Annotated in this window: 51 protein-coding genes and 1 pseudogene (1 of these 52 only partly in view); 21 read left to right on the top strand and 31 right to left on the bottom strand. The window is 74.2% G+C overall.

Annotated elements, in window-relative coordinates; translation table 11 throughout:
• The 3 genes in view from ACIBW6_RS31260 to ACIBW6_RS31250 are tightly spaced (at most 44 nt apart) and all read right to left on the bottom strand, a layout consistent with a single transcriptional unit that may run on beyond the window.
• A protein-coding gene (locus ACIBW6_RS31260; RefSeq protein WP_399065556.1) for a hypothetical protein crosses the window boundary here: on the bottom strand, positions 1–306 show its 5' portion. The gene continues 114 nt to the left of window position 1, outside the view; the window shows 306 of its 420 coding nt (coding positions 1–306); the start codon lies at positions 304–306; its stop codon lies off the left edge, out of view.
• A 44-nt stretch (positions 307–350) separates the two neighbouring features.
• Positions 351–1,091, bottom strand: a complete 741-nt coding sequence (locus ACIBW6_RS31255; protein ID WP_399065752.1) for an ABC transporter permease — start codon at positions 1,089–1,091, stop codon at positions 351–353.
• Positions 1,088–2,038 (bottom strand): ABC transporter ATP-binding protein, encoded by a 951-nt coding sequence (locus ACIBW6_RS31250; RefSeq protein WP_399065553.1) that lies wholly within the window; start codon positions 2,036–2,038, stop codon positions 1,088–1,090. The genes ACIBW6_RS31255 and ACIBW6_RS31250 overlap by 4 nt, the downstream gene beginning before the upstream one ends.
• 109 nt (positions 2,039–2,147) lie before the next feature.
• Between ACIBW6_RS31250 and ACIBW6_RS31245 the strand changes: the two genes are divergently transcribed.
• From ACIBW6_RS31245 to ACIBW6_RS31235, 3 genes are all read left to right on the top strand, one after another.
• The gene (locus tag ACIBW6_RS31245) at positions 2,148–3,413 is read left to right on the top strand and encodes a sensor histidine kinase (RefSeq protein WP_399065551.1); all 1,266 of its coding nucleotides are present in this window, start codon (positions 2,148–2,150) and stop codon (positions 3,411–3,413) included.
• Between the two features lie 14 nt (positions 3,414–3,427).
• Positions 3,428–4,078 (top strand): response regulator, encoded by a 651-nt coding sequence (locus tag ACIBW6_RS31240; RefSeq protein WP_399065549.1) that lies wholly within the window; start codon positions 3,428–3,430, stop codon positions 4,076–4,078.
• Positions 4,079–4,261: 183 nt separating this feature from the next.
• Positions 4,262–5,419: an ROK family transcriptional regulator gene (locus ACIBW6_RS31235; protein WP_399065547.1), complete on the top strand. Its 1,158-nt coding sequence runs from the start codon at positions 4,262–4,264 to the stop codon at positions 5,417–5,419.
• Between the two features lie 259 nt (positions 5,420–5,678).
• Here the strand turns inward: ACIBW6_RS31235 and ACIBW6_RS31230 are convergent, their stop codons facing one another.
• Entirely contained in the window at positions 5,679–6,440 is a 762-nt protein-coding gene (locus tag ACIBW6_RS31230; RefSeq protein WP_399065544.1) for a GntR family transcriptional regulator, read from the bottom strand.
• 254 nt (positions 6,441–6,694) lie between these two features.
• The gene (gene sigJ / locus ACIBW6_RS31225; RefSeq protein WP_399065542.1) at positions 6,695–7,576 is read right to left on the bottom strand and encodes an RNA polymerase sigma factor SigJ; all 882 of its coding nucleotides are present in this window, start codon (positions 7,574–7,576) and stop codon (positions 6,695–6,697) included.
• Positions 7,577–7,731: 155 nt separating this feature from the next.
• Between sigJ and ACIBW6_RS31220 the strand changes: the two genes are divergently transcribed.
• Positions 7,732–8,562, top strand: coding sequence for an alpha/beta fold hydrolase (locus ACIBW6_RS31220; RefSeq protein ID WP_399065540.1), 831 nt, complete (start codon positions 7,732–7,734; stop codon positions 8,560–8,562).
• An 84-nt stretch (positions 8,563–8,646) separates the two neighbouring features.
• On the opposite strand, the pseudogene ACIBW6_RS31215 reads toward ACIBW6_RS31220, so the two are convergent.
• Positions 8,647–9,435, bottom strand: a pseudogene (locus ACIBW6_RS31215) (DMT family transporter); the annotation flags it as partial.
• Positions 9,436–9,640: 205 nt separating this feature from the next.
• Here ACIBW6_RS31215 and ACIBW6_RS31210 point away from each other — a divergent pair.
• The 3 genes from ACIBW6_RS31210 to ACIBW6_RS31200 all read left to right on the top strand — a co-directional run bounded on the left by ACIBW6_RS31210 (position 9,641) and on the right by ACIBW6_RS31200 (position 14,173).
• Complete coding sequence (locus ACIBW6_RS31210) at positions 9,641–11,074, top strand: PLP-dependent aminotransferase family protein (RefSeq protein WP_399065538.1); 1,434 nt, start codon at positions 9,641–9,643, stop codon at positions 11,072–11,074.
• 172 nt (positions 11,075–11,246) lie between these two features.
• The gene (locus tag ACIBW6_RS31205; protein ID WP_399065536.1) at positions 11,247–12,830 is read left to right on the top strand and encodes an alkaline phosphatase D family protein; all 1,584 of its coding nucleotides are present in this window, start codon (positions 11,247–11,249) and stop codon (positions 12,828–12,830) included.
• Between the two features lie 98 nt (positions 12,831–12,928).
• Positions 12,929–14,173 (top strand): GNAT family N-acetyltransferase, encoded by a 1,245-nt coding sequence (locus tag ACIBW6_RS31200; protein ID WP_399065534.1) that lies wholly within the window; start codon positions 12,929–12,931, stop codon positions 14,171–14,173.
• Here the strand turns inward: ACIBW6_RS31200 and ACIBW6_RS31195 are convergent.
• Positions 14,106–15,317: a trans-sulfuration enzyme family protein gene (locus ACIBW6_RS31195; protein ID WP_399065532.1), complete on the bottom strand. Its 1,212-nt coding sequence runs from the start codon at positions 15,315–15,317 to the stop codon at positions 14,106–14,108. The genes ACIBW6_RS31200 and ACIBW6_RS31195 overlap by 68 nt on opposite strands.
• 59 nt (positions 15,318–15,376) lie before the next feature.
• Here ACIBW6_RS31195 and ACIBW6_RS31190 point away from each other — a divergent pair, with 59 nt between their 5' ends.
• A complete protein-coding gene (locus ACIBW6_RS31190; protein ID WP_399065530.1) occupies positions 15,377–15,865 on the top strand; it encodes an Lrp/AsnC family transcriptional regulator in 489 nt (162 codons plus the stop codon).
• 20 nt (positions 15,866–15,885) lie between these two features.
• Positions 15,886–17,586, top strand: a complete 1,701-nt coding sequence (locus ACIBW6_RS31185) for a DUF885 domain-containing protein (RefSeq protein WP_399065528.1) — start codon at positions 15,886–15,888, stop codon at positions 17,584–17,586.
• A gap of 21 nt (positions 17,587–17,607) precedes the next feature.
• Here the strand turns inward: ACIBW6_RS31185 and ACIBW6_RS31180 are convergent, their stop codons facing one another.
• Positions 17,608–18,081 carry a rhodanese-like domain-containing protein gene (locus ACIBW6_RS31180; protein ID WP_399065526.1) on the bottom strand — a complete coding sequence of 158 codons (474 nt, stop codon included), beginning with the start codon at positions 18,079–18,081 and terminating at the stop codon, positions 17,608–17,610.
• Positions 18,082–18,225: 144 nt separating this feature from the next.
• On the opposite strand from ACIBW6_RS31180, the gene ACIBW6_RS31175 reads away from it, so the two are divergent.
• The gene (locus tag ACIBW6_RS31175; RefSeq protein ID WP_399065524.1) at positions 18,226–18,693 is read left to right on the top strand and encodes an Lrp/AsnC family transcriptional regulator; all 468 of its coding nucleotides are present in this window, start codon (positions 18,226–18,228) and stop codon (positions 18,691–18,693) included.
• A gap of 21 nt (positions 18,694–18,714) precedes the next feature.
• On the opposite strand, the gene ACIBW6_RS31170 is transcribed toward ACIBW6_RS31175, so the two are convergent.
• The 6 genes from ACIBW6_RS31170 to ACIBW6_RS31145 form a co-directional block, all read right to left on the bottom strand.
• Complete coding sequence (locus ACIBW6_RS31170) at positions 18,715–21,801, bottom strand: AAA family ATPase (protein WP_399065522.1); 3,087 nt, start codon at positions 21,799–21,801, stop codon at positions 18,715–18,717.
• Complete coding sequence (locus ACIBW6_RS31165; protein ID WP_399065520.1) at positions 21,798–22,961, bottom strand: exonuclease SbcCD subunit D; 1,164 nt, start codon at positions 22,959–22,961, stop codon at positions 21,798–21,800. The genes ACIBW6_RS31170 and ACIBW6_RS31165 overlap by 4 nt, the downstream gene beginning before the upstream one ends.
• A gap of 86 nt (positions 22,962–23,047) precedes the next feature.
• Complete coding sequence (locus ACIBW6_RS31160) at positions 23,048–24,343, bottom strand: ThuA domain-containing protein (RefSeq protein WP_399065518.1); 1,296 nt, start codon at positions 24,341–24,343, stop codon at positions 23,048–23,050.
• A 24-nt stretch (positions 24,344–24,367) separates the two neighbouring features.
• Positions 24,368–26,602 (bottom strand): RICIN domain-containing protein, encoded by a 2,235-nt coding sequence (locus ACIBW6_RS31155; protein WP_399065516.1) that lies wholly within the window; start codon positions 26,600–26,602, stop codon positions 24,368–24,370.
• Between the two features lie 38 nt (positions 26,603–26,640).
• Entirely contained in the window at positions 26,641–28,041 is a 1,401-nt protein-coding gene (locus ACIBW6_RS31150; protein ID WP_399065514.1) for a lectin, read from the bottom strand.
• Between the two features lie 256 nt (positions 28,042–28,297).
• Positions 28,298–28,918: a YigZ family protein gene (locus tag ACIBW6_RS31145; protein ID WP_399065512.1), complete on the bottom strand. Its 621-nt coding sequence runs from the start codon at positions 28,916–28,918 to the stop codon at positions 28,298–28,300.
• Positions 28,919–29,091: 173 nt separating this feature from the next.
• Here ACIBW6_RS31145 and ACIBW6_RS31140 point away from each other — a divergent pair, with 173 nt between their 5' ends.
• Both ACIBW6_RS31140 and ACIBW6_RS31135 read left to right on the top strand, forming a co-directional pair.
• Positions 29,092–31,065, top strand: coding sequence for an amino acid transporter (locus ACIBW6_RS31140; RefSeq protein ID WP_399065510.1), 1,974 nt, complete (start codon positions 29,092–29,094; stop codon positions 31,063–31,065).
• A 97-nt stretch (positions 31,066–31,162) separates the two neighbouring features.
• The gene (locus tag ACIBW6_RS31135; RefSeq protein WP_399065508.1) at positions 31,163–31,570 is read left to right on the top strand and encodes a CoA-binding protein; all 408 of its coding nucleotides are present in this window, start codon (positions 31,163–31,165) and stop codon (positions 31,568–31,570) included.
• Between the two features lie 16 nt (positions 31,571–31,586).
• Here the strand turns inward: ACIBW6_RS31135 and ACIBW6_RS31130 are convergent, their stop codons facing one another.
• From ACIBW6_RS31130 to ACIBW6_RS31110, 5 genes are all read right to left on the bottom strand, one after another.
• A complete protein-coding gene (locus tag ACIBW6_RS31130) occupies positions 31,587–32,477 on the bottom strand; it encodes an NAD(P)-dependent oxidoreductase (protein ID WP_399065506.1) in 891 nt (296 codons plus the stop codon).
• A gap of 268 nt (positions 32,478–32,745) precedes the next feature.
• Complete coding sequence (locus ACIBW6_RS31125; RefSeq protein ID WP_399065504.1) at positions 32,746–33,315, bottom strand: YbaK/EbsC family protein; 570 nt, start codon at positions 33,313–33,315, stop codon at positions 32,746–32,748.
• Between the two features lie 43 nt (positions 33,316–33,358).
• Positions 33,359–33,931 carry a helix-turn-helix domain-containing protein gene (locus ACIBW6_RS31120; protein ID WP_399065501.1) on the bottom strand — a complete coding sequence of 191 codons (573 nt, stop codon included), beginning with the start codon at positions 33,929–33,931 and terminating at the stop codon, positions 33,359–33,361.
• 571 nt (positions 33,932–34,502) lie between these two features.
• A complete protein-coding gene (locus ACIBW6_RS31115) occupies positions 34,503–35,810 on the bottom strand; it encodes an MFS transporter (protein WP_399065499.1) in 1,308 nt (435 codons plus the stop codon).
• 121 nt (positions 35,811–35,931) lie between these two features.
• The gene (locus tag ACIBW6_RS31110) at positions 35,932–36,546 is read right to left on the bottom strand and encodes a LysE/ArgO family amino acid transporter (protein WP_399065498.1); all 615 of its coding nucleotides are present in this window, start codon (positions 36,544–36,546) and stop codon (positions 35,932–35,934) included.
• A gap of 69 nt (positions 36,547–36,615) precedes the next feature.
• Here ACIBW6_RS31110 and ACIBW6_RS31105 point away from each other — a divergent pair, with 69 nt between their 5' ends.
• Complete coding sequence (locus ACIBW6_RS31105) at positions 36,616–37,509, top strand: LysR family transcriptional regulator ArgP (RefSeq protein WP_399065750.1); 894 nt, start codon at positions 36,616–36,618, stop codon at positions 37,507–37,509.
• Between the two features lie 15 nt (positions 37,510–37,524).
• Here ACIBW6_RS31105 and ACIBW6_RS31100 read toward each other — a convergent pair whose 3' ends face one another.
• On the bottom strand, positions 37,525–38,268 hold the full coding sequence (locus ACIBW6_RS31100) for an acyltransferase (RefSeq protein ID WP_399065747.1): 744 nt from the start codon (positions 38,266–38,268) through the stop codon (positions 37,525–37,527).
• 130 nt (positions 38,269–38,398) lie between these two features.
• Between ACIBW6_RS31100 and ACIBW6_RS31095 the strand changes: the two genes are divergently transcribed.
• On the top strand, positions 38,399–38,935 hold the full coding sequence (locus ACIBW6_RS31095) for a gamma carbonic anhydrase family protein (protein ID WP_399065496.1): 537 nt from the start codon (positions 38,399–38,401) through the stop codon (positions 38,933–38,935).
• A 32-nt stretch (positions 38,936–38,967) separates the two neighbouring features.
• On the opposite strand, the gene ACIBW6_RS31090 is transcribed toward ACIBW6_RS31095, so the two are convergent.
• From ACIBW6_RS31090 to ACIBW6_RS31080, 3 genes are all read right to left on the bottom strand, one after another.
• A complete protein-coding gene (locus ACIBW6_RS31090) occupies positions 38,968–39,606 on the bottom strand; it encodes a DedA family protein (protein ID WP_399065745.1) in 639 nt (212 codons plus the stop codon).
• 197 nt (positions 39,607–39,803) lie between these two features.
• The gene (locus ACIBW6_RS31085) at positions 39,804–39,998 is read right to left on the bottom strand and encodes an antitoxin (RefSeq protein ID WP_399065495.1); all 195 of its coding nucleotides are present in this window, start codon (positions 39,996–39,998) and stop codon (positions 39,804–39,806) included.
• Positions 39,999–40,111: 113 nt separating this feature from the next.
• A complete protein-coding gene (locus ACIBW6_RS31080; protein WP_399065744.1) occupies positions 40,112–40,549 on the bottom strand; it encodes a DUF4442 domain-containing protein in 438 nt (145 codons plus the stop codon).
• A 135-nt stretch (positions 40,550–40,684) separates the two neighbouring features.
• Between ACIBW6_RS31080 and ACIBW6_RS31075 the strand changes: the two genes are divergently transcribed.
• Both ACIBW6_RS31075 and ACIBW6_RS31070 read left to right on the top strand, forming a co-directional pair.
• Positions 40,685–41,752 carry a hypothetical protein gene (locus ACIBW6_RS31075; RefSeq protein ID WP_399065493.1) on the top strand — a complete coding sequence of 356 codons (1,068 nt, stop codon included), beginning with the start codon at positions 40,685–40,687 and terminating at the stop codon, positions 41,750–41,752.
• Between the two features lie 84 nt (positions 41,753–41,836).
• Entirely contained in the window at positions 41,837–43,222 is a 1,386-nt protein-coding gene (locus tag ACIBW6_RS31070; RefSeq protein WP_399065491.1) for an MFS transporter, read from the top strand.
• Here ACIBW6_RS31070 and ACIBW6_RS31065 read toward each other — a convergent pair.
• From ACIBW6_RS31065 to ACIBW6_RS31055, 3 genes are all read right to left on the bottom strand, one after another.
• Complete coding sequence (locus ACIBW6_RS31065) at positions 43,209–44,084, bottom strand: spermidine synthase (protein ID WP_399065489.1); 876 nt, start codon at positions 44,082–44,084, stop codon at positions 43,209–43,211. The two genes, ACIBW6_RS31070 and ACIBW6_RS31065, sit on opposite strands and share 14 nt — an antisense overlap.
• Positions 44,085–44,160: 76 nt before the next feature.
• Positions 44,161–45,345 (bottom strand): elongation factor Tu, encoded by a 1,185-nt coding sequence (gene tuf, locus ACIBW6_RS31060; RefSeq protein WP_399065487.1) that lies wholly within the window; start codon positions 45,343–45,345, stop codon positions 44,161–44,163.
• A 306-nt stretch (positions 45,346–45,651) separates the two neighbouring features.
• Positions 45,652–46,359, bottom strand: a complete 708-nt coding sequence (locus tag ACIBW6_RS31055; protein ID WP_399065485.1) for a DNA alkylation repair protein — start codon at positions 46,357–46,359, stop codon at positions 45,652–45,654.
• 106 nt (positions 46,360–46,465) lie between these two features.
• Here ACIBW6_RS31055 and ACIBW6_RS31050 point away from each other — a divergent pair, with 106 nt between their 5' ends.
• Positions 46,466–47,230 carry a TVP38/TMEM64 family protein gene (locus ACIBW6_RS31050; protein ID WP_399065483.1) on the top strand — a complete coding sequence of 255 codons (765 nt, stop codon included), beginning with the start codon at positions 46,466–46,468 and terminating at the stop codon, positions 47,228–47,230.
• 7 nt (positions 47,231–47,237) lie between these two features.
• Here ACIBW6_RS31050 and ACIBW6_RS31045 read toward each other — a convergent pair whose 3' ends face one another.
• Positions 47,238–47,954, bottom strand: a complete 717-nt coding sequence (locus ACIBW6_RS31045; protein WP_399065481.1) for a cupin domain-containing protein — start codon at positions 47,952–47,954, stop codon at positions 47,238–47,240.
• Between the two features lie 286 nt (positions 47,955–48,240).
• Positions 48,241–49,428, bottom strand: coding sequence for an MFS transporter (locus ACIBW6_RS31040; RefSeq protein WP_399065479.1), 1,188 nt, complete (start codon positions 49,426–49,428; stop codon positions 48,241–48,243).
• A gap of 98 nt (positions 49,429–49,526) precedes the next feature.
• Here ACIBW6_RS31040 and ACIBW6_RS31035 point away from each other — a divergent pair, with 98 nt between their 5' ends.
• Both ACIBW6_RS31035 and ACIBW6_RS31030 read left to right on the top strand, forming a co-directional pair.
• Positions 49,527–50,522: an ArsR/SmtB family transcription factor gene (locus ACIBW6_RS31035; protein WP_399065477.1), complete on the top strand. Its 996-nt coding sequence runs from the start codon at positions 49,527–49,529 to the stop codon at positions 50,520–50,522.
• Between the two features lie 193 nt (positions 50,523–50,715).
• Positions 50,716–51,591: an undecaprenyl-diphosphate phosphatase gene (locus ACIBW6_RS31030; RefSeq protein ID WP_399065475.1), complete on the top strand. Its 876-nt coding sequence runs from the start codon at positions 50,716–50,718 to the stop codon at positions 51,589–51,591.
• A gap of 51 nt (positions 51,592–51,642) precedes the next feature.
• Here ACIBW6_RS31030 and ACIBW6_RS31025 read toward each other — a convergent pair whose 3' ends face one another.
• Positions 51,643–52,350, bottom strand: coding sequence for an SDR family NAD(P)-dependent oxidoreductase (locus ACIBW6_RS31025; protein WP_399065472.1), 708 nt, complete (start codon positions 52,348–52,350; stop codon positions 51,643–51,645).
• Positions 52,351–52,451: 101 nt separating this feature from the next.
• Here ACIBW6_RS31025 and ACIBW6_RS31020 point away from each other — a divergent pair, with 101 nt between their 5' ends.
• Positions 52,452–53,348 carry a helix-turn-helix transcriptional regulator gene (locus ACIBW6_RS31020; RefSeq protein ID WP_399065469.1) on the top strand — a complete coding sequence of 299 codons (897 nt, stop codon included), beginning with the start codon at positions 52,452–52,454 and terminating at the stop codon, positions 53,346–53,348.
• Positions 53,349–53,407: 59 nt separating this feature from the next.
• Positions 53,408–53,581 (top strand): hypothetical protein, encoded by a 174-nt coding sequence (locus tag ACIBW6_RS31015; RefSeq protein ID WP_399065468.1) that lies wholly within the window; start codon positions 53,408–53,410, stop codon positions 53,579–53,581.
• A 91-nt stretch (positions 53,582–53,672) separates the two neighbouring features.
• On the opposite strand, the gene ACIBW6_RS31010 is transcribed toward ACIBW6_RS31015, so the two are convergent.
• Positions 53,673–54,425 carry an SDR family oxidoreductase gene (locus ACIBW6_RS31010; protein ID WP_399065466.1) on the bottom strand — a complete coding sequence of 251 codons (753 nt, stop codon included), beginning with the start codon at positions 54,423–54,425 and terminating at the stop codon, positions 53,673–53,675.
• A gap of 19 nt (positions 54,426–54,444) precedes the next feature.
• A complete protein-coding gene (locus tag ACIBW6_RS31005; protein ID WP_399065464.1) occupies positions 54,445–55,200 on the bottom strand; it encodes a hypothetical protein in 756 nt (251 codons plus the stop codon).
• Positions 55,201–55,596: the final 396 nt, after the last annotated feature.

Genomic DNA, 55,596 nt, shown 5'->3' with positions numbered 1-55,596 from the left:
CTGGGCGCAGGCACTGAGCCAGCCCCAGGGCTCGGGTATGGACTCGCCGTGCTCCAGGGCGCGGGTGTGCAGGCTCCACAGGCTCAACCGGTACGGGTCCCCCCAGCGCGCGGCGAGCAGCTCGGTCAGGCCGTCGCGGTCGGCGTCCGCCTGCGCCTCCGCCAGCTCGCGGACACCGCCGCGCTCGGTCAACTCGGCCATGGTGAACCCGGGTCCGCCCCAGCCCGCGGGCGATCTGCCGTGGGCGGGCGGGAAGGGGCCGGTCCACAGCACGTCGATCGTCGCGAGTTGCTCCGCGATGTTCATGGCTCCAGTAAAGCGGCCGCCACTGACAACGGCCCGACCCACCGTCAGGCGTCCCTGCGGCGCACCGTCCACGCCCCGGCGAACAGAGCGAGCCCGGCCCACGCCCCGGACACCGCGAGCCCGCTCCAGGGGCCCAGACTGCCCACGGGGTGCTGGCGCAGGACCTGTTGGCCGGCGCGGTCGGGCAGGAGGTCGGCGGCGGTCACGGCGAGATCGCCGACGACGAACGACACGAGCAGCAGGAACGGGACGAGCAGGCTCAGGACGGCGACCGCGCTGCGCAGCACGGCGGTGAGTCCGGCCGCGAACAGTGCCATCAGCGCCAGGTACACGCCCCCGCCCAGGCAGGCGCGCAGCGCGCCCGGGTCGCCGAGGCCCAGTCCGCCGGAATCCAGCAGCGCCTGGCCCAGGAGGAAGGTGGTGAAGGTGGTGGCGGTCCCGGCGACGAGGGCGCAGCCGCCGATGACCGTCATCTTCGCTCCGTAGAAGAGCGTCCGGTCGGGCACGGCGGCCAGGGAGACCCGCAGCGCGCCGTCGGCGTACTCGGCGGAGACGGCGGTGGCGCCGAAGGCGAGGGCCGCGATCTGGCCGAAGTTCAGCGCGAAGAAGGCGCCGTACAGCGGGTCGTCACCGGGGCCGGTCCCGGTGCGGCCGACGGTGGCGGAGACGAGCGCCGTGAGAGCGACGGTGCTCGCGAAGACGGCGAGGAGGGTCCCGAGGCGGCCCCGCAGCGACCTGACCTTGATCCATTCGGAGTGCAGCACGGCGGCGGTCGACACGGTCAGGCCTCCTGGGCAGGGGTGGTGGTGTGCTGCGTGTACTCCACGTGCTGCGTGTACTCCGTGTCGGCCGCGGTCAGAGCCAGATAGGCCTGCTCCAGGGACGCGTGCGTGTCGCCGAGTTCGAGGACGGGGATGCCGGCCTCGGCGGCGAGGGCTCCGACGGCGGCTGCGGGGGCGCCTACAAGGGTGCGGTCGCCGTCGCCGGAGACGGTGTACGTGTGTCCCGCGCGCGCGAGAGCTTCGTGCAGGCGCGGTTGTTCGGTGGTGCGCACCTGGGCGCCGGGGCTGCTGTAGGCGGCGATGAAGTCGGTGAGCGAGGTGTCGGCGAGGAGCCGCCCGCGGCCGAGGACGACAAGGTGGTCGGCGAGGGACGCCGTCTCGTTCATGAGGTGGCTGGAGACGAACACGGTGCGGCCCGCCCGCGCGAGGTCGCGCAGCAACTCCCGCATCCAGACGATGCCTTCGGGGTCGAGGCCGTTGGCCGGCTCGTCGAGCAGGACGACCGCCGGGTCGCCGAGCAGGGCCGCCGCGACCCCGAGGCGCTGGCGCATGCCGAGCGAGTACGTCCGCACGCGGCGCCGGGCGACGGCGGCGAGGCCTACCTGAGCGAGCACCTCGTCGACCCGGCGTACGGGGATGCGGTTGGCGGCCGCGAGCATGCGCAGGTGCGCGTGCGCGGTGCGGGCGCCGTGGGCGGCTTGCGGGTCGAGCAACGCACCTACTTGGCGCAGCGGCTCGTCGTAGGAGGCGTAGGGGCGGCCGCCGATGAGCACGCGTCCGGAGGTGGGCCGGCTCAGGCCGAGGGCGAGGCGCATGGTGGTGGACTTCCCGGCGCCGTTCGGACCGAGGAAGCCGGTGACGCGGCCCGGTTCCACCCGGAAGGCAAGTCGGTCCACGGCGCGCCTCCCGCCGTATTCCTTGCTGAGGTTCTGGACGTCGATGCTGGTCATGGGAGTCAGCGTGGCTCGCCTCCGCGGGCCCGGGCCTCCCCCGCGGGCGGGGAACGCCTCCCTCGCACGGGGGAGCCGTCGCGAGGAGCGCGGCTGGCACGATGACCGCATGCCCCGCTTCCTGCGACCGCTGACGCGTACGGTCACGTACACCCGCTGGCTGCACCTGCTGGTCGCCTCGGTGTTCGCCTTCGTGTGCGGCGCGGTCTACCCGGGGCTGTCGGCTCCTTCCGTACGGGACTGGGTGCTCGTCTACGTTCTTCCGCTGCCGCTGCTCGTGCTGCTGGCGACGGTGCCGGGGGTCCGGCGCGCGGAGGGGTTGCAGGCGCGGTTGATGCTGTTTCCCGGCGGGCACGCGCGCGTGGCGGGCGGCGGTGCGGAGGCAGGGGTGTCGGTGGCCCCGTCGGCGTCGTGGCGCGACCGGGGCAGGACGGCGGTGTGGCTCGTGCTGCGGCTGCTCCTGGGGCTCTCGGTGGCGCTGGTGTCGGCCCAGCTGATGGCGGCCGTCCTGGAGTTGGCCGGGGCCACGGCGGGCCGGCCGGTGGCCACGGTGTCGCCTCTGCCGCTGCCCGCGCCGGGTTGGTGGTGCGGGCCGCTCGTCCCTGTCCCGCTGCTCGTCCTGTGGTGCGTGGTGGAGGGTGCGGGCCGGGCGACGGCGTGGGCCGCCCTCGTGCTGCTCGGCCCGTCCGCGGCCGAGCGGGTCGCCGTCCTGGAGGAGCGGACCGAGCGGCTGTTGGAGCGCACGCGGATCGCGCGGGAGCTGCACGACTCCCTCGGGCACGCGCTGACGGTCGTGGTGGTGCAGGCGGGCGCGGCGCGAGCGGCGGGCGACGCGGCGTTCACCGAGCGGGCGCTCGACGCCATCGAGGAGACGGGGAGGGCGGCGCTGGAGGATCTGGAGCGGGTCCTGCTGGTGCTGCGGGAGGCGGAGCAGCCGGTGAGCGCCCGGCCCTCGTTGCGGGACGCGGAACGGCTGTTCGGTGCGGCGCGCGCCTCGGGCGCCACGGTGGACGTGACGGTGCGGGGCCCGCTGGAGTCGCTGCCGGGGCCCGTCTCCCGGGAGGGATACCGCATTCTGCAGGAAGGGCTGACGAACGTGCTGCGGCACTGCGGGGCCGTCCCGGTCCGGGTGGCCCTGACCGTCGCGGCGGGGCGGTTGCACCTGGAGGTGCGCAATGAACTGCCTACAGGGGCGCCCAATGAGCCGCCTACAGGGATGAGCGACGAGCTGCCTGCAGGAGCGGCGTTCGTGACGGCCGGCGCGGGAAGCGGGCTCCGCGGGGTGCGGGAGCGGGCCGCCCTGCTCGGTGGCCAGGCACGCAGTGGCCGGATCGGCGATGAGTGGCAGGTCCATGTCGAGCTGCCGGTGGCCTGACCTACGCTGTCCCGATGCCGCTCACCGTGCTCCTCGTCGACGACGAACCGCTGGTCCGCGCCGGTCTGCGGGCCGTCCTCGAAGCCCAGCCGGACATCGAGGTGGTGGGCGAGGCGGCCGACGGCGCGGCGGCGATCCCGCTGGTGCGGGCGGTGCGCCCCGACGTCGTCGCCATGGACGTCCGGATGCCGCTGCTGGACGGGATCGAGGCCACGCGCGCGGTGCTGCGCGCCGTGCCACGGCCCCCGAAGATCCTTGTCATCACCACGTTCGAGAACGACGAGTACGTCTACGGGGCGCTGCGCGCGGGCGCCGACGGGTTCCTGTTGAAGCGGGCGCGGCCCGCCGAGATCGTCCACGCGGTGCGGCTCGTGGCTGCGGGTGAGTCCCTCCTCTTCCCGGCCGCGCTGCGCCGGCTGGCCGCCGCATACGGCAACGCGGCGGCGCGCGCCGCGCTGGAGCGGGCCGGGCTGACCGAGCGAGAGAGGGCGGTGCTGCGGCTCATGGCGCGGGGGCTGTCCAACGCGGAGATCGCCGCCGAGCTCGTCGTCGGCACGGAGACGGTGAAGTCGCACGTCAGTGCCGTGCTCGCCAAGCTCGGGGTCCGGGACCGGACCCAGGCGGTGATCGCCGCGTACGAATCCGGTTTCGTCGCGCCGGGCTGACAGGCCCTCTCACGCGCCCCAGGGCCCTCGCGGCACCCGGTGGGCCGTCGGGGGCGCCGCCGGGCCCCCGCGGCTGGCGCCCGAGTGAGCGGCGGTCGCCACATCGGTGCACCCGACTCTCGCCGGTGGGGGCCGCGGCGAGTACCATCCGGCGAACACGCGCAACTGCTGGGAGGACGGACGTTGGGGCAGCTGACCGGCGGAGATCCCTCTCTGCTCAGGCGGATCAACAGTGCTGTGGTGCTGCACGCGCTGCGCTCCGCGGATTTCGCGACACTCACCGAGATCACCCGGGTGACGGGGCTGTCGCGGCCCACCGTCGAGGGGGTCGTCGAGGGGCTCATCGAGGCCGGGCTCGTCGTGGAGACCGCCGTCGAGGAACCGGGGGCGCGGCGGCAGGGGCGGCCCGCGCGGAAGTTCCGCTTCCGGGCCGAGGCGGGGCATCTGCTCGGCCTGGAGATCGGCCCGCACCGGGTCGCCGCGGTGCTCTCGGCGCTCGACGGCAGGGTCCTCGGCTCGGCGTCCAAGGACGTCGACGAGGCCGCCCCGGCGGAGGAGCGCATCGAGCGGCTGCGCGGCACCGTCGCGGACCTGCTGCGGCGGGCCGGGGTGGCCCGTAGTTCACTGCGCGCGGTCGGCGTGGGCAGCCCGGGCATCGTGGAGGCCGACGGCACGGTGCGGCTCGGCACGGCGCTGCCGGGGTGGACGGGGCTGCCGCTCGGCGAGCGGCTGCGGCGCTCCTTCAAGTGCCCGGTGATCGTGGAGAACGACGCCAACGTGGCGGCCGTCGCCGAGCACTGGAAGGGCGCCGGGGTCGACTCGGACGACATGGTGTTCGTGATGGCGGGGCTGAGCCCCGGGGCCGGGGCGCTGATCGGCGGCAGGCTGCACCGGGGGTTCGGGGGCGCCGCCGGGGAGATCGGGGCGCTGCACCTGCTGGGCCGCGAGGTGCGGCCGGAGACGCTGTTGTCGACGACGGGCGAGCCGCTGCACCCGCTGGACGAACCGGCCGTGGCGAAGGTGTTCGCACTCGCCCGGCAGGGCGACGAGCGGGCCGGGGCCGCGATGGAGCGGTTCATCCAGCGGCTCGTGCACGACGTCGCCGCGCTGGTGCTGGCGCTCGATCCGGAGCTGGTCGTGGTCGGCGGATGGGCCGCGGGGCTCGACGGCGTCCTCGACCCGCTGCGGCACGAGCTGGAACGGTACTGTCTGCGGCCACCCCGGGTCGCCCTGTCGCTGCTCGGGGAGGCCACGGTCTCCACGGGGGCGTTGCGGCTGGCCCTGGATCATGTGGAGGGGCAGTTGTTCGCCACGGAGGGGACGGTGTCGGCTCCCCGGTGACGCGCCTGCGGCGGCACGGCAGCGTCGGGCGGGGCCCGGGTCACGAAAGCCGTGCGGGGGGCGGCCGGCTCATGGGGCTGGGCGACGCGCCCGCGGCGGCACGGCACCGTCGGGCGGGGCCCGGGTCACGAAAGCCGTGCGGGGGGCGGCCGGCTCATGCGACCGGGTGCCCCTGACGGAACGTCTTCGAAGGGCCGGTCACGGATGACCGACCCTTGCGTGACGGAAGACGCCGCCCCGCCCCGGAGGGGGCACGGGCTCAGCAGGCCCGGGACTGCGGGGTGTGGTGGATCTCCACGCCGGGGGTGTCGCCGAAGGTCAGACGGCAGGTGTCGGCGCGGTAGGTGGCCATGGAGACCGCCGCGGTGTCGCCGTCGCTGAAGTAGCGGGTGGTGACGACGAGGACGGGGGCGCCGGGCAGGCGGTCCAGCTCCCTGGCGTCCTCGGCGCGGGCCGAGCCCAGTTCGACCGCGCGGTCCTGGCCGTCGAGGCCGAAGCGCTGCAGCTCGCGCAGGACGGCACGCGCGCGTGCGGCGCCCGACGGTGCGTCTATGGCCGTCAGGTCCGGCACCGAGGCCGAGGGTACGTAGAGCAGTTCGGCCGCGACGGGCTGGCCGTGCGAGACGCGGGTGCGGCGCAGCACGTGGACGGTCTCCTCCGGCGCGGTGCCGAGCATCGCGGCGACCGCGGCCGGCGGGACGTCCGGGGTGCAGTCGACGGCCTGCCACGCGTCCCCGCTGGCGCCCGGCCAGTCCTGGTCGGTGGAGTTGACGGCGACGCCGACCCGGGGCGGCGCGACGGTGGTGCCGACGCCGCGCCTGCGCTGGAGGCGTCCTTCGAGTTCGAGCTGTTCCAGGGCCTGGCGGAGCGTCGCCCTCGCCACGCCGAACCGGGCCGCGAGGTCGCGCTCGTTCGGCAGGATCTCCCCGACGGCGAACTCGGAGTCGAGCGCGTCGCTGAGCACGGTCTTCAGATGCCAGTACTTCGGCTCCGGTGCCGCTTCCAACTGCGTGGTCCCCACCCTGTCCTCCGCAACAGCCGTGCCCCGGCGGCTTTTTAGCGCCCTTGTTTATTAAAGGTTCCTGCACTAACACTGCGAGAGTAGGCCCGCCTCGAGACTTGGTCAAGACCAATCCTCGACGGGTTGGCGCCCGCGCGGGGGCCGGGCCGCGAGACGTTCATGGCGGGCCGCGCTCCGTTCATGTGGTGTTCGCAGGGCGCGCGGGCGGGCCCGCCGGTCGCGGACGCGTACGGCGGGCCCCTGTGGTGCGGTGACTACCGCAGCGTCCGGAGTTTGTCGGGGTTGCGCACGATGTAGACGGACTGGATCCTGCCGTCGCGGACGCCGAGCTGGACGACGGAGTCGACCCGGCCGTCGGCGAGGACGAGCAGCGCCGGGGCGCCGTTGATCTCCGCGGTGCGGAACGCGTACGTCTGTGCGCTCCCGCGGCCCGCGGCGCCCGCCACGAACCGGCCCACCTTGTCGGCGCTCTCGATGACGCGCACGGGCGCCTTCGACTTGCCGCCGCTGTCGCCGACGAGGCGCACGTCCGGGGCGAGCAGCGACATGAGGCCGTCGAGGTCCCCCTCGGTCGCGGCGGCGAGGAAGCGCTCGGTGAGGTCGCGCTGCTGGGCCGGGTCGACGTCGAACCGGGGCCGCCGCTCCTCCACGTGCCTGCGAGCCCGGGCGGCGAGCTGGCGGACCGCGGGCTCGCCGCGCTCCAGCGCCGCCGCGATCTCCGCGAAGGGCAGCCCGAAGGCCTCGCGCAGGACGAACACGGCGCGCTCCAGCGGGGAGAGCGACTCCAGGACGACGAGGACGGCGAGCGACACGGAGTCGGCGAGCACGGCGCGCTCGGCGGTGTCGGGGACGGTGGGGCCGAAGTCGGTGACGAGCGGTTCGGGCAGCCACGGGCCCACATAGGACTCGCGCCTCGCCTGGCTCTGGCGCAGCCGGTCGATGGCGAGGCGGGTGGTGATGCGCACCAAGTAGGCCCGCGGTTCGCGCACCTCGTCCTGGCCGGCCCGGGACCAGCGCAGCCAGGCGTCCTGGACCACGTCCTCGGCGTCGGCGACGCGGCCCAGCATGCGGTAGGCCACGCCCATCAGGACGGGGCGGTGCTCTTCGAAGACGTCGATCCCGGTGTCGGTGGCCACGCCCCCATCCCAGCCGACGGGGCCGGGCGCTGTCCAGGCGGACCCGCCCCCGGAGCGCGTCCGGCCTCTTGAACTGGCGGCTACCGGACGGTAATTGTTGCTGACAAGGTGTCTAAGGAACCGCCGAGGCGTGGCGGGGACAGGGAGCGAACGACATGGCGGCACAGGCGTCCTTCAGCATCGACGGCCCCGCCGGGCCGCGCCCGGTGACCCTCGCGTACGAGCGGACGGGCACCGGGGAGCCCCTGCTCCTGCTGCACGGCATAGGCCACCACTGGCAGGCGTGGGAGCCCGTGCTGCAGATCCTGGCGGCCGAGCGCGACGTGATCGCGGTGGATCTCCCGGGCTTCGGGACGTCGCCCGCGCTGCCCGAGGGGCTCACCTACGGGCTGTCGAGCGTGGTGCCGGTCCTGGACGCGTTCTGCCGCGCCCTGGGGGTCGAGCGGCCGCACGTGGCGGGCAACTCGCTGGGCGGGCTGCTCGCCCTGGAGCTGGGCCGCGAGAAGCGCGTCCGGTCCGTGACGGCGCTGTCGCCCGCGGGCTTCTGGACCCAGGCCGAGCGGCGCTACGCCTTCGGGACGCTGCTCGCGATGCGGCAGGGCGCCCGGCGGCTGCCGCTGCCCCTGGTCGAGCGGCTGTCGCGGTCGGCCGCCGGGCGGGCCGCGCTCACCGGCACCATCTACGCGCGGCCGGGGCGCCGGTCACCGGAGGCCGTCGTCGCCGAGACGCTGGCGCTGCGCCACGCGACCGGCTTCCGCGAGACGCTCGACGCGGGCCGCTCGGTGCTCTTCCGCGACGACGTCCCCGAGATCCCCGTCACCGTCGCCTGGGGGACGCGGGACCGCATCCTCGTCCGCCGCCAGGGGATCCGCGCCAAGGGCGTCCTGCCGGGCGCGCGCCTGGTCCGCCTCCCCGGCTGCGGCCACGTGCCGATGAACGACGACCCGGCGCTTGTGGCCCGCGTCATCCTCGACACCAGCCGCTGACCGGCGGCGGAACGCCCCCGAGCCCAGGGTCACCCCGGCGCCCACCAGGGCGCTTCCCGCGCCCTGGGCGAGGCCGTAGGAGCCCGAGCCGACCAGCGGCGCCGTACAGGCGGCGGCGACCGGGATCAGCCCGGAGAACAGCGTGGCGCGCTCCGCGCCGATCCGCTGCATGCCCATGTACCAGCAGACGAAGCCGACCACGGTGACGACCACGGCCTGCCACAGCAGGGCGAGGCTCTCGGCACCGTCCGGCACCCGCACCCAGGACGCCCCGTCGGCGACCAGACCCACGACGGCCGCCTCCAGCGCGGCGAGCGCGCAGACGACGCACGACAGGAGGCGGGGGCCCAGCGGGCGCAGGACGGGGACGGCGAGGACCGCGAAGCCGACCTCTCCGGCGAGGGCGCCCACCGAGAAGGCGAGGCCGACGGCGTCGGTGTGCCCCCAGCCCTGGACGACGAAGGCCCCGGCGGCCACGCACACGGCTCCGTGGAGCACGGTCCGCTGCGGGCGCCGCCCGGCCGACAGGGGGACCAGGACGGCGACGAGGACGGGAGCGCAGCCGACGAAGACGCCGGGCACCGCGGGTTCGGCGGTGCGTTCCGCGGCGAGGACGGCGAGGTTGAAGCCGACCATGCCGACGGCGGCGAGGAGGGCGAGGCGGCCCCACTGCCGCGGCCGCAGCCGGCGCAGCGGGGCGGCACCGCCCCGGCCGACCAGCGGGACGAGCAGCAGGAAGGCGATCCCGTAGCGCAGGAACTGGCCGCCCGCGTACGGGTAGTCGCCCAGGACGCTGTTGGCGGTGAAGGAGCAGCCCACCAGGACGCAGGCGAGGGCGGCGAGGAAGGTGCCGCGCAAGGAGGTGGCGTTCATGGCGTCGACGCTAGGAGGGTGACTGGTCCCATACGAGGACCACTTGTGGGCCGCTATGAAGGACCAATCACGCCTCTCTGTACGACGCCCCCACCCGACTGCCCGTGCCCACCTCCGTAAGACGCCCGCACCCAACCTTCCGTGCCCACCTCCGTAAGACGCCCGCGCCCGACTCGGTAGGTCGCCCGCATTACGCTCCCTGCGTATGACGTCCGCGCCGAACTCCGGCTCTCCGTCCGCCGCGTGGGAGCTGCTGGTGCCCGCCGTCGCCGTCCCGGCACGCGCGCGTGGTCGCTCGTTGCAGGCGGCGCTGCGTGCGGCGGTGCGCTCGGGGCGGCTCGCGCCGGGGACCCGGCTGCCCTCCAGCCGGGATCTGGCGGGCGACCTCGGGGTCTCGCGCGGCCTGGTCACCGAGGCGTACGAGCAGCTGACCGCCGAGGGCTACCTGCGCAGCGGGCGGGGCGCGGGGACCTGGGTGGGCGAGGCCGTGCGGGCCCCGGCCCCGGGCGCGCGGGACCTCGCCCCCGGCCCGGCCCCCGACGTCCGCGCCGACTTCGTGGCGGGCGGCCCGGACCTGTCGCTCTTCCCCCGCTCCGCGTGGGCGGCGGCCCAGCGCGAGGTGCTCGCCGCGGTGCCGCACGCGGCCCTCGGCTACCCCGATCCGCGCGGCCTCCCCCGCCTGCGCACCGCGCTGGCGGAACTGCTGGCCCGGCGCCGGGGCGTGGTGACGGACCCGGAGCGGATCATCGTCTGCTCCGGGGTGACGCAGGCGGTGACGCTGCTCGGCGTGGTGCTCCACGCGCGCGGTGAGACGGCCGTCGGGGTGGAGGGGCCGGGCAGCCCCCAGTACGAGGAGCTGTTCGCGACGGCGGGGCCGCGCGCGGTGCGGGTGCCGCTGGACGAGGAGGGCCTGTCGATGGAGGCGCTGCGCGCGTCCGGGGTGCGGACGGTGGTCACGACCCCGTCGCACCACTTCCCGTCGGGCATCGCCTACTCGGCGCGGCGCAGGGCCCAACTCCTCGACTGGGCGCGGCAGATGGACGGACTCGTCGTCGAGGACGACTACGACGGCGACTTCCGCTACGACCGCGCGCCCGTCGGCGCCCTCCAGGGACTCGACCCGGACCGCGTCGCCTACACGGGCTCGGTGAGCAAGTCGCTGATGCCGGGGCTCCGGCTCGGCTGGCTGGTCGTGCCGGACACCCTGGCCGACGAGGTCGTCGCGCGCAAGCGGTACATGGACCTCGGCAATCCGGCGCTGGACCAGGCGGTGCTGGCCCGCTTCGTCGAGCGGGGCGACCACGACCGGCAGCTGCGGCGCTGCCAGCGCGCCTACAAGGAGCGGCGGGACACTTTGGTGGCGGCCCTGGACGCGTACCTGCCCGGTACGGAGGTGGCGGGGATCGCCGCGGGTCTGCACGCCATCGCCACCCTTCCCGCCCGCTGCGGTCCGCAGCGGACCCTCCTGCCTCGCCTGGCGGCGGCCGGCGTGGCGGTGCGGCCGCTGAGCGACTACGGCGGCGCCGCGGACGGCGACCGGGTCTGCCTGGTGCTGGGCTACGCGCACCTGACGCCGGTCCGCATCACCGAGGGCGTACGGCTGCTGGCGCGCGCCGCCGGGGCGACGCGGGCCGGCTGACGCGGGGCGTGCCCCGCGCGCCCGGTTCCCCCGGGGCCGGAGCCGGTTGTTCACTTGGGGTTCGTGTGCACGCCGTGGGAGGACAGTTGGCTGGGGTCCGCGGCGTCGCGCACGGCGCGCGCACCGCGCTCGTGCCGTCGCACCGTCCTCGGAACCGTCACTGGAGGCGCTCATGTCCCACCGCCCGCCGAGTTCCCTGCCCGGCCGCCGTGGCGTGCTGCGGGGCTCCCTCGCCGCGTCGGCGGCCCTCGCGCTGCCGACGGCGGGCGGTCTCGCCGCGCCCGCGTTCGCCCGGTCGGGGCGGCCCGAGGCGGCCTGGGGCGTGCAGAGCGGCGACGTCACCGCGCACGCGGGCCTGGTCTGGGCCCGATCGGACCGGCCCGCACGGATGGTCGTGGAGACCTCGGCCACCGAGTCGTTCCGGCGGCCGACCCGGTGGCACGGTCCGCTGCTGGGCCCGGGCACCGACTTCACGGGCACGACCCGGCTGCGGGGCCTGCCGGCCGGCGAGCAGATCCACTACCGGGTGCTGCTCGCCGACCCGGACGATCCGCGCCGCACCGGCGCCCCGGTCACCGGCACGTTCCGTACCGCCCCCGCAGGGCGCCGGGACGGGGTGCGGTTCCTGTGGTCCGGGGACATCGCGGGCCAGGGCTGGGGCATCAACCCGGACCGGGGCGGCAACCGCGTCTACGAGGACATGCGCGCCCTGGACCCGGACTTCTTCCTGTGCAGCGGCGACAACATCTACGCGGACGGCCCGATCCTGCCCAGCGTGACGCTGCCCGACGGGCGGGTGTGGCGCAACGTGACGACGGCGGAGAAGTCCAAGGTCGCCGAGACGCTCGCGGAGTTCCGCGGAGCGTTCCGCTACAACCTGCTCGACGAGCACGCCCGCCGGTTCAACGCCCAGGTCCCCACCATCACGCAGTGGGACGACCACGAGGTGCACAACAACTGGTACCCGGGCCAGATCCTGGACGACGACCGCTACACCGAGAAGAGCACGGACGTGCTGGCGGCCCGGTCGCTGCGCGCGTTCAGCGAGTACTTCCCCCTCTCGACGCTGCCGCCGGGCGACCCGGACGGGCGGGTGTACCGGGTGCTTCACCAGGGCCCGCTGCTCGACGTGTTCGTCCTGGACATGCGCACGTACCGCGACGCGAACTCGCCGAACAAGCAGCCCGACGACACCACCGGCATCCTGGGCGCCCGGCAACTGGAGTGGCTCAAGCGCGAGTTGTCGCGGTCCCGCGCGGTGTGGAAGGTGATCGCCTCCGACATGCCGCTGGGGCTCGTGGTCGCGGACGGGGCGGTGGACTTCGAGGCCGTCGCGCAGGGCGACCCGGGCGCGCCGCTGGGCCGGGAGTTGCAGATCGCCGAGTTGCTGCGGCACATCAAGCACCGCGGGATCACCGGCACGCTGTGGCTGACGGCCGACGTGCACTACACCTCGGCGCAGCACTACGAGCCGGAGCGCGCGGCGTTCCAGGACTTCGCGCCGTTCTGGGAGTTCGTGTCGGGGCCGCTGGCCGCGGGCGGGTTCCCGGCGGCGAAGCTGGACGGGACGTTCGGTCCGCGCCAGGTGTTCGTCAAGGCCCCGGACCGGGCCAACACCTCCCCGGCGGAGACCCCGCCGTACTTCGGTGAGGTCGCCATCGACGGTGACAGCGGGGAGCTGACCGTGCGGCTGCGGCAGGAGGGCGGCGACGTGCTCTTCGCCCGGACGCTGCATCCCGGACGCGTCGGGCAGTGACTCCGCCGGACAGCGACTCAAAACGGGCATTGGTGCTCTTTACCCATCGGTCACAGACCGTTCGCGGCCGCGCAACACCGCTCCTTCACAGTGGACGCATGAGTCGATTCCTGCCTGCCGCGCCGCACACGACGAACGAGCAGCACGAGAGCACCGCCCGCCGGGGACGCGGCGCCCTGCTGGCCCGGGCCACCCAATGGTGGTCACGCCGCCAGGGGCACGCTCCCCCGGCGCCGGACGGCACCGGCGCGCCGCTGGACCCGGCGGGCAGCGCCCTGTGGCGGATGCGTACGACCGTGCGCGACGAGCCGGGTTCGCTGGCCGCGCTGTGCACGTCCCTGGCCCACCACCGGGTGGACATCCTGAGCCTGCAGACGCATCCGCTGGCCGACGGCACGGTGGACGAGTTCCTGCTGCGCGCCCCGCAGGAGCTGCCCGCGGCCGAGCTGGTCCGGGCCGCGACGGACGCCGGTGGCAGCGACACCTGGACCGAGCGGGCCGACGCGCACGACCTGGTGGACGCACCCACCCGCATCCTGGGCCTGGCCACGCGCACGGCCCTGGACGCGGCCGAACTGCCGCTGGCACTGCGCCAGTTGCTGGGCCGCTGCACGATCAGGTCGCTGCCCGCGCAGGCCGCGGCGCGCGACGGCGCCCCGGCCGGCTTCGAGGACGGCGTGATGCGGCTGCGGACGCCCGAGGGCGGACTGATCACGGTGGAGCGGCCGTACCTGCCGTTCACCCCGACCGAGTTCGCCCGGGCCCGCGCCCTGGTGGAGCTGGACGCGCGCCTGGGCCCCCGGGTGCCGCGCCGGCAGGACGTCCTGACGCTGCCCGAGGGCAACGAGATCACGGTGCGCCGCGCCCACCCCGCCGACCTCGCCGCGGCCCGCGCGCTGCACGAGCGGTGCTCCCGGCGGACGCTGCGGATGCGCTACCACGGACCCGTCGGTGACGCGGACCGCTACCTCGACCACCTGCTCAGCCCGCGCTACGGCCGCACGCTCGCCGCCCGTACCGCCTCCGGGCGGATCGTCGCCCTCGGCCACCTGCTGTGGGACGGCGACGAGACGGAGATCGCGCTGCTCGTCGAAGACGACTGGCAGCGCCGCGGCATCGGTTCCGAGCTGCTGCGCCGCCTGGTCGCCTCGGCCCGCGAGGCGCGCTGCGCGAGCGTGTACGCCGTCACCCAGGCGTCCAACACGGGGATGGTCGCGGCGATGCGGGGCCTGGACCTGCCGCTCGACTACCAGGTCGAGGAGGGCACGCTGGTGATCACCGCCCGGCTCGACGCGGCACCGGCGCCGTCCCCGCTCCCTCGCGAAGAGGCCGAACAGCGCTGAGGGCGGGCCGCCCCGGGCCCAGCGCGCGGTCGAGGTCGGCCCACAGGTCCTCGACGTCCTCCAGGCCGACCGACAGGCGCAGCAGCCGGTCGCCGACGCCCGCCGCCCTGCGGTCGTCGGCGGCCACGACGCGGTGGCTGATCGAGGCGGGGTGCTGGATGAGCGAATCGACGCTGCCGAGGCTGACCGCCGGGGTGATGAGCCGGACGCCGGCGATCACCTCGTGCGGGTCCCCCGCCACCTCGAAGGCCACCATGGCGCCGCCGATCCGGGGGTAGTGCAGGCGGGTGACGCGGGGGTCGCCGGTGAGCCGCCGGACCAGTTCCGCCGCGGTCGCCGAGGCCGCCCGGACCCGGACCGGCAGGGTCGACAGCCCGCGCAGCAGCAGGTAACCGGCGAGCGGGTGCAGCACACCGCCGGTCGCGAAGCGGACCTTGCGCAGTTCCCGTGCGAACAGTTCGTCGCAGGCCACCACGCCGCCCAGCACGTCGCCGTGGCCGCCGAGGAACTTGGTCGCGCTGTGCAGCACGAGCCGCGCGCCGCTGTCCAGGGGCCGTTGCAGCACGGGCGTGGCGAAGGTGTTGTCGACGAGCAGCGGCACGGCGCCGCAGGCGTGCGCGACGGCCCGCAGGTCGACCTCGGCCAGCGTCGGGTTGGCGGGCGACTCCACCAGGACCAGGCCGGTGTCGGGCCGGACCGCGTCCGCGATGCCCGCCGCGTCGACCCAGGTCACCTCGGAGCCGAGCGCGCCGGCGGTGAGCAGGTGATCGCTGCAGCCGTAGAGCGGGCGGACCGCGACGACGTGCCGCAGACCCGCGCCGAGACGCGCGAGGAGGACGGCGGTGAGCGCCGCCATGCCGCTGGCGAACGCGACGGCGGTGTCGGTCCCTTCGAGGCGGGCGAGGGCCGTCTCGAAGCGGGCGACGGTCGGGTTGCCGAGCCGGCCGTAGACCGGCGGCCCGTCGTCGAGGACGCCGTGGGCGGCGAACGCGTCGAGGCGGGCGGCCTCCGCGCGGCTGTCGGCGCAGGGGTAGGTGGTCGACAGGTCGAGGGGCGGGGCGTGCAGTCCGAGGGCCGCGAGATCGTCGCGGCCCGCGTGCACGGCCTCGGTGGCGAGCGCCCGGGGGCGGGAGTGGTCGTCCATGGGACCAGGCTGAACAACGGGCGGGGCCGAAGGCGCAACTCCCGTGCTACGTTCGCCCGATGGCCGATTCCGTCGTACTCGATCCGGTCGATCTGGAGATCCTGCGGCTGCTGCAGAACGATGCCCGCACCACCTACCGCGATCTGGCGGCGCAGGTCGGCGTCGCCCCGTCGACGTGCCTGGACCGGGTGGCCCGGCTGCGCCGCTCGGGCGTGATCCTCGGGCATGTGCTGCGGCTCGATCCGGCCCGGCTCGGGCGCGGGCTGCAGGCGCTGCTGTCGGTGCAGGTGCGCCCGCACCGCCGGGAGCTGGTCGGACCGTTCGTGGAGCGGGTGCGCGCGCTGCCCGAGGCGCGCACGGTGTTCCACCTGACCGGCCCGGACGACTACGTGGTGCTGGTGGCCGTGCGCGACATGGCGGACCTGCAACGGCTCGTCCTCGACGAGTTCACCGCCCGGCGCGAGGTGGCCCGCGTCGAGACCCGGCTGATCTTCCAGCAGTGGGAGTGCGGCCCGCTGCTGCCGCCGGAGGGTGACGCCACCCCCTGACCCGTACGAGGATGGGACGCATGCCAGCCACCCCGAGCACCCAGCAGAGCCCGAGCCGACTGCCGCGGCAGGTCGCCGACGACCATGTGGACGCCTTCGTCGCCCTCGACCCCGTCACCGGTACGTACCTCGGTGACGCCGCGTCCCACAGCAGGCTGCCCGACCTGTCCCCCGCTGGGCTGGACGCCGTGGCCGAGCTGGCCCGCGCGACGCTCGCGCGGCTCGACGAGGCGGAGCGCGCCCCGGGCGGCGACAGCGACGTCGAGCGGCGCTGCGCGCGGCTGCTGCGTGAGCGGCTGACCGCCGAACTCGCGGTGCACGACGCCGGGGAGCACCTGCGGGCCGTCACCAACCTCGGCTCGCCGGTCCACCACGTGCGTGAGGTCTTCGCCCTCATGCCGACCGGCACCGACGAGGAGTGGGCGGCGGTCGCGGCGCGGCTGCGGGCGGTGCCCGGGGCGTTCGCCGGGTACCGGGAGACCCTCGGCCTCGGGCTGCGGCGCGCGCTGCACGCGGCGCCCCGGCCGACGGCCACGTTCGTCGCGCAGCTCACCGAGTGGGCGGGGCAGGGGCGCGGCTGGTTCACGGAGTTCGCCGCCGGAGGGCCCGAGGCGCTGCGCGGGGAGCTGTCCGAGGCGGCGCGGGCCGCCGACGCGGCCACCGCGGAGCTGCGGGACTGGATGCGGGACGTGTACGCGCCGGCGATCGAGGGCTCCCCCGACGTCGTGGGCCGCGAGCGGTACGCGCGCTGGTCGCGCTATTACAACGGCGCGGACCTGGACCTGGACGAGGCGTACGCGTACGGGTGGAGCGAGTTCCACCGGCTGCTCGGCGAGATGCGTACCGAGGCGGAGAAGATCCTGCCGGGCGCGGCGACGCCGTGGGTGGCGCTCGCGCACCTGGACGCGCACGGGCGGCACATCGAGGGCGTCGACGAGGTACGCCGGTGGCTCCAGGGCGTCATGGACGAGGCCATCGACGCGCTGGACGGCACCCACTTCGAACTCGCCCCGCGGGTCCGGAAGGTGGAGTCCTGCATCGCGCCGGCCGGCAGCGCCGCGGCGCCGTACTACACGGCGCCGTCGGTGGACTTCTCCCGGCCGGGCCGCACCTGGCTGCCCACGATGGGCGCGACCCGCTTCCCCGTCTACGACCTGCTGTCCACCTGGTACCACGAGGGCGTCCCCGGTCACCATCTGCAACTGGCGCAGTGGGTGCACGTCGCCGAGGACCTCTCGCGCTACCAGGCGACGCTCGGCGGGGTCTCCGCCAACGCCGAGGGCTGGGCGCTGTACGCGGAGCGGCTCATGGACGAACTGGGCTTCCTGACCGACGCCGAGACGCGGCTCGGCTACCTGGACGCGCAGATGATGCGCGCGGCCCGCGTCATCGTCGACATCGGCATGCACCTGGAGCTGGAGATCCCGGCGGACTCGCCGTTCCACCCGGGCGAGCGGTGGACCCCGAAGCTCGCGCAGGACTTCTTCGGCGCGCACAGCAGCCGTCCGGCGGACTTCGTCGAGAGCGAGCTGACCCGGTACCTGTCGATCCCCGGCCAGGCCATCGGCTACAAGCTGGGCGAGCGGGCCTGGCTGCTCGGCCGGGACAACGCGCGGGCCGCGCACGGCGCTTCCTTCGACGCGAAGGCCTGGCACATGGCCGCGCTCTCGCAGGGCTCGCTCGGCCTGGACGACCTGGTGGCCGAGTTGTCGCGGCTGTAGCCCGCGCGGGCGGGCGCCGGTTCAGCAGCCGCAGTCCCCTGAGGCGGCGGGCGCCGTCAGCAGGTCGGGCTCGGCGCGGGCGGCGCCCTCCCAGGTCTCGTAGGCGAAGCCCTCGCGGACCCAGTACTCGAATCCGCCGAGCATCTCCTTGACCTGGTAGCCGAGGAGGGCGAGGGCGAGGGCCGCGCGGGTGGCGCCGTTGCAGCCCGGGCCCCAGCAGTAGGTGACGACGGGCACCGACCGGTCGAGGAGCTGGTCGGCCTGCTCGGCGATGAGCGCGGTGGGCAGGTGCAGCGCGCCCGGGACGTGCCCCTGGTCCCAGGAGGCGGTGGAGCGCGAGTCGAGCAGGACGAACCCGGGGTCACCGGCGGCGAGCGCGGCGGCGACGTCGGACACGTCGGCGTGGAAGGCGAGGCTCGCGCCGAAGTAGGCGGCAGCGGCGGCCGGCGAGGCGGGGGCGGTGCCGAGGACGGGGTGGGTGGCAGTGGAGGTCATGGGGCGTCCTTCGTCGGTCGGGGCGGGGATGCGGGGACGGTGTGTCCCCCGGCTTGAAATCTACGGGCGCCGGACCCCGCACTGAAGGGACGATCCCCGGCGCACCCCTTGTTCCGCCGGGGATACACCTGCTATTCATCGACGATGACCGTTGATTCCACACCCCTGCCCGGTTACGTCCCCGACGCCACGGACTGGCGGCTCCTGGAGGTCCTCCAGCGCGACGGCCGGGCCGGGTACGCCGAGCTGGCGCGGGCCGTGTCCATGTCCGCGAGCGCGGTCACCGAGCGGGTGCGGCGGATGGAGGAGGCCGGGATCATCGCCGGGTACACGGCGGTCGTGGTGCCCGAACGGCTCGGGCTGCCGATCCTCGCGTACGTCCGGCTGCGCTACCCGAACGGGAACTACAAGCCGTTCCACGACCTGGTCGAGGCGGTGCCGGAGCTGCTGGAGGCGCACCACGTGACGGGGGACGACTGCTTCGTCATCAAGGTCGCCGCCCGCTCCATGAGCCACCAGGAGGAGGTCGCGGGGAAGATCGGCACGCTGGGTTCGGTGACGACGAGCGTGGTGTACTCCTCGCCGCTGCCGCGCCGGGCCCTGGCCCGCTGACCCGGCCGGGCGCCCGGCCCGTCAGGACCCGTCGGCGCCGCGCCGGCGCACCACCGAACCCGCCCGCCCCTTGACGATCTCCAGCTGTGCGTGGACCCGGCGGCGCAGATCGCCGACGTGGCTGACGATGCCGACGCTGCGGTCCCGCTCGCGCAGCGAGTCGAGGACGTCGAGCACCTCGTCGAGGGTCTGGTCGTCGAGGCTGCCGAAGCCCTCGTCGATGAAGAGGGTGTCGAGACGGACACCGCCCGCCTCGTCCGTGACCACGTCGGCGAGGCCGAGCGCCAGGGCGAGGGAGGCGAAGAACGTCTCGCCGCCGGAGAGCGTCGCCGTGTCCCGCTCCCGGCCGGTCCACGCGTCGACGACGTGCAGGCCGAGCCCCGAACGCCCGCGCCCCGCGAGGGAGTCGGAGTGGACCAGCGTGTACCGGCCGGACGACATCCGGCGCAGCCGCGCGGTCGCCGCCGCCGCCACCTGTTCGAGGCGGGCGGCCAGCACGTAGGACTCCAGGCGCATCTTGCGTTCGTTGTCGGCGGAGGTGCCCGCGGCGAGGGAGGCGAGGCGGGCGATGCGGTTGTACGTGGCGCGCAGCGGGCCAAGGCGGCGCGCCTCGGTGGCGGCCCGCCGGGAGAGCCGGTCGAGTTCGTCGCAGCGGCGGGCCGCCGCGTCGCGCGCCGAGCCGGCCGCCCGGACCCGGTCGTCGGCCGCGTCGGCCGCGTCGCGGGCGACGTCGACCTCGGCCCGCGGTTCCCTCGCGGCGGCGGCCGTCTCCTCCTCGGCGAGCACGGCTCGTACCGCCGCCCGCTCCGACTGCCAGGCGTCCAGGCGGTGTTGGAGCGCACGGTGCTCCGCGTCGTCGACCAGAGCCTCGGCCGCGGCCCGCGGGGTGTCGAACCCGGCGCGGAACGCGGCGTCGGCGAGCCGGGCGTCCGCGTCCTTGAGCCGGGTCGCCGTCGACTCGACCGCGCGGGCCGCCTCGGCCGCCTCGGTGAGCAGCCGCGCGTGCCGCTCCAGCTGGGCCGCGCGCTCCTCGACACTGGCGGCCTCGCCGCGCGCCTGACTCAACTCCCCTTCCAGTGCGGCTTTTTCGCGCTCCAGGGCTTCGCGGGTGGAGGCGCGGGCCGCGGCGCGGGTGGCCGCCTCCTGGCGGGCGGCGAGCCGGCGGCCGTGCTCGCTCTCGGCGCGGGCGAGCGTCTCGCGGGCGGCGTGCAGCGCGGACGCGGCGGTGCGCGCCTCGGCGTGGCGTGCCTCCAGGTCCTGGACGAGGGCGGCGAGCCGGTCGGCCGGTTCGTCCCCCGCGGCGGCCTTCGCCGCGGCCAGCTCCTCGCGGACCTCCCCCACCGCGTGCTCGGTGCCGGCGCGGTGCCGCTCGGCCGAGCGGTAGGCGGCGAGGGCCAGCTCCTCGGCGGCCCGGTCGACGTGCTGCTCGGACTTGACGATCGGCGCGGGGTGTTCGGTGGCGCCGCAGACCGTGCAGGGGGCGCCGTCGACGAGGCCCTCGGCGAGTTCGGCGGCGACGTCGCGCAGGCGCCGCTCCTTGAGGCCGAGCCAGTGCTCGTGGGCGGCGGCGGTCTCCTCGCGGGCCCGCAGCATGACGGCGGCGGCCTCCTCGGCCCGGCGGGTGAGCCGGTCCCGCTCGACGGCGGCGCGGGCCTGCCGCCGCGCGGGCTCCAGCTGTCCGGCGAGGTGCTCGGTGCGGGTCGCTGCTTCCTGTGCCTCGTCGACCTGGCCCTGGAGTGCGGCGCGGCGGGTGTCCCACGCGGCGAGCCACGATCCGGCCTCGTCGAGGAGGTCGGCGTCGGCGCGCTCCTCGCGGTCGAGCCCGGACCGCTCCTGGGCTAGCCGGGCGAGCCGGTGCTCGGCTCGGCGCGCGGCGGCGAGGCCGCCCAGCTCCACGGCGACCCGGCGGGCGGCTTCGGCGAGGACGGCGGGCCCGGCATCGGCGAGCGGCTCGGGGGCGGGGAGGGCGTCGGCGCCGTCCGGGCCGGCCGGTGCGTCGGGCTGCCCGCCGGTCCGGCCGGGCAGCCCGCGCAGCCTGCCGCGGGCCTGCTCCTGGTCCCGTAGCGCCGTCTCGTGCTCGTGCTGGGCCTCGTCGCGCAGGGTGAGGGCCGGGGCGACCGCCTCGGCCTTGCGGGCCCGCTCCATCCGCTCCTCGACGGCCCGGTGGTCCGCGGCGCGGTCCTCCAGGTCGGCGGCCCGGGCCTGCGCCTGGGCGAAGCGGCGCTGGAGCCGCTCGGTCTCGGTGGCCTCCACCAGCGCGCGCTGGGCCGCCACGCGCGCCGATTCGGCGGCGCCCAGGGCGAGATGGGTGTGGGTGAAGTGTTCGCGTGCGGTGGAGCGGGCGGTCGCGGCCCAGGCCAGGACGGCGTCCGCGAGGCCGGGTTCGCCGGGCGCCGCGTCGACCGGGGGCAGCTCCACGATGCCGCCCGCGGCCTGCTGCATGCGGTGCGCGTCGGCGAGCAACTCGGCGTCGCCCGCGGTGACCTGCCGCTCGGCGCCCCGCCGCTCGTCCGCGAGCCGCTGCTCGACGAGGGCGAAGCGGTGCGTGTCGAAGAGGCGGCCCAGAAGCTTGCCGCGGGCCTCGGCGTCGGCGCGCAGGAACCGGGCGAAGTCGCCCTGCGGCAGGAGCACCACCTGGCAGAACTGGTCCTTGCTCATGCCGAGCAGCTGCGTGATCTCCTCGCCGATCTCCTGGTGGGAGCGGCTGAGGTCCTTCCACCCCCCCGCCACGGCGTCGTACTCGCGCAGCCAGCTCTGCGCCTTCTCCGTGGTGAAGCCGGTGCCGCGCTTCTTGGGGCGGGCGAAGGGCGGCTGCCGGGTGAGTTCCAGGCGGCGGCCCGCGACGGTCAGGTCGAGGACGACCTCGGTGCGCACGCCCGGGTCGGCGTGGTCGCTGCGCAGGCTCTGCCCCTGGCCGCCACCGCTCTGCCGGGCGCCCGGCACCGATCCGTACAGGGCGAAGCAGACCGCGTCGAGGACGGAGGTCTTGCCGGCCCCCGTCGGCCCGTGCAGCAGGAAGAGACCCGCGGCCGACAGCGCGTCGAAGTCGATCTCCTGGGCGTCGCCGAAGGGGCCGAACGCGGTGACGCGCAGCGTGTGCAGTCTCACCGGGCGACCTCGCGCACGGTGTCCTCGGTGCGGACGGTGTCGAAGGCGGCGCGCAGCACCGCCCGCTCGTCGTCGTCGGGCCCGGCGCCCCGGACGTGGCTCACGAAGTCCTCCGCGATCTCGTGGTCGTCGCGTCCCTTGAGGCGCTCGGCGTACGTGGCGTCGGGCCGCGTCTCGGTGCGGCGCGGTTCGAAGAGCAGGCTGAGGGTGTGCGGGAACCGGCCGGTGAGCCGGGCCATGGGGTCGTCGGGCCGGATCTCGTCGGTGAGCGTGGCCTCCACCCAGGACTCCTCGTGGCGGGTGAGGTCCGGGTCGGCGAGGAGGTCGTCGAGGTCTCCCCGGATGCGGGCGAGCGGGCGGGGCACCGGGCAGTCGATCCGCTCGGCGGCGACGGCGCCGTCCGCGTCCAGGTCGATGAGCCACATGCTCTTGCGGTGGTCGGCCTCGGAGAAGGAGTAGGGCAGGGGCGAGCCGCAGTAGCGGACGCGGTCGGAGATGACCTGGCTGCCGTGCAGGTGTCCGAGGGCCACATAGTCGGCGCCGTCGAAGACGCCGGCCGGGACGGCGGCGACGCCGCCCACCGTGATGTCGCGCTCGCTGTCGCTGGGCTCGCCCCCGGTCACGAAGGCGTGGGCGAGGACGACGGAGCGGGTGCCGGGGGCCCGCGCGGCGAGGTCGGCGCGGACGCGCTCCATCGCGGCGCCGAGCACCTGCTCGTGACCGGCCTTGGCGAGCGCGAACTCGTCCTTGACCAGCGCCGGTTCGAGGTACGGCAGGCCGTAGAAGGCGACGTCGCCGTGGTCGTCGGGCAGGACGACGGGCTCGCCGCAGCGGCCCGGTTCGGTGCGCAGGTGGATGCCGGCGCGGCCGATGAGTCCGGCGCCGACGCCGAGGCGGCGGGCCGAGTCGTGGTTCCCGGAGATCATCACCGTGGGCACGCCGAGGCCGGCGAGCCGGTGCAGCGCGTCGTCGTACAGCTCGACGGCGGCGAGCGGCGGCACGGCCCGGTCGTAGACGTCGCCGGACACGACCACCGCGTCCACGTCCCGCTCGCGCACCGTGGCGACGAGGTGGCCGATGAACGCGGCCTGGGCATCGAGCATGCTCACGCGGTGGAACGCGCGGCCCAGATGCCAGTCGGACGTGTGCAGCAGTCTCATGGCACACGAGGCTAACGTCTGGGTCGGACATCACGTGCGGACCGCCCTGATCAGGCGCCCCGCACGTGACATCGCTCACCCGGCCGTCAGACGGCGCCCACGGTGAAGCTCTGCGCCGGCGAGCCGTCGCAGGTGCGCTGGGTGAGCTGCACGCTGTCGGTCGCGGTGGCCGCAGCGGTGAGGCACTTGCCGCTGTGCCGGGCCGTGAAGTGGTAGCGCCCGGCGGCCTCCCGCACCGGGAGCCACTGCTGGTTCCGTCCTCCCGCGTACGCCCACAGCTGGAGCGGCGCGTTGTCGGCGGCCGAGACGCCGGTGACGTCGACGACCTGTTGCGGGGCGGGGCGCACCCCGATCCGCCGGTAGCCGCCGTCCGTCGCGGCGAGCCGGAACTGCTGGGCCTGGGTGCCGTTGCAGGCGTACTGCTGGACGGCGGTCCCGTCGGCGGTGGCGGCGGCGCGGGTGTCGACGCAGGTGCCGTTGGCGACGTTCTTCAGGGTGTACCAGGCGGTCTCGGAGAGCGTGTCGTCCGGCGGGGTCGTGGCGCCCGCGCCGCCGAGCCACTTCAGGCCGTCGAGCAGGAACCGGTTCTGGGTCGCGCTGGCGAAGGTGGACGAGGTGCGGGTGTTGGAGGCGTAGTTCATCGCGTTGTGGCCGAAGTTCGCGTAGAGCATCTTGTACTTCGTGTTGGTCCACAGGATCGGGTAGTAGCCGCTGTACCAGGACTGGTCCGGGTCGGTGCCGAGCGGGAAGCTGCTGGGGTCGACCGAGGCGAGGATCTTGATGTCCGGGTTCTGCCGCAGGTCGTTGGACCAGCTGTACCACTCGCTGACCGACGAGGTGAACGTGGCGGGCAGGTTCACGGTGGAGGGGTGGGTGCGGTCCTCGACCTTGAGGGTCGCGGAGGTCGGGCCCCAGGTGTTGGACCGGAAGTTCCCGCTGCCGAGGAACTGGTTGTGGTACCAGGACCAGCTCGCCGCGTCCGTGGTGAAGGCGGAGACGTGGAAGCCCATCCAGGCGCCGCCACCGCGCATGTACTGCTCGAAGCCGGAGCGCTGGGCGGCGGTCTGCGGCAGGTCGTCGAGGAAGAGCACGACCTGATAGGCGTTGACGCCGCCGTTGGCGAGCAGGTTCCAGTCGTTGCTGGCGGTGTAGGTGAAGCCGTTGGCGGCGGCCTGCTTCGGCAGCCAGTCGTTGGCCTCCTTCTCGAAGTCGATGTGGGCCGCGTCCCAGGTGCCGCTGTAGAGGCCGAGCACCTTGAAGGGGGCCGCCGCCTCGGTGTGCGGGCGGGCGGCGGCCGGCGGCGCGGCGAGCCCGATCAGGGCCGCGAGCAGGAGGACGATCCGCAGAACCGCGCGGGTGGGTCCTGAGCTGTGCGTACGCATCGCTGTTGATCCCTTTCGTGCGGTTTACGGATAGTTCGTGAGGTAGGCGACGTTCGTGGTGGAGTTGGAGGGTCCTCCGGTCGTGTTGATGACGTGGCTGATGGTTCCGGTGCCCCCGAGCGAGACGGTCACCATGTCGTGGAAGCGGACGCCGGAGGTGTCCGGCACCTCGAAGGCGCGGTCGGCGACGACGCCGGGGTTGGCGCTGAAGTAGCAGTAGCTGCCGAGTCCCCAGGCCTCGTGGCGGGTGACGGAGGCGGCGACCTTGTAGGCGGGGTGGCCCTTGCCGCTCCCGTTCATCCAGGCGGCCTGGTTCGGCGGGTCGTAGGGCATCTCGTTCTGGAAGAAGTAGGTCCGGCCGCCGTTGCCGTTCCACAGGACCTGGGTCTTCTGGAAGTGCTCGACGAAGAGCCCGTACGCGGTGACGTCGGCGCCGTTGACGACGAGCCCGGTGTCGGCCGTGTTGGTGCTCCAGCCGACCGTGCCGCCGTTGCCGTGGTCGGCGCGCCAGATCCAGGTGTGGTCCACGACCGTGTCCGCGCTGTTGACCACCACGGACGTGGTCGCCCTGCCGTTGGTGGCGCCGCCGATGCGGACGAAGAAGTCGGTCAGCTGGGTGGGGTTCGCCGCGTGGTCGGCGGTGGCGCCGGCCGGGCCGATGCGCACGAGGGTGGCGGAGTTCGTGGTGCCCGCGTCGACGAGCAGGCCGGCCAGCTGGATGCCGTCCACGTCGGCGGTGCTGATCGCGGTGATCCCGCCGTCCGGCACGAAGGTGGCGAGGCCCATGCCGAGGACCACGGTGTCCGGCCGCGTGATGTCGATGGTCTGGTTCAGGTGGTAGACCCCGGGCGTGACCAGCAGGTTCTTGCCCGCTGCCAGCGCCGCGTTCATGTCGGCCGCGGTCGCGCCCGGCTTCACGACGAAGAACCGGTCGAGCGGCAGCGAGGTGCCCGCCGGGGTCTTCCCGCTCCACGTCGTGCCCGCGGAGTTCGACCGCAGCGCGGGCACGAACACCTTGTAGGCGCCCGCGTCGTCCACGTAGAGGAAGGGCTTCTCGCGGACGGTCGGGGTGGTGGCGACGGTGGTGTACGTCGGGAAGGACTGGGCGGGTGCGCCCTGGTCGCCGACGAAGACCATGTTCCAGTTCGACCCGGACCAGCTGCCCATCTGCGAGTTGCGGGTGAGGAACTGCTGCTGGGAGCCGGAGCGGATCTGTCCGTCGACCTTGGTGTCGGAGATGAACCCGCCGCTGGACCAGCCGCCGTCGTCGAGCGCGAGGTTGCCGCGCACGTGCATGCGCCGGTAGGGGGCGGCCTGGGAGACGGCCCAGCGGTCGGTGCCGCCGGTGGGGTTGACCGACAGGTTCTCGGCGTCGCGCCAGAAGTTCTGGGTGGCGTTGCCCTGGAACCAGTCGGCCTCCGCGTGCACGGACCCGTTGATCGTCACGTCGTCCGGTGACAGCCCGAGCCCGGCGACCTGCGTGTAGAAGCCGATGTTGGCATCCGCGCTGTACGTGCCCGGCTTGAACAGGAGTGCCTGGCGGGCCGAGCCGAACTGGTTGGTCTGCTGCTGGGCGAAGACGGAGTTCAGCTTCGACTGGATGGCGGCGGCGGACATCGACGGGTCGAACACCGTCACGTTCGGGCCGAGGTCGGGCGTGCCCGGCGGGTTCGTCGTGCCGCCGCCGAGCCGGAAGGACTGCGCCGCGGTGCCGTTGCACGTGTACTGCGCCAGCTGCACGCTGTCCGCGGCGGAGGCGCCGGGGACGTCCAGGCACTTGCCGCTGTTGCGGTTGACGAAGTGGTACGCGCCGTCGGACTCGGCGACGGGCTGCCACTGCTGGTTGTTCCCGCCGGAGTACGTCCACAGCTGGACCGGCGCGGAGTCCGCGGTGGAGACGTCGGTGACGTCCCAGGCCTTGGTGGCGTCCAGGGCGCTGTCGATGCGGTAGTAGCCCCCGCTGGTCGGGGTCAGCCGCCAGTTCTGGGCGGTGCTGCCGTTGCAGGCGTACTGCTGGACCGCGGTGCCGTCGCCGCTCGCGGCGGCGCGGGCGTCGACGCACTTGCCGCTGCCCTTGGCGACGACGGTGGTGGCGCCGGACGGCAGCGCGGCGGCCGCAGCCGGCTGCGCGCCGGCCGGGCTCTGCGCGGCGAACTCGACGCCGGTCGCGGTGGTGGCGACGAGCGCGGCCACGGCGAGGAGCCGGGGTATCCGGAGGCGGCCGGCCGGCCCGCCCCGTCTGCGTACAGGTCTGAGCACGGAACTCTCCTGTGGTGGTGGGGGGTTGATGGCGCGGGTCAGCCGGTGTACTTGGCGAAAATGCCGGTGAACTGCCAGGTGCTCTGGCTCACGCCCGAGCAGGTGTCGTCGTTCGGGTAGCCGCCGGGGCAGGGCCGGTCGCGGTTGACCGACCAGAACGTCAGGCGGGCGAGGTGGTGCGCCTGCGCGTAGGCCAGGATGGTCTGGAAGTCGGCGGTCGTGACGGTCTCGTTCACGTCGGTGATGCCGTTCATGGAGGAGATGCCCATGTCCCGGTAGGCCTGGTCGTCGCTGTAGCCGTAGGCGCTCTTGAGGGAGTTCTTCAGGCCCTCCGCGGCGCGCGTCGTCAGCGTCCCCATGTTCTGGCCCGCGCCACCGAAGTCGAACGGCATGATCGTCCAGCTGTCGACGGTCAGACCGGAGTTCGCCGCCCGGTTGATGAGGCTCGTGTCGGGTCCCGAGATGTCGGTGCCGATGGTGACGATCACCTTGATGCCGGGGTTCTTCGCCTTCACCGTCTTCAGCGCGTCGACGGTGCGCTGCTGCACGGTCGGGTTGCTGTAGGCGTCGGCCTCCAGGTCGATGTCGATCGCCTTGAGCCCGTAGGCGTCGATGACCTTCTGGTACGCGCCCGCCAGGGCCGCGGCGCTGGTGCAGGAGCTCTCCAGCTTGTTGCCGCTGTAGCCGCCGAACGAGGGGATGACGTCGCCGCCGTTGCCCCGCACGGCGTTGATCGTCTGCTGGTCGACGCCGCCGGTCAGCGGGCGGCCGCCGTCCCACTGCGGGTTGCAGCTGCCGTTGCTGAGCACGAACGCGAGCGTGAACCACTTGACGCCGGTGGCATTCATGACGGTGACCGGGTTGGGCGGGCTGCCCCAGCCGTTGTAGAGGTACGGGGCGACGGCCATCGGCGCCGCGGGGGCGGTGCCGCCGCCGGTGGGCGCGGTCCACTTCTGGTTGGCGGCGCCGGTACAGCTCCAGATCTGGACCGGGGTGCCGTTGGCCGAGGTGTTGCCGGTGACGTCGGCGCACTTGCCGGACTGCTGTCCGACGAGGTCGCGGGCGGCGGAGACGGTCCACTTCTGGTTGGCGCCGCCGGAGCAGTCCCACAGCTGGAGGCGGGCGCCGTTCGCGGTCGAACTCCCGGTGACGTCAAGGCACTTGCCGAGGGCCCGGACCGTCCCGTCGGAGCCGACCGTCCACTGCTGGGCGGTGGTGCCGTTGCAGTCGTAGAGCTGCACGGCCGTGCCGTTGGCGGAGTTTGCCGCCGCCACGTCGAGGCACTTGCCGCCGAGACCGGTGATCGTGCCGGTGGCCGCGGAGGCGGGTGTCGTGGCGAGCGCGCTCGCCGATGCCGCGAGGAGCGCGGTGGCGAGCGCGCCACGGAGCGCGGTCGAGCGCAGACTCCTGTGTCTTGACTTAGGCGATATAGCAGACATGGGGGGTTCACAGCCCTTCATGGAGAAACCGATGGGGGGTGAGCGTTCACGCAGATGAACAGCGAGTGCATTCATGAAGCTGTGGCGATCCGGAACTTAAAGGTCTGCACCAGTGCCGTCAAGAGATGAAGCCGAGATGGTGGCCGACCCCGCCGAATTCCCGGTACGCAGCACAGGAGTTGAACACGCGAAAGCCCCCGGGGCAGCTCCCCGGGGGCCGTGGCGTCACATGCCGAGGGCGGGCTCGGCGACCGGCTCAGCCGTACGCCTCCCCGCCCAGCTCGAACCCCGCGCTGCCCGCGCTCACATCGGCCAGCCACGCCCGGAACCGCTCCACGTCCCCGTCGGGCAGCCCGATCTCGATCGCGACGTCCTCCGCGTAGCGGACCTCGCGCACCGCACGGCCCGTGGCCCGCAGGTCGTTCTCCATCTTCCCGGCGCGGGCGTGGTCGACGGTCACCGTGGCCAGCCGGAACCGGCGGCGCGTCACCGTGCCGAGCGCGTCCAGGGCCTCGCCCACCGCCCCGCCGTACGCCCGGATCAGACCGCCGGCGCCCAGCTTCACCCCGCCGAAGTACCGCGTCACGACCGCGACGACATACCGCATCTCGCGCCGCGTCAGCATCTGCAGCATCGGCACGCCCGCGGTGCCGCCCGGCTCGCCGTCGTCGCTCGCCTTCTGCACGGAGGCGTCGGCGCCGATGACGTACGCGAAGCAGTTGTGGTTCGCCGTCGGATGCTCCTTGCGGACGCGCGCCACGAAGGCGGCCGCCTCCTCCTCCGTCGCGGCGGGTGCGAGCGCGCACAGGAACCGGGAGCGGCTGATCTCTGTCTCGTGCACGCCCTCGCGGGCCACGGTGCGGTATTCGTCCTGCATCGCTCCAGCGTATGCGCAGGTGGGGCCGGGCTCGCCCCCGCCCGATGTGCGGGCGACGATGTGGTGGATACTCGCGCTCCGTCTCGTCATTTCAGCGTCTCGGCGTCTCGGCGTCTCGTCGCACCCCGCCGTACGGACAGCGGTCCGCGCCGCCCGAACAGAAAGACCGCCACATGACCGGCAGCACCCGGGCCGACCGCCCGGCCGCCCCGCCCGCGCCCGCTCCCCGCTGGCGCGCCTGGCTCCTGGAGGGGCTGACCGACCGGACGGCCCGCCACCAGGGGCCGCACGCGCACGCCCCGGCGGAGCACGAGGGCCACACCTGGTGGCGGGTCATGTGCCTGACGGGCGTGGACTACTTCTCCACGCTCGGCTACCAGCCCGGCATCGCCGCCCTGGCCGCCGGGCTGCTCTCGCCGCTCGCCACGCTCGTCCTGATCGCGCTCACGCTCCTCGGCGCGCTGCCGGTCTACCGCCGGGTCGCCAAGGAGTCCCCACACGGCGAGGGCTCGATCGCGATGCTGGAGCGGCTCCTGCCCTGGTGGGCGGGGAAGCTGTTCGTCCTGGTCCTGCTCGGCTTCGCCGCCACCGACTTCATGATCACCATCACCCTGTCGGCGGCGGACGCGGCGGCCCACGTCGTGGAGAACCCGTTCGCGCCGGCCTCCCTCGACGGCGCGAACACCTGGATCACGCTGGCGCTGCTCGCGGCGCTCGGCGCGGTGTTCCTGAAGGGCTTCCAGGAGGCGATCCGCGTCGCGGTCGTCCTCGTCGGCGCGTACCTCGCCCTGAACGTCGTCGTGCTCGTCACGGCGGCCGTCCATGTCGCGACCGCGCCGGTGAAGGTCGGCAACTGGTGGGACGCGATGACCGCCGAGCACTCCTCCCCGTTCGTCATGGTCGGCGTGGCCCTGCTCGTCTTCCCGAAACTGGCGCTGGGGATGTCCGGCTTCGAGACGGGCGTGGCGGTGATGCCGCAGGTCAGGGGCGAGGCGTCGGACACGTTCGCCAAGCCTGCGGGCCGTATCCGCGACACGCGCAAGCTGCTGACCACGGCCGCGCTGATCATGAGCGGTTTCCTGCTCCTGTCGAGCCTCGCGACCACCATCCTCATCCCGCAGAAGGAGTTCGAGGCGGGCGGCCCGGCGAACGGCCGCGCGCTCGCCTACCTCGCCCACACGTATCTCGGCGAGGGGTTCGGCACGGTCTACGACGTGTCGACGATCTGCATCCTGTGGTTCGCGGGCGCCTCCGCCATGGCCGGGCTGCTCAACCTCGTCCCCCGCTACCTGCCGCGCTACGGAATGGCACCCGAATGGACGCGGGCGGTGCGCCCCCTGGTCCTCACCTTCATGGCGGCGGCGGTCGCCATCACCCTGTGGTTCAACGCCAACGTCGACGACCAGTCCGGCGCCTACGCCACCGGCGTCCTGGTCCTGATGCTGTCCGCGTCGTTCGCGTCGACCGTCGCCGTGCACCGGCACGGCCACCGCCGGGCCACGCTCGGCTTCGGCACGATCACCGCGGTCTTCGCCTACACGCTCGTCACGAACGTGGTGGAACGCCCCGACGGCATCAAGATCGCCCTCATCTTCATCGTGGCGATCCTGCTCTCCTCCTTCGCCTCCCGCGTGCACCGCGCCTTCGAACTGCGGGCGGGCGCGGTCACCTTCGACGACGCGGCCGCGCAGCTCGTCGAGGAGGCGGCGGCGCGCGGCCCGCTGCGGCTCATCGCCAACGAGCCGCAGGAGCACACCACCGCCGCCTACCGTGACAAGGAGTACGCCCAGCGCGAGGCCACCCACATCCCCGAGGGCGGTCCGGTGCTCTTCCTGGAGGTCTTCGTGCAGGACTCCTCCGACTTCACCGAGGACCTGACCGTGCACGGCGACGAGAAGCACGGGGTGCGCCGGCTGCGCGTCCACGGCCCCGGCGTCCCGAACACGGTGGCCGCGGTCCTGATGAGCCTGCGCGAGCGCACGGGCCAGGTCCCGCACGCCTACTTCAGCTGGACCGAGGGCCACCCGGTCAGCCACCTCCTGCGCTTCCTCGTCTTCGGCGACGGCGAGGTAGCCCCCGTCACCCGCGAGGTGCTGCGCCGCGCGGAGCCGGACCTGACGCGCAGGCCGCGGGTCCACGTCGGCTGAGTCCCGGCCGGGCCGGACCGGCCACCGGAATCGGCGGGGCACCCGTGCGGTTGCTCCACTGACAGGCAGTTCCGCGGCACACCGCTAGGGAGTCACCATGTACGCCGATCAGGCCACCATCCGGAAGATCCTCACGGAGTCCGGCGACACCTGGGCCGTCGTCGGCCTCTCCACCAACCGTGCCCGGGCCGCGTACGGCGTCGCCGAGGTCCTGCGCCGCCACGGCAAGCGGGTCGTGCCCGTCCACCCGAAGGCCGAGCCGGTCCACGGGGAGCAGGGCTACCCCACGCTCTCCGCGATCCCCTTCCCGGTCGACGTGGTCGACGTCTTCGTCAACAGCGACCTGGCGGGCCGGGTCGCCGACGAGGCGACCGCGATCGGCGCCAAGGCCGTCTGGTTCCAGCTCGGCGTGGTGGACGAGGCGGCGTGGGCGCGGACGCGGGCGGCGGGCCTGGACATGGTGATGGACCGGTGCCCGGCGATCGAGTGGCCGCGGCTGGGCTGAGCGGACCGCCCGCGCCTCAGCGGTCGCACCTGCCCTCGAACGACGCGAAATACGCCGCCGCCATGTCCTCCTGCCCATGCCCCTGTTCCGCCGCCCGGGTCAGGCGGGCCGTGCTCGCCTCGGCCAGGTCGAGGCGGATGCCGTGGCCGCGGCCCGCCTCGACGATGAGGCGGGCGTCCTTCACCGCGGTGTCGACGGCGAACTGGGCGGGGGTCAGCCGGTCCTCCAGGACGAGGTCCGCCTTGAGCCGCAGGTAGGGCAGGTCGAGGCCGCCGCCCGCGATGGCGTCGAAGAAGTTCTGCGGGTCCACGCCGAGGGCGCGGGAGAGGGCCAGGACCTCGCCGGCCGCGTTCGTGGCGGCCAGCACCCAGCTGTTCGCGACCAGCTTCAGGCGGGTCGCCGAGCCGGCCGCGCCGTCCTCGCCCGTCCACACCGTGCGGGCGCCGATGGCGTCGAGGACCGGGGCGACGGCGTCCCGGTGGGTCCGCGGACCCGCCGCGAGGACCGTCAGCTGACCTGCCTCGGCGGGCTGGCGGGTGCCGAGCACCGGGGCGTCGAAGAGGACGAGGCCGTGGGCGGCGGCGAAGGCGGCCAGGTCGCCGAGGGCGTCGAGGCCCGCGGTCGTGGACTGCAGCCACGCCGTGCCGGGCCGCAGGCCGTCGGCGGCCTGCCGCATGACGTCCAGGGCGGCAGGGCCGTCGTGGAGCATGGTCAGGACCACGTCGGCGTCGGTCACCGCCTCGGCCGGGGCGCCGACGACGCGGACGCCGTCGGCGGCGAGCGGTTCGGCCTTGGCGCGGCTGCGGTTCCAGGCCCGGACGGTGTGCCCGGCGCGGGCGATGGTGCGGGCCATCGCCGCGCCCATGATGCCGGTGCCCAGGACCGCTACGGTCAGCCGCTCGCTCATGACGTCTCGCCTCTCCTCGGTGGTTGCCCGATCGAGCCTAGCGGCGGCCTGCTCCCACAGCGTGTGCGGCAGCGGTCCGTGCGATGTCAGGCCGCGGGCCTGGATGCCGTGGACCGGCTGGTCCCGTCGAGGCGCGCGGTCAGTCCCGCGTAGCACCAGGAGAGTCCGCCGACCGGGTGGATCGCGAACAGGGGCGGGCGCCGGCCCTGCCGGAGGGTGCCCCGGGGGGTGGTGTGCCCCGGGGGGTGTGACGTTCGGGGTGGTCGCTCTACGCGGTCTGGACCGCCACCCCGAGTCCGTCGAGGACCGTGGCGCGCGGCAGTTCCGCCAGCGCCTTGCCCGGGACGATCAGCTTGCCGCGGCGCGTCCCGCTCCCGAGGAGGACGTACGGGAGGTCGACCACGGCCGCGTCGACCAGCACCGGCCACTCCTCCGGGAGGCCGATCGGCGTGATGCCGCCGTACTCCATGCCGGTCTCCCCGACCGCCGTGTCCATCGACGCGAACGAGGCCTTGCGCGCGCCGAGTTGACGGCGCACGGCTCCATTGACGTCGACCTTGGTCGCGGAGAGGACGACACACGCCGCGAGCGTGGTCTCACCGCCGCGCTTGCCCGCGACGACCACGCAGTTCGCGGACTGCGCGAGGAGTTCGGGGCCGTAGTGCTCGGCGAACGTGGCCGTGTCGGCCCACTCGGGGTCCGTGTCGACGAAGACCAGGTCCTCGGCCGGGACCGCGCCGCGCCAGTGCCGGATCGCGTCCGCGACCGGGCGGGTGAGCAGATCGAGGGCGTCGGGGGCCGGGCGGGCGTCGTCGAAAGTGCCGATGGGTGCGTGCATGGCGGCACGCTAACAGCCTCCGCGGGCGCGGGTGACGCACGTCTCAGCGTACGAACGGCACCGACACCGCCATCACCAACTTGGCCGGTACGTCACCGTCGTTGCGGTACTCGTGGGGCACGTCCGCCTCGAAGGTGACGCTCGCGCCCTCGGGCACCTGGTGGTGGGTGCCGTCCACCACGAGGGTCAGTTCGCCCTCGGTGACGTGGAGCAGTTCGACGGTGCCCTGGGGGTGGGGGTCGGAGGGGCTGCCGTCGCCGGGCTGCAGCAGCCAGTCCCACATCTCCAGGGGGCCCGGGGCCTCGGTGCCGGCCAGCAGGCGGTGGTAGCTGCCCGCCTCCGTGGACCACAGGCGGACCGCCTGCTCGGCGGGGACGATCCGTACGGTGGGGCCCTGTTCGTAGTCGAGGAGGGTGGTGATGCTGATGCCGAGGGCGTCGCCGATCTTCACGACCGTGCCGATGCTCGGGTTGGTGCGGGCCTGCTCGATCTGGATCAGCATGCCGCGGCTGACGCCTGCGCGGGCGGCGAGCGCGTCCAGGGTGAACCCGCGCTCCGTACGCCAGTGTCTGACGTTGCGGGCGAGCGACTGGGTGAGGAGGTCGAGGTCCGACACGGTCCGTCCAAGGTTCTGGGGTTCTGGGCGCGCGGCGCCGCTGCACTGGGGGGTGCAGCAAACTGTACTGCGGGGCGGTTGCTCGTGGCCGGGGCGTGGTGGGGTGCGCCTGGGGGGCGGTGGTGGGGTGCGCCTGGGGAGCGGTGGTGGGGTGCGCCTGGGGGTGGTCGGTGGGTTGGGTGGGGCCGGGGCGGTGTACCTCCTCGGCCGGTTCGGTCTGCCCCCTCGCCGTCCGCCCAGAGGCTCTGACCCGGTGCCTGGTCCCTGCGGTGTCCTGCGGGGGCACACCGCCCCGTCCCCACCCGCACGTCTCACGGGCGCCCGCGGCCCGGTGGACCGTCCGGCCTGGGCGAGGCGCCGCCGTCGCCTCGGAGACCGCCCCCCGCCTTGGGCAATCTGCCTCCCCCAGACTCCGTCCGGGGGGACCCCCAGGGCGGCAGGGTGGGCAAGGCGGCACCCCAGCGCCGGACGCGCTATCGAAATGGGGCCCTCGGCAACGCCGCCCCCTGGAACCGGCCCCCGCTAAAACCTCGGCCCGCCCGGACCCGCCCCGGGCACCTCATCGCCCGGGTCAGATGCGGTAGCGCCTGAGCGCCGGAGTGGCGAAGGCAAGGCCCCCCATCGCGGCGACCACGAGCAACCCACCCCCGACCACCGCCGCCCGCGGCCCGAACGCCGCCCCCGCCGCCCCGTGCAGCACATCCGCGAGCCGCGGCCCACCCGCCACGACGACCGTGAAGACCCCTTGCATCCGGCCCCGCATCTCGTCCGTCGCCGCGGACAGCAGAATCGCCCCGCGGAAGACCATGGAGACCATGTCCGCGACGCCCGCCACCGCCAGGGACACCACCGCGAGCCACAGGCTGCCGCTCAGCCCGAACCCGGCGACGGCCGCGCCCCAGGCCATGACCGCGCCGATCACCATCCACCCGTGCCGCCGCGCCCGCGAGAACGTGCCGGAGAACAGCCCGCCGGCCACCGCCCCGATGGGGATCGCCGCGAAGAGCAGACCCAGGGCGAGCCCTTCCCCGTAGGGCGCGTACGTCTCGGCGGCGAGCTGCGGGAACAGTGCGCGGGGCATGCCGAGGACCATGGCGATGATGTCCGCGAGGAACGACAGGAGCAGCACCTTGTGCGCGGAGATGTAGCGGAACCCCTCCGCTATCTCCCGCACCCCCGCCCGGCGCTTCGTCGCCGGGTCCAGCGGCGGCAGCGCCGGGAGCCGGTGCACCGCCCAGACCGTGACGCACAGAGCCAGCGCGTCGATCAGGTACAGCTCGGGCAGGCCGATGACCGGGATGAGGACACCGGCCAGGAGCGGGCCGACGACCTGGCCGGTCTGCATGACGGTCGAGCCGAGCGCGTTGGCCGCGGCCAGTTCGCCCTCGGGCACGAGGCGGGCGATGGAGGCGTTGCGCGCCGGGGCGTTGAGACCCCAGAACGCCTGCTGCACCGCGAGCAGCACCATCAGCGCCGCCACCGAGTCGAACCCGGCCACGGCCTGTACCCAGAACAGCACCGACGTCACGGCGATGCCGCAGTTGGTGATCAGCAGGAGCTTGCGGCGGTCCATGGTGTCGGCGACCGCCCCGCCCCACAGGGCGAAGACGATCAGCGGCAGCAGTCCGGCCATGCTCGCGGCGCCGACCCAGGCCGAGGAGCCGGTGATGTCGTAGATCTGCTTCGGCACGGCGACCGCGGTGAGCTGGCTGCCCACCGCCGTGACGATCGTCGACGACCACAGGCGGCGGTAGGCGGGGATGCGCAGCGGGCGGGTGTCCATGGCCCAGCGGCGCCATCCACGCCGGGACGGCCGCGCCTCCTCCACGGCGGGCGCCTCTTGCGGGCCGGTGCCGGTGCTGCTCTCGCTGGTGTCCACGGGCTTCCTGATTGCTCGTTACATCTATCAAGTCCGGGGTTCACTATCGCAGGACCGCGGAGCTTCCCGGAACGCGGCCTCGGGGTGCCGTCGGACACACACGGAGCCCCCCGTAAAGGCGTCATGCCCCGGCGATCAGCATGGCCCCCATCACGAGCATGGTGAGGGCGACCAGGGCGTCGAGGAGCCGCCAGGCGGCCGGCCGCGACAGGAAGCGGCCCAGCAGCCGCGCGCCGAACCCGAGGGCGGCGAACCAGCAGAGGCTGGCCAGCGCCGCGCCCAGTCCGAAGGTCCAGCGCAGCTGCCCCCGGTCGGCGGCGACGGAGCCCAGCAGGAACACGGTGTCCAGGTAGACGTGTGGGTTGAGCCAGGTCATCGCCAGGCAGGTCAGCACAGCCCGCCGCCGCGACCCCGCCGACTCGCCCGCCGGGCGCAGCGCCCCGGCCGGCTTCGCGACCCGGCGGGCGGCGAGGACCCCGTAGCCGAGCAGGAACAGGCCCCCGACCCAGCCGACCACGGTGAGCGCCTGCGGCCACGCGACCACCACGGCGCCGACGCCGCCCACGCCCAGGGCGATGAGGACGGCGTCGGACAGGGCGCAGATGCCGACCACGGCGAGGACCGCGTCGCGGCGCACCCCCTGGCGCAGGACGAAGGCGTTCTGGGCGCCGATGGCGACGATGAGCGAGAGGCCGGTGCCGAAGCCTGCGGCCGCGGCGGCGAGTGAAGCGGACATGCGGGCCAGGCTAAGGAGGTGATCACTGGGCGTACAGCTAAAGATTTTTACGTATCCTTAGCGATCGTGATGATTCCGGAGCTCCCCCTCGACCTGGTTCGCACGCTGCTGGCGGTGGTCGACGAAGGCACGTTCGACGCTGCCGCCGCCGCGCTGCACGTGACCCCGTCGGCGGTCAGCCAGCGGGTCAAGGCCCTGGAGCAGCGCACGGGCCGGGTCCTCCTGGTGCGCACGAAGCCGGTGCGGCCGACCGAGTCCGGGCAGGTCGTCGTGCGGTTCGCCCGCCAGCTGGCCCGGCTGGAACGCGACGCCCACGCCGAGCTGGGCCTGGGCGAGGAGACCGGTCCGGCCCGGGTGTCGGTCGCGGTGAACGCGGACTCGCTCGCCACCTGGTTCCTGTCGGCCCTGGCCCGGGTTCCGGAGTCGGCCCGCGTCTGTTTCGAGCTGCGCCGGGAGGACCAGTCCCGTACCGCGGAGCTGCTGCGCGACGGCCGCGTGATGGCCGCGGTGACGTCCTCGCCGGTCCCCGTGGCGGGGTGCTCGGTGCGCCCCCTGGGCCGGATGCGGTACGTCGCCGTGGCCCGGCCGGACTTCGCCGCGCGCCATCTCGGCGGGCCGCTGCCCGCGGCGCTCGCCGTCGCCCCGGTGCTGAGTTTCGACCGGGGCGACGACCTCCAGGACGCGTTCCTGCGGGAGTGGGGCGTGGCCGGGGCGAGCGAGGTCCGGCACGCGGTGCCCACCTCGGAGGGGTTCGTCGAGGCCGTCGCGGCCGGCCTCGGCTGGGGCCTGGTCCCCGAGGTCCAGGCGGAGCCGCTGCTGCGCGCGGGCCGTCTCGTGGCACTGGCGCCCGAGCGCCCGGTCGACGTCCCGCTGTACTGGCAGCAGTGGAAGCTGGACTCCCCCGCCCTCGCGGCGGTGGCCGACGCGGTCCTCACGGCGGGGGCGCGGGCCCTGCGGGACTGACGCCCGCGCGGGGGTTCAGGGCCCCTGGGTCTCCTCCAGCTCGCCCAGGGCGACCAGCTGCTCGGGGGTCACCCCGGCCGGGATCGGCCTGGGCGCCGGTGTGCGCAGCGGCGGCTGCCAGCCCGCGTCCGCGTCCCAGGTCCGCACGGTGCGGGCGGGCGCCCCGGCCACCACCGCGTGGTCCGGTACCTCGCCGCGGACCACCGCGCCGGCCGCGACGACGACGTTCCGCCCGATCCGCGCCCCCGGCAGGATCACCGCGCCGGTGCCGATCCAGCAGCCGGGCCCGATGGCGACCGGCTCCATGCGGGGCCACTGCTTGCCGATGGGCTCGTGCGGGTCGTCGTAGGAGTGGTTGGTGGAGGTGATGTAGACGTAGGGGCCCATGTACACGTCCCGGCCGACGGTCACGGTCGTGTCGGCGATGACATGGCTGCCGCGGCCGATGACCACCCCGTCGCCGAGGGTGAGGATGGGCTCGGGGCCGAGGTCGAGGTCCGGCATCATCCCGGCGGTCAGGGTGACCTGTTCGCCGATGATGCAGTGGGCGCCGATCCGTATCCACGGCTCGCCGAACACGGTGCCCTGCGGGAACGCGAGCTTCGTGCCGGGGCCGATCGCGCCGAAGCGGTGGCCGCCCGGCCGCTCGGCGGTGACCGCGCCGGTGCGCTGCGCCCAGCGCCAGCCCGCCTGCACGGCGCGGTGGCCGAGCCCGCCCCTGCGGGACCGTCCGGCTGACGAGAACGCGTTCCACTTCATCGGCACGGCGCCACGTTACTCATCCGTACCGCCCGCCCCCACCTCGACGGACTGTGATCTTCACCCCACGGGTACGGTTCGCTCAGGCGCGACGGACGGCAGCGGACGCAGAGGTAGGGAGCGGCACCCGATGGGAAGCACTGGCCACGAGGCACTGGTCACCGGGATCGGCGGCAAGGACCCGGAGGTGGACGCGGAGGCGTTCACCGCGCCGACGTCCGTGGTGATCGGCGAGGTGCGGCTGCGCGCCGGCGCGAGCGTCTGGTACGGGGCGGTGCTGCGCGCCGACTGCGGACCGATCGAGCTCGGCGCGGACAGCAACATCCAGGACAACTGCACGGTCCATGTCGACCCCGGGTTCCCGGTCTCGGTCGGCGAGCGCGTCTCCGTCGGCCACAACGCGGTGCTGCACGGCTGCACGGTCGAGGACGACTGCCTGATCGGCATGGGCGCGACCGTGCTCAACGGCGCGGTGATCGGCGCGGGCTCCCTCGTCGCGGCGCAGGCGCTGGTCCCGCAGGGCATGCACGTCCCGCCGGGTTCCCTCGTGGCGGGCGTCCCCGCCAAGGTCCGGCGGGAGCTGACCCAGGAGGAGCGCGAGGGCATCACGCTGAACGGCGCCCTGTACGTGGATCTGGCGAAGGCGCACAAGGCGGCCCACGCGTAGCGGTCCCGGTGGGGCGCGGGCGGACCGCGCCCCTACTCCGCGGCGGCCGCGGTCTCGGGCTCGGCGGCGGCCACCTTGGCGGCCCGGCGCTTCATGAAGAGCATCGAGCCGAGGCCGAACAGCACGGCCACGCCGAGGCCGACGTACGAGAACCGCTTCAGCCAGTCCTCGGCGACGATGCCCAGGTAGTAGATGACCGCGGTCGTGCCGCCGGCCCAGACGACACCGCCGAGGAAGTTCGCGGTGAGGAACTTCCAGTACGGCATGTGCAGCACGCCGGCGAGGGGGCCGGCGAAGATCCGCAGGAGGGCGATGAAGCGGCCGATGAAGACGGCCCACATGCCCCACTTCTCGAAGGAGCGCTCCGCCGTGGCGATGTGGGCGGGCCCGAAGTGCCTGGGGAACCTGCGCCCCAGTCTCGCCAGGAGCGGCCGGCCGCCCTTGCGTCCGATCGCGTATCCGATGGAGTCGCCGATGACGGCCCCGGCGGTGGCGCAGACGCCGAGCACGACGGGGTTGACGTCACCGTGCTGCGAGGAGAGCAGCGCGGCCGAGACGAGCACGATCTCCCCGGGCAGCGGGACACCCAGGCTTTCAAAGCCGATGACCCCGGCCACCAGGGCGTAGATGGCGACCGCCGGAATCGTGTCGAGCCACTCCTGGACGTGCAACGACGTCGCCTCCCGTACCCAATGAGCCGTGTGCAGGCGTGCGCTCCCCTCCTGGCCGCGCACGCCGGGCAGCCTACCTCTCCCTAGGACGCCGCCGACTCCCGCGAGGTGCACGGTGGCGGGAGTGATCCGGGCCACGTGCCGTGACGCACGAAGGCCCCGCCGCGGGTGCGGCGGGGCCTTCGTGTCGCGGTCGGTCAGTGCTGGCCCGGGGGCTGCTGCCCGCGGTCCCCGCCGAACTGGTCCTTCAGCTTGTCCTGGGCCGTGTCGACCTGACCGCTGTACTTGCCCTGGGTCTTGTCGTCCACGAAGTCACCGGCCTTGTCCACGCCCTGGCCGGCCTGGTCCTCGTGGCCCTTCAACATCTGCTTGAGCTTGTCCATCACGGACATGGTCGGCCTCCTCGGTTCGAGCCGTTGCCTCCAGCATGGGCGCTCGCCGCGGATGCCGCATCCGCAGCGGACGGCGGGAGCGACGGGGGCGCGGAGAGAGCCGCGGGGCCGCCTCAGCCGTTCGGACGCAGGGTCCAGACCACTCTCATCTCACCGGTGACGGCGCCGTCCTCCCGCTGGATCGCGACGCTCACCGGGAACTCGGGGCGCTCGCCCGCGTCCAGCTCGGCCACCACCTCGGCGGCCGGGCGGCCCAGCGTGGCCGTGGCGGTGACGCGGCCCATGGCCAGCTTCTTGTACGCGATCTCGGCGCTGACGGCGAGCGGTACGGCCCGGGTGAGCTGGTCCCCGAAGGCGGCGAGCACGATGGCGCCGCTCGCGGACTCGCCGAGCGTGAACATCGCGCCGGCGTGCGGGCCGCCGACGTGGTTGTGGAAGTCCCCCTGGTCCGGGAGGGCGACGACCGCCTTCTCGGGGGTGGTCTCCAAGAAGGCGAGGTTCAGGGTGCGGGCCATCGGCACCGTGGCGGCGAGCATGTCGCCGATCGACATCTGGTCTGCGCTCATGGCCCGCATGTTACCCACCGGTAGCCACCCTGGCCATCCCCGTCCTCGGAGCGGAACCGTTGCACGTCCGGTACCGGGCGGGAACGCCGGGCAGCCCGTGACCCTCTATCGTTTACGGCCATGTGGCCAGGACAGCAGCCGCCCGGGGGCGAGCAGAACCCGCAGGACGGGACCAACCCGAACTACCCGAACAATCCGCCGGCACCCAACCCGTACCAGCAGCCGGGTTACCAGCAGCCGAACCCCTATCAGCAGCCGGGGTACCAGCAGCCCAACCCGTACCAGCAGCAGCCGGCCTGGAACGCGCCGACGACACCGATCGGCGCCCCGCAGCCGCCGAGCGGGGGCGGGGGCAACCGGACGAAGATCGTGGCGATCGTCGCGGCGGCCGCCGTCGTCGTCGCGGCCGGGGTGACCGGATTCCTGGTGCTCGGCGGGGACAAGGACGACGACGCGAAGGGCGACGACAAGAAGCCCGCCGCCTCGCAGTCGGCGAGCCGGCAGCCCAGCGCCTCGGCGTCGACGCCCGCCGACGACAATCCGCGCGGCGGCGACAGCGCCGTCAAGCCGGTCATCGCGGGCTGGCAGCCGGTGGTGAACACCAAGCACAAGACGGTCTTCGACGTGCCTCCGGGCTGGGAGGTCAGTCCGGGCGGCGCGGACCAGATCATCGGGTTCGAGTACGACTACAAGGACAAGGACAAGAACAAGAAGGAGCACGGCATGACGACCGTGTCCGCTCCTGCCGAGTTCAAGTCCAAGTGGTGCTCCGACGACCCCGACAAGGACGGCCGCGACGAGGACACCTCCCTCGCCGGTGTCGGCACCCGGGGCGAGAACGGCGCGAAGACGGCCGCGCAGGCCGCCGAGAACCGCGTGCCGTGGTGGATCTACGGCGGCTACACCGAGCCGGACCTCAAGTCGGTGAAGGTCGGCAAGCCCAAGGACTTCACCAACGCCCAGGGCGTCGCGGGCAGCCTGATCAAGGCGAACTCGCAGAACTCGCCGCAGAAGGGCAAGTGCGCCAGCGACGGCAAGGCCGTCGTCTTCGCCTTCCAGAACGAGGCCGGGGACTACGTCTCCTGGGATCTGTGGGGCGCGAAGGGCGTCAAGGACGAGGTGGACGACGCGACGATCGACAAGATCCTCAGCTCGGTCCGCTTCTACAAGGACCCCACCACGTCCTGATCCCGGGGCCCGGCCGAGCGGCGCGAGCGATCCGTTCATGGGCCACGGTTTGGCAAACGGGCGTGCGGCGGCGATAGTCCCTCAGTGACCTCAGCCGCCGCCTCCCCGCCCCACCCGCCGTCCGGGCGACCGCGCCGCCGCCGTCCGCCGTGGGCCGGACGGAACTACTCGCTGCTCGCCGTCGCCGCGTTCATCACGACGCTCGGGGCGCACGGCGCGCTGATCGCGTCCTCGTTCGCCGTGCTCGACACCGGCGGCGACGGCGGCGACGTGGGACTGGTCGCCGCGGCGCGCACCCTGTTCCTGGTGGTCTTCCTGCTGGTCGGCGGCGCCGTTGCGGACCGGCTGCCGCGCCACCACGTGATGGTCGCGGCCAACGCGCTGAACTTCCTCTCCCAGGGCGCCTTCGCACTGCTGGTCCTCCAGGGCGAGCCGCAGCTGTGGCAGATGATGGCGCTCAGCGCGCTCGGCGGCACGGGCCAGGCGTTCTTCAACCCGGCGGCCGAGGGCATGCTGATGGCCTCGGTCTCCGGGGAGCAGGCCGGCCGTGCCTTCGCCCTCTTCCGGATGGGGATGTCCGGCGCGGCGGTCGGCGGCGCGGCGCTCGGCGGCGCGCTGGTCGCGGCGGTCGGACCGGGCTGGGTGCTGGCCGTCGACGCGGCGGCGTTCGCGGTGGCCGGAGCGCTGCGGATGTTCCTCGACGTCGGCCACATCGCGCCGCGCGTCCCGGGCAGCGGGCTGCTCGCCGACATGCGGGACGGCTGGCGCGAGTTCGTCGGCCGGCCCTGGCTGTGGACCATCGTCGCCCAGTTCTCGGTGGTCGTCGCCGTGGTGGGCGCGGCCGAGTCGGTGTTCGGGCCGCTGGTGGCGCGCGACGAGCTGGGCGGGGCCGGGCCCTGGGGCGTCGCGCTCGGCGCGTTCGGCGTCGGCACGATCCTCGGCGGGCTGCTGATGATGCGCTGGAAGCCGCAGCGGCTGCTCTTCGCGGCGACGCTCTCGGTGTTCTCGCTGGCCCTGCCGTCGGCCGCGCTGGCGGTCCCCGTACCCCTGGGTGTCCTGATCGCGGTGATGTTCGTCAGCGGCGTCACCATAGAGATCTTCGGCGTCTCCTGGATCACCGCGCTGCACCAGGAGATACCGGAGGAGAAGCTCTCCCGCATCTCGGCCTACGACTGGTTCGGCTCGGTGGCGATGGTGCCGCTGGCCACCGCTCTCGCCGGGCCCGCCGAGTCGGCGTTCGGCCGGACCCCGTCGCTGTGGGGGTGCGCCGCGCTCGTCGTCGTGGCCACCACAGCGGTCCTCTTCGTGCCGGACGTGCGCCGGCTGCGCCGCCGTCCGCCCGCCACGGTCGTGGCGGCGGGCGACGTCTGCCTGGAGAAGGCAGTGCCGACGCAGGAGTCGCCGGCCGGGCAGGAGTCCCCGGCCGGGCAGGAGTCGCCGGCGGGGCAGGCCGGGGTCAGCCCACGCTGAACGAGCCGCCCGGGGGTTCCGGGGAGTCCACCGCTCCCGCGTCCGTGACGGCCCGCGCGTCCCCGGTGAAGCGCCGCAGCCCCGCGCCGTGCTCGACCCGGGCCGCGAAGGCGTCGCGGGCGGTGCGGCGGGCCAGTTCCGGCACGTCGAGGTCGCCCTGCGAGGCGACGAGGACGGCGTTGCCGAACCGCCGGCCGCGCAGCACTCCGGGCTCCGCGACCAGGGCGACCTGCGCGAAGACGGCTCGGAACGTGGCCACTTGGGACCGCAGGAACGTGAACGGCGCCCCGTCCGCGAGATTGGCCGCATAGCAGCCGCCGGGCCGCAGGACCCGGTCCGCCTCACGCGCGTACGCCTCGGTCGTCAGGTGCGCGGGCACCCGCGAGCCGCCGAACACATCGGCCACGAGGACGTCCGCGGAGTCGTCCGGCGCGGCCTCCAGCCACTGCCGGGCGTCCGCGGCGTGGACGGTGATCGCCGGGCCCGCGGGCAGCGGGAGGTGCTCCGCGACCAGGGCGAGCAGGGCCCGGTCCGCGTCGACGACGTGCTGCCGGGAGCCGGGCCGCGTCGCGGCGACGTACCGGGGCAGGGTGAGCGCGCCGCCGCCCAGGTGCAGCACGTCCAGCGGCCGCCCCTCCCCGGCCGCGCAGTCCAGGACGTGGCCGAGCCTGCGGGCGTACTCGAACTCCAGGTGCGTGGGGTCGTCGAGATCGACGTACGACTGCGGCGCCCCGTCCACGGTGAGCAGCCAGGCCCGGCGCCGGTCCACGTCGGGGAGCAGCTTGGCGAGGCCGTGGTCGACGGCGCGGCTGACGGGTATCGGCTCGGAGGCGGGGGCGGGCTCGGAGGCGGGTGCGTTCACCCGCCCATTGTGCCGGGGGCGGGGCGCCGGCAGGAGCGGTGCGGGCCGGGGCGCGGGGCCCCGGCCCACACCGGGCTCACTCGGCGACGCCGGTCACCGTGCCCGCGCCGACCGTCCTGCCGCCCTCGCGGATCGCGAAGCCGAGCCCGGCCTCCAGCGGCACGTCACGGCCGAGCCCGACCGTCATGGTGACGGTCGTGCCGGGCCGGGCGACGCCCGCGTCGCCGAGGTCGACGTCCCCGACGACGTCGGCGGTGCGCAGATAGAACTGCGGCCGGTAGCCGGTGGCCAGCGGCGTGCTGCGGCCGCCCTCCGCCGCCGACAGGACGTACACCTGCGCGGTGAAGCGGCGGGCGGGCCGCACGCTGCCGGGCCGCGCGACGACGTGCCCGCGCCGCACCGCGTCCCGGGGGACGCCGCGCAGCAGCAGCGCCACGTTGTCCCCGGCCTGGGCCTCGTCCATCGGCTTGCCGAAGGTCTCGATGCCGGTGACCACGGTCTCGCCCTCCTTGAGGGTGTCGGCCCCGTACACGCGGACGCGGTCGCCCGTGCGGACGCGGCCGCGCTCGACGGCGCCGGTGACGACGGTGCCGCGCCCGCTGATCGTCAGGACGTTCTCGACCGGCATCAGGAACGGCGCGTCCAGGTACCGCTCCGGCGTCGGCACGTACGTGTCGACCGCGTCGAGCAGCGCCTCGATCGACGCCTCCCAGCGCGGGTCGCCCGCCAGGGCCCTGAGCCCGGAGACCCGGACGACGGGGACGCCGTCACCGCCGTAGCCGTGCGCGCTCAGCAGCTCGCGGACCTCCAGTTCGACGAGGTCGGTGAGCTCCTGGTCGCCGGCGTCGGCCTTGTTGAGCGCCACGACGATGTGGTCGACGCCCACCTGCCGCGCGAGCAGCACGTGTTCGGCGGTCTGCGGCATGATCCCGTCGAGCGCGGAGACGACGAGGATCGCCCCGTCGAGCTGGGCCGCGCCCGTGACCATGTTCTTGATGTAGTCGGCGTGACCGGGCATGTCCACGTGCGCGTAGTGCCGGGTGTCGGTCTCGTACTCGACGTGGGCGATGTTGATGGTGATGCCGCGCTGCGCCTCCTCGGGCGCCTTGTCGATCCGGTCGAACGGCACGAAGGTGCTCGCGCCGCGGCCCGCGAGGACCTTGGTGATGGCGGCGGTGAGGGTGGTCTTGCCGTGGTCGACGTGGCCCATGGTGCCGATGTTCAGGTGTGGTTTGGTGCGCACGTATGCCGTCTTGGGCATGGCTGGGTGGTCCCTTCCGGAACAGCCGCGTCACTCGGACGCGTGAGGGCCTCCTGCGGGAGGCGGGGACCCCTGAACCGTGCCGACCCTCCCCCTGCGGGGTCCGCCGGAATGTCCGGAGAGGGTCAGCTTCGCGCGCCGTCGACGGCTGCTGCGAGCAGAACGGCAGCCTGAGCCGCGCCCGCGACTGCGGGCGGAGCTGCGAGGAAGGCGTGCCGGAACATGTGCAGATCATCGCCGACGCCGCCGGGCCGCGTCGAATGGTTTTCGCGCCGCCGGTACGGGAGTTGCCGGGCCGTCGAGGTCCTACGGTCCTACGTTCCTCAGCGCCTCCCGCACCGACAGCGACGCGAGCACGTCCCGGTGCGCGGCGACGAAGGCCCGTACGGCGTCGGCGTCGGTCTTCGCGTACTCGCGCAGCGCCCAGCCGATGGCTTTGCGGACGAAGAAGTCGGGGTGCCCGGCCTGCCGCAGGCAGTAGGCGAACAGCCGCTCGGTGTCCGTGGAGTGCTTGCGGCGCAGCTGGTGCAGGAGCGCGGTCCTGGCCACCCACAGGTCGGGGTCCGCGATCCAGCCGTCCATGGTGGCGGCGAGCTTCGGGTCGGCGGCGACGAGTCCGCCGACGACGTGCGCGGCCAGCGCGTCGACCGTGTCCCACCAGGGCACGGTCGTGACCAGGTGCCGGGCGACGGGCAGGAACCCGGACGACAGGCGGCGCACGTGCCGGCGCAGCAAGTCGACGGCGAAGTACGCGTACTCGCGCTCGGGCAGCGCCCAGCAGCGCAGCGCGAGCGCCGTGAGGTCGGCCTCGTCGGGCCGCGGCGTCCCCGCCAGCACCACGGTGGACAGCTCCCTGCGCACGGGTGAGGCGAGACCGAGGAACGGAGCGACGTCCTTCATGTAGGCGCGCATCTGTGCGGCGCGCCGCGGATCGGCCGCGCCGCCGTACACGGCCGGGAGGCGCGCGAGGACGGTGTCGGCGAACGCGCTGGGCGGGGGTGCGCAGGCGGTCACGGGAGCCTCCCTCGGAGCGGAACTGTGGGCGACAGCACGGAGAAAGGTGGGAAAAGTGAGATACAACCTACGGCGATCTTATGTATGTGTCAGTTAGTCTCCCCGGATGTTCGAACCCGTAGCCGCCCGTCCCGCCGGCCTGGCCGCGCGCTGCACCAGAGCCCTCCTCTCCCCGTGGTCGAGACTCTCGTTGCTGGTGCTGCTGCTGGCCGCGGGCGGGACGTGCGTGCTGCTCTTCGAGCCGCAGCGGCTGCTGTCCGGCGGCTGGAAGGCCGAAGTGGGCGGCGCGGCGGCGCTGGTGCTGTTCACCGTGGCGTACGGGGTGTGCACGGTGGCGTTCCTGCCGCGCCCGTTGCTGAACCTCGCGGCGGGGGCCCTGTTCGGTTCCCAGCTCGGCCTGCTCGGGGCGATCGGCGGCACCGTGCTCGGCGCGGGGCTCGCCTTCGGCCTCGGCCGGATGCTCGGCCAGGACGCGCTGCGTCCGCTGCTGCGCGGCCGCTGGCTCAAGGCGGCGGACGGGCAGTTGAGCCGGCACGGCTTCCGCTCGATGCTGGCGGCCCGGCTCTTTCCCGGCGTCCCGTTCTGGGCGGCGAACTACTGCGCGTCGATCTCCCGCATGAGCTGGGGCGCGTTCCTCCTGGCCACCGCGCTCGGATCGATCCCGAACACGGCGGCCTACGTGGTGGCGGGCGCCCGCGCCTCGACGCCCACCTCCCCGGCGTTCCTGATCGCGATGGGCTTCATCACCGTCACGGCGGTGGCGGGGGCGCTGGTGGCGTGGCTGAAGCGGCACAAGCTGCGGCCGAAGCCGGTCCCGGAGCAGGACGGCGCGGACGCGGCGGCGCGGGGCCGGTCGTACACCGAGGTCTGAGGGCGGGTCAGTCCGTCCGGTAGACGTCCAGCCTTCCGCACATGCCGAACCTGCCGCGCGCGGACGGCTGTTCGGATCGCACGGCGGCGTCGGCGAGGTGTCCGGCGTCGCCGCGGGCGAGCCGGTCGAGCTGGTGCCCGGTCGTGGCGGACGCGGCGGCCGCCCCCTGCTCCCACCGGCCTCGCCACGCGTCGAGCCGCCGGCGCACGAGCGCTGCCGCCGCCGTGTGGAAGGCGGCCAGCTCACCGGGGTTCTCGCGCAGCCGCAGGTACCCCTCGACCGCGAGGTCGCGCCGGGCCCGGGCCGCCCGTTCCTGCTCCGCCTCGGGCGCGTCGGCGGGTACGGCCGTGGCGGCGGCGTAGGTCTCCGGGTCGGTCAGGTACGCGGGCGGCAGCGTGAGCACCGCGTCGCCCGCTTCGGGCAGGCCGCTGTTCTGCATCAGGACGACGATGCGCAGGGCGTCCTCGTTCACCAGCCGGTGGATGGTGCCCGGGGTGAACCAGGCGACGGTGCCCGCCTGGAGCGGCGTGCGCGCGAATCCCGAGGCGGTGAGCGTCTGGACGGCGCCGGACCCCGCCGTGACGACGTAACCCTCGCTGCACGTCAGGTGCATGTGCGGGGTGCCGCCGCACAGTCCGTCGGCGGCGGGCCAGTCGTACACCGTCAGATGCGAGACGGCGACGCCGCCGGGCAGCCCGGCGAAGGCGGTGTCCGGGCGGCTCACCACGCGTACTCCGTCCGGAACGCCGACACGGCGGCGGCCTTCAGGCAGTGGGCGCGGGGGTGTCGAGGCAGTGGGGCGGGTGTGCTGCGCATGGGCGCGATCAACCCTCCATCGGGGTGCGGTGACGGGACGTGGCGCGGCGGGTCCACGCCGTCCAGCAAGCGCTTTCCCTCCCGGTGACGCTAAGGGGGTGGGGTGACGAGGGTCAACAGGGCGGTGGAGGTCGATCCACTCCCGGGGCGGGGCCCGGGGCCGGGGTCGATGCGCGGGGCCGCACGGGCGCGGGTCACGGTGTCGTCGTCCGTGGCACGGGGCGGTCCGCGGGGCGGAGGCCCGGTGCCAGGGTGAGGGTGACGGCCAGGGACAGCGCCGCCAGGACGGTCATGGCCGTCGACGGTGACGTGGCCTCGGCCAGCGCGCCCGCGAGGAGGGCCGCCACGCCTTGCGAGGAGAGCATCCCCGCGGTGTGCAGACCCAGCGCGTGCCCGTTCAGTTCCTCCGGTGTCAGCGCCACGAGCCGCTCCTGCAGCAGCAGACTGGCCGCGAAGCCCACGGAGGCGAGCGCCACCACGGTCGCGGCGGCCACCGGCGGCAACTCGATGGCGAACAGCAGGTACGGCGCGGCCAGCAGCAGCCGCAGGGGGGCGCCGAGGCGGGCCCGCCAGGAGGGCGGCAGGAGGCGTCCGCCGAGGACGTCCCCGGCGAGCATGCCGAGGGCGGCGCTCGCCAGCAGCAGGCCCGCGTGCCGGGGGTCGTAGGGCACGAACAGGGCCTCGCAGCCGACGATCAGCCCGTTCGGCACCCACAGGGCGAGGTAGACGTACCGGCGCGGGCGCGAGGACCACAGGAGCGCGTTGCCGCGGACCGTCTCCGCGACGGAGGGCCGGCCGCCGGCCCGGGCCGGGCGCCGGGACAGGCCGTAGCGGGCGACCGCCGCCGACAGGCCGAACAGGGCCGCGGAGACGAGCAGGGTGCCGCGGGCGGAGAAGGTCTGGACGAGGAGCCCGCCGAGCGCGTACCCGAGGATCTGGCAGGTGCCGTTGCTCATGTTCAGGGCCGAGCGGCCGAGGAGGTAGCCGTCGCGGTCGAGGATGTCGGTGAGCAGGCCGTAGCGGACACCGCCGCCGAGGGCCGCGGGGACGCCCTGCACCAGGACGAGGACGAGGGCGGCCGCCGTGGGCAGGCCCGGCGCGGCCTGGACCGCGGCCACGAGCCCCAGGAACAGCGGGAGCCCGGCCAGGGCGGCGCGCGGCGGCAGCCGGTCCGCGGCCGACAGCAGCGTGAACGCGCCCACGACCTGGGCGAGCGCGGGCCCGAACATGGCCAGCGCGGAGAGCAGCGCCGACCCGGTCGACGCGTAGACGAGCGAGCCGAGGGCGAGGCCGCCGACGGTCCGGGCGGCGGTCTGCAAGGAGCACGCCAGGAAGAACGGCGGGAATTCCGGCGCGGTGAACAGGTCTCGGTAGGTACGCATGGACGGAGGCTGCGGTGGCTCGGGGGCGTGGCGTTAATGTTTCGCGGACCGGCGAAACGTCCGGCGAAGCGTCCGGGTCGGTGCGGAGGGGGGGCGGCGTGGGCATCTGGCAGGTCGACGCGGACACCCTCGCGGAGAGCCGGTTCGTGGTGTCGTCGCTGGCGGAGACCGTGGCGAGCCTCAAGAAGCTGGCCGATCCGAGGGCCGCGCACCCGGGTGAACGGCGGTGGCTCGACCGGCACCTGCCCGCCTACCGGGCGCGGCTGGCCGCGGACCCGGTGACGGCACGGCTGGTGACCGCCGCGTTCGGGGCGGCCTGGACCGCCGACTTCGTCACGCCCACCCCGGCCGGGCTGCGCGACCCCGACCTGGACGAGGGGCTGGCCCGGATCCGCGCCACCCCGCCGGAGACGGTCCGCGCCGACCTCGCCGTCTCCGCGGGCCCGCTGCCCGCCGCCCTGGCCCGCGCCGACGACCTCGCCGAGCGCACCGCCGCGCTGCTCGCCTGGGTGTGGCGGGAGACCGTACGCCCGCAGTGGACGTGGCGGCGCCGGGTCATCGAGGCCGACGTCGTCGCGCGGACCCGGCAGCTGACGCTGGGCGGCTGGTCGGCGGCGCTCGACGGGATGCTGCCCGCCATGCGGTGGCTGGGCGACGGCTGCCTGCGGATCAACGCGCACGACCGTCCGCCGCGGGACATCACCGGGGCCCGGCTGCTCTTCGTCCCCGTCACGCCGAAGCAGGCCTGGTTCTCGTGGGAGACCGGCGCCGACCGGTACGCGGTGGTGTACCCGTGCGCGGGCGCCCTCGCCGACGCGGGCCGCAGCGTGCCGCCCTCCGGGCTCGCGACGCTGATCGGAGCGGCCCGCGCCCAGGTCCTCGTGCTGCTGGCACAGCCGCTGACCACCTCCCAGTTGGTGGCCCTGACCGGCCAGGGGCTCGGCTCGGTCGGCCGCCATCTGCGGGTGCTGCTCGATGCCCGGCTGGTCCTGCGCCGGCGCGCGGGCCGCTCGGTGCTGTACTACCGGGCGCCTGCCGGGGACACGCTGCTCGCGGCGCAGGGCGAGGCCGGGGACCCGGGCGCGGAGCCGTAGGAGCGCCGGCCCGGGCGGGCCGTGAGCGCCTGTCCGGGCCCCGTCCGGGCGACCCCGTGGCAGGTCCGTCACCTTCGGGCGCTACGCTGCCCCCGCGTGCGCCCGCGCCTCTCGGGGCCGGTGTTCGCTCTTCCCTGTCTGGCCCGCGTCAGCGGCCGGTCCCGCCCAGCCACCTGGATCGCGTAGCCACCTCATGTCTTGGTTCGAATCATTCATTCTCGGACTCGTCCAGGGACTGACGGAGTTCCTCCCGATCTCGTCGAGCGCCCACCTCCGCCTGACCGCCGCCTTCGCCGGCTGGAACGACCCGGGGGCCGCCTTCACGGCGATCACCCAGCTCGGCACGGAGACCGCGGTGGTGATCTTCTTCCGTAAGGACATCGGCCGGATCATCTCGGCGTGGTTCCGGTCGCTGACCGACCGGACCATGCGCGGTGACCACGACGCCCAGATGGGCTGGCTGGTGATCGTGGGCTCGATCCCGATCGGTGTGCTCGGGGTGACGTTCAAGGACCAGATCGAGGGCCCGTTCCGCGACCTTCGGCTGACGGCGACGACGCTCATCCTGATGGGCGTCGTGCTGGGCATCGCCGACCGGCTGGCGGCCCGCGACGAGATCGGCGGGCGGCACCGGGCCAGCCGCAGCCGCAAGGAGCTCAAGGACCTCTCCGTCAAGGACGGTCTGATCTACGGCGTCTGCCAGGCGATGGCCCTGATCCCGGGCGTCTCCCGCTCCGGCGCGACGATCAGCGGCGGCCTCTTCCTCGGCTACACCCGCGAGTCCGCCGCCCGGTACTCGTTCCTCCTGGCCATCCCGGCGGTGCTCGCCTCCGGTGTCTTCGAGCTCAAGGACGCGACGGAGGGCGGCCATGTCTCCTGGGGTCCGACGATCTTCGCGACGCTGATCGCCTTCGGCGTGGGCTACGCCGTCATCTCCTGGCTCATGAAGTACATCTCCAGCAAGAGCTTCATGCCGTTCGTCTACTACCGGATCGCGCTCGGCATCGCCCTGCTCGTGCTGGTCGGTGTGGGCGCCCTGAGCCCGCACGCGGCGGAGTCCGCGGGCTGAGACCCGCCACTGCGGGCGACCGTCACCCGGTCCGGGGGCGTCGCCCGCCGGTCACCAGTCCAGGGGCCCGTGGGCGTCGAAGTAGCCGCCGGTCGGCCCGTCGGGTCCGATCTGCGCCATCCGGACGATGATCTCGGCGCCCTCGGCCACGGTCTGGACGCCGGTGTTGCCGTTGAGGTCGGTCCTGGTGAAGCCGGGTTCGACGGAGTTGACCCGGAACTGCGGGAACGCCTTCGCGTACTGCACGGTGAGCGTGTTCACGGCCGTCTTCGACGCCGGGTAGGCGATGCCCGGATAGCCGTACGCGGGCGCCGTCGGGTCGGTGATCCGGGCCATCGAGCCGAGGCCGCTGCTGACGTTGACGATGACGGGGGCCGTGGAGCGGCGCAGCAGGGGCAGGAACGCGTGGGTGACGCGGAGCGTGCCGAAGAGGTTCGTCTCGAACAGGGGGCGCAGGGTGGTGACGGTCTCGTCGGCGGGGGCGACGATGCCGTTGCCTTCGGTGCGGCCCTCGATGCCCGCGTTGTTGACGAGGACGTCGAGTCCGCCGTCCTGCTCGACGGTGCGTACGGCGGCGGCGACGGACGCGTCGTCGGTGACGTCGATGACGAGGGGCCGGGCGCCAATCCCTGCGGCGGCGCGGCGGCCGCGCCCGGCGTCACGGCTGCCCAGGTAGACGGTGTGGCCGGCGGCGACGAGGCGACGGGCGGTCTCGTGGCCGAGGCCCTTGTTGGCTCCGGTGATCAGTGTCGTGGTCATGGCTCCAGGGTCCGGCGGCCGGCCCGTGACAGCCAGGTCATCCGCCTTCCTGGGACTGCCGGTACCAGGCAGCGGCGGGCCGTACGGGGCACAGTGGAGCCATGGTGAGCGCGGAGTTCGGGTCCTTCGGGGCCGCGGTGCGGCGGTGGCGGGACCAGGTCACGCCGGAGTCGGCGGGCCTCGCGGCGGTGGGCCGGCGGCGGGCGGCGGGGCTGCGCCGCGAGGAGCTCGCGCTGCTGGCCGGGGTCTCGGCGGACTACGTCGTCCGGCTCGAACAGGGCCGGGCCACGCACCCCTCGGACCAGGTCGTGGAGGCGCTGGCCCGCGCGCTGCGGCTGTCGCCGGCCGAGCGCGCGCACCTGTTCCGGCTCGCCGGTCTGGCGCCGCCGGGGCCCGGCCGGGTACCGGCCACGCTCACGCCGAGCGTCCACCGGCTGCTGGAGCGGCTGACGGGTACGCCGGTCGCGGTCTTCGACGCGGCGTGGACGCTGCTGCTGGCGAACCCGCTGTACACGGCGCTGATGGGCGAGCGGCCCAGCTGGCGCGGGCACGGGCGCAACGGCGCCTGGTGGACGTTCCTCGGCCCGCCGGGCCGGGTGCGGCAGGACGCGCGGGCCCGGCGGGCGATGGAGGCGGCGCTCGTCAGCGACCTGCGGGCGACCGCGGCCCGCTATCCGGCGGACCCGCGCCTGGGCGAGCTGATCGCCGAACTGCGGGCGGGCAGCGCCCGGTTCGCGCGGTTGTGGGAGTCCGGGGCCGTCGGGCGGCACGAGGCGGCGCGCAAGACGGTCGACCATCCGCAGGTGGGGCCGGTGACGCTGGACTGCGACATCCTGACCGTGGCGGGGGACGAGGTGCGCGTCATGGTGTACACGGCCGAGCCCGGCACCGCGGACGCCGCCCGGCTCGACCGGCTCGCCCGGTCGGCACCGGCGCGTCCCGGCACGGCGCCACCCGCCGCGACCAGCGCCAACTCCACCGCCGTTTCGATCACTTGACGCACCCGTGTGCTCGCTCAGGGTTCCCAAACGGTCGCCCCTGCACGTAGCCTTGGCACATGCCGCCAGTGACGCCTGCATCCGCGCGGTCTGCCGACGAGGTGAACGAGCAGATCCGCGGCCTGTGGCTGCGTACGGGCGGACGGCTCACCGCCGAACAGCGCGCGCAGTACGAGCGCCTCGTGACCGAATGGGCCGAGGCCGTCCGCGCCGAGATCGTCAGAGCCGCCTGACCCGACCCCCGCAGGCCCCTTCCCGGTCCCGCCCGGCGGGACCGCACCCACCTGCCGACAGCAGCCGGGGCCCTCACCGGTGCCCCGCCGGTCAGCGGCCGCCGGCCACCCTCAGGACCGTGCCCGTGGCGTACGCCGCGTCAGCGGAGAGCAGCCAGGCGATCGCCGCGGCCACCTCCTGCGCGGTGCCGGGGCGGCGCAGCGGGACGGCCGGGGCGCCCTGCCGGGCCCGGTCCGGCGCGCCGCTCGCCGCGTGGATCTCGGTGTCGATGAGGCCCGGCGCCACCGCGTTGACCCGGACCCCGGCCCGGCCGAGTTCCTTGGCGAGGCCGACCGTGAGCGTGTCGACGGCGGCCTTGGACGCGGCGTAGTGGACGTATTCGCCGGGGCTGCCGAGCGTGGCCGCGCCCGAGGACACGTTCACGATGGCCCCCGCCCCCGCCGCGCTCATGTCCCGGGCGGCGCGGCGGCAGCAGAGCAGGACGCCGAGGACGTTGACGTCGAGGACGCGGCGCAGGTCCGCGGTCCGAGCCTCGGCGAGCGGGCCGAGCGGCGAGGTGACCCCCGCGTTGTTGACCAGCCCGGTCAGCGGCCCGAGGTGCTCGACGGCCTCGTCGAACATCCGCTCCACGTCGGCCTCTTCGGAGGTGTCCGCGCGGATGACGGCGCAGCGGGCGCCGGCGGCGCGCACCTCCTTCGCGACGCGCTCCGCCGCCTCCTCGTCGCGGGCGTAGGACAGCGCGACGTCGTGGCCGTCGCGGGCGAGCCGCAGGGCGGTCGCGGCGCCGATACCGCGGCTGCCGCCGGTGACCAGGGTGGCCGGACGGCCGGTGGAGGATGTCACGGAGTTCTCCCTGCCAAGATCATGTCGAGCGGGGTGCACCGTACCAGCGCCAGTTCCCGACCCGCTCCCGGCCCGGCAGTTCGCCGCGCCCCGTCAGCCACAGCAGGGCCGGCCAGGGCGGGGTGCCGACGGGCGCGTCCGGGAAGAGGCGGTGCAGCGCCCGGCCGCAGAGCCCGGCGGGCGGCTCGAACTCCACGCCGAGCCCCTGGGCCAGGTCGTGGGTGTGCAGCAGCGTCTCGACGACGCCCATCGCCGCGAAGCCCTCCGGGTCGCTGACCCCGAAGACGTGGTACGCGCGGGCGCTCGCCGGAGTCACCCGGGCGACCGCGGCGAGCAGCCCGCCGCAGTCCTCCAGGACCCGCAGCAGCCCGGCCGGACCGGCCTCCTTGTCGGCCGTGATGGTGTTCGCGGGGCCTTCGGGGCGCCGCCGGGAGCAGCCGAGCGGTTCGCGCTCGTCCGTGGAGGGCCGCAGGGAACCGATCCGGGCCGCGTACCAGAACAGGTCGTCGGCGAGGTGTTCGCCGGTCTCCCAGCACGTCCACGCCAGCGTGCCCGCGGGGACGTCCCAGTCGGCGTCGAGCGCGGGGCGCAGGGTGGTCACGGCGAGAGCGACGGCATGCGCGACGTCGTCACCGGTGACGGGCGAGGAAACGTCGTCATCGGTGACGGGCGAGGAAACGTCGTCACCGGTGACGGGCGAGGAAACGTCGTCATCGGTGACGGGCGAGAAGACGTCGTCGCCGGTGACGGGCGAGGAGGGGGACTCGGGTGGCATGCGGCGACCGTAACAGCGATCCGGCCCGCGGCCCCCGGGGTTTTCGCCCGGCCTCCGGCCCGTGCCCGGGCGGCGCCCCGGGCCCTGTCCCGCCCGACCGTCAGGCCTTGCCCTGCCCCGCCTTCTTGGCGATGCGGCGCCTTTGCCGCGGGGTCAGTTCCTTGCGGTTCGTCTGCTGCCCGTACACGGCCTTGCGGTCGGCGTTCTTCATCGACTACCTCCGGATCACGACGAGTTGACCGGGCTCGGCGCGTCGCATGCTAGTAGTGCTTTGTTAGGTGGTGTCGTAGGGCTGCCATGGGACGGTCTGTCGGCAGGTGGGGCAGGTGCCGGTCCAGGTGGCGATGAGCTGTTGGAGGAGGTCCAGGGCCTGGTAGAGGGTCAGGCCCTGGCAGG

The organism is Streptomyces sp. NPDC049813 (genome assembly GCF_044465085.1).
Taxonomy (GTDB): Bacteria; Actinomycetota; Actinomycetes; order Streptomycetales; family Streptomycetaceae; genus Streptomyces.
Note: the sequence above shows the minus strand (reverse complement) of the source record. Positions and strands in the feature narration are given on the sequence as shown.

Excerpts from the sequence above, each read along its gene's own strand:
- ACIBW6_RS31125 (WP_399065504.1), bottom strand. The coding sequence starts at position 33,315 with ATGCACGCACCCATCGGCACTTTCGACGACGCCCGCCCGGCCCCCGAC.
- ACIBW6_RS31185 (WP_399065528.1), top strand. The coding sequence starts at position 15,886 with ATGCCAGCCACCCCGAGCACCCAGCAGAGCCCGAGCCGACTGCCGCGG.
- ACIBW6_RS31180 (WP_399065526.1), bottom strand. The coding sequence starts at position 18,081 with ATGACCTCCACTGCCACCCACCCCGTCCTCGGCACCGCCCCCGCCTCG.
- ACIBW6_RS31250 (WP_399065553.1), bottom strand. The coding sequence starts at position 2,038 with ATGACCAGCATCGACGTCCAGAACCTCAGCAAGGAATACGGCGGGAGG.
- ACIBW6_RS31165 (WP_399065520.1), bottom strand. The coding sequence starts at position 22,961 with ATGAGACTGCTGCACACGTCCGACTGGCATCTGGGCCGCGCGTTCCAC.
- ACIBW6_RS31100 (WP_399065747.1), bottom strand. The coding sequence starts at position 38,268 with ATGAAGTGGAACGCGTTCTCGTCAGCCGGACGGTCCCGCAGGGGCGGG.
- ACIBW6_RS31130 (WP_399065506.1), bottom strand. The coding sequence starts at position 32,477 with ATGAGCGAGCGGCTGACCGTAGCGGTCCTGGGCACCGGCATCATGGGC.
- ACIBW6_RS31015 (WP_399065468.1), top strand. The coding sequence starts at position 53,408 with ATGCCGCCAGTGACGCCTGCATCCGCGCGGTCTGCCGACGAGGTGAAC.
- ACIBW6_RS31220 (WP_399065540.1), top strand. The coding sequence starts at position 7,732 with ATGGCGGCACAGGCGTCCTTCAGCATCGACGGCCCCGCCGGGCCGCGC.
- ACIBW6_RS31085 (WP_399065495.1), bottom strand. The coding sequence starts at position 39,998 with ATGTCCGTGATGGACAAGCTCAAGCAGATGTTGAAGGGCCACGAGGAC.
- ACIBW6_RS31025 (WP_399065472.1), bottom strand. The coding sequence starts at position 52,350 with ATGACCACGACACTGATCACCGGAGCCAACAAGGGCCTCGGCCACGAG.
- ACIBW6_RS31150 (WP_399065514.1), bottom strand. The coding sequence starts at position 28,041 with ATGTCTGCTATATCGCCTAAGTCAAGACACAGGAGTCTGCGCTCGACC.
- ACIBW6_RS31190 (WP_399065530.1), top strand. The coding sequence starts at position 15,377 with ATGGCCGATTCCGTCGTACTCGATCCGGTCGATCTGGAGATCCTGCGG.
- ACIBW6_RS31005 (WP_399065464.1), bottom strand. The coding sequence starts at position 55,200 with ATGCCACCCGAGTCCCCCTCCTCGCCCGTCACCGGCGACGACGTCTTC.
- ACIBW6_RS31160 (WP_399065518.1), bottom strand. The coding sequence starts at position 24,343 with ATGCGTACGCACAGCTCAGGACCCACCCGCGCGGTTCTGCGGATCGTC.
- ACIBW6_RS31210 (WP_399065538.1), top strand. The coding sequence starts at position 9,641 with ATGACGTCCGCGCCGAACTCCGGCTCTCCGTCCGCCGCGTGGGAGCTG.
- ACIBW6_RS31135 (WP_399065508.1), top strand. The coding sequence starts at position 31,163 with ATGTACGCCGATCAGGCCACCATCCGGAAGATCCTCACGGAGTCCGGC.
- ACIBW6_RS31110 (WP_399065498.1), bottom strand. The coding sequence starts at position 36,546 with ATGTCCGCTTCACTCGCCGCCGCGGCCGCAGGCTTCGGCACCGGCCTC.
- ACIBW6_RS31040 (WP_399065479.1), bottom strand. The coding sequence starts at position 49,428 with ATGCGTACCTACCGAGACCTGTTCACCGCGCCGGAATTCCCGCCGTTC.
- ACIBW6_RS31175 (WP_399065524.1), top strand. The coding sequence starts at position 18,226 with ATGACCGTTGATTCCACACCCCTGCCCGGTTACGTCCCCGACGCCACG.
- ACIBW6_RS31200 (WP_399065534.1), top strand. The coding sequence starts at position 12,929 with ATGAGTCGATTCCTGCCTGCCGCGCCGCACACGACGAACGAGCAGCAC.
- ACIBW6_RS31195 (WP_399065532.1), bottom strand. The coding sequence starts at position 15,317 with ATGGACGACCACTCCCGCCCCCGGGCGCTCGCCACCGAGGCCGTGCAC.
- ACIBW6_RS31095 (WP_399065496.1), top strand. The coding sequence starts at position 38,399 with ATGGGAAGCACTGGCCACGAGGCACTGGTCACCGGGATCGGCGGCAAG.
- ACIBW6_RS31020 (WP_399065469.1), top strand. The coding sequence starts at position 52,452 with ATGGTGAGCGCGGAGTTCGGGTCCTTCGGGGCCGCGGTGCGGCGGTGG.
- ACIBW6_RS31105 (WP_399065750.1), top strand. The coding sequence starts at position 36,616 with ATGATTCCGGAGCTCCCCCTCGACCTGGTTCGCACGCTGCTGGCGGTG.
- tuf (WP_399065487.1), bottom strand. The coding sequence starts at position 45,345 with ATGCCCAAGACGGCATACGTGCGCACCAAACCACACCTGAACATCGGC.
- ACIBW6_RS31205 (WP_399065536.1), top strand. The coding sequence starts at position 11,247 with ATGTCCCACCGCCCGCCGAGTTCCCTGCCCGGCCGCCGTGGCGTGCTG.
- ACIBW6_RS31075 (WP_399065493.1), top strand. The coding sequence starts at position 40,685 with ATGTGGCCAGGACAGCAGCCGCCCGGGGGCGAGCAGAACCCGCAGGAC.
- ACIBW6_RS31050 (WP_399065483.1), top strand. The coding sequence starts at position 46,466 with ATGTTCGAACCCGTAGCCGCCCGTCCCGCCGGCCTGGCCGCGCGCTGC.
- ACIBW6_RS31030 (WP_399065475.1), top strand. The coding sequence starts at position 50,716 with ATGTCTTGGTTCGAATCATTCATTCTCGGACTCGTCCAGGGACTGACG.
- ACIBW6_RS31145 (WP_399065512.1), bottom strand. The coding sequence starts at position 28,918 with ATGCAGGACGAATACCGCACCGTGGCCCGCGAGGGCGTGCACGAGACA.
- ACIBW6_RS31245 (WP_399065551.1), top strand. The coding sequence starts at position 2,148 with ATGCCCCGCTTCCTGCGACCGCTGACGCGTACGGTCACGTACACCCGC.
- ACIBW6_RS31140 (WP_399065510.1), top strand. The coding sequence starts at position 29,092 with ATGACCGGCAGCACCCGGGCCGACCGCCCGGCCGCCCCGCCCGCGCCC.
- ACIBW6_RS31240 (WP_399065549.1), top strand. The coding sequence starts at position 3,428 with ATGCCGCTCACCGTGCTCCTCGTCGACGACGAACCGCTGGTCCGCGCC.
- ACIBW6_RS31080 (WP_399065744.1), bottom strand. The coding sequence starts at position 40,549 with ATGTCGATCGGCGACATGCTCGCCGCCACGGTGCCGATGGCCCGCACC.